The sequence below is a fragment of the Nonomuraea sp. NPDC001684 genome (assembly GCF_053596515.1).
This window is the reverse complement of record NZ_JBSFGJ010000019.1, coordinates 1-54680: the sequence shown is the minus strand read 5'-3', so window position 1 is coordinate 54680 and position 54680 is coordinate 1. Positions and strand designations below refer to the sequence as shown.

Genomic DNA, 54680 nt, shown 5'->3' with positions numbered 1-54680 from the left:
ACTTGCAAAGCTATGGATCACTCTGCAGCTCCAGTTTCGGGCGATACCACCGTATGCTGCCCGATCCACTCGAGTTTCGTCGAGCAGTAATCTGGCATTTTCGCCAAGTTTTTTCGCTACCCCATAACAATCACATAAAGGCGATCACTGTCCGTAATCGTCACAGGTAGATAACGGGTTGGCGTTCGCGGGCGCCGCAACGGGACCCTCCCGGCAGCTCCACGGCTCGGTAAAGGTCTTGCTCCAAGGGGTTCCCATCAGGGGGGATCCGACGTAGAAAGGTGTTACGGACTACTTGTCCGGGTGCATCAGCCGGGCACCCACGTGCGACCAGCCGCGGGAGGCGCGTCGTGACGGGCTTGACCCGCTCCGACGGATTGAGGTGCACGCTTGGTAACCCGGTGTGATGCACAGGCGGACGGCGTCTCTGACGAGACGCCGTCAGCTATGTGACCAGCCCGTCCGTCAGCCCCGCTGCATCGCTTCGCAGATCGCGGTCGTCTCCCGTACCCCCAGGCTTACCGCCGAGGCACAGTGTTGTACCCACTGGCCGACGCCCTCCGGGGTCCCGGTCAGGTACGCCCGCAGCGCCTCCGCGTACGGCAGCTCCAGGTGCCCGATCTCCACGACGACCAGCGACTTCGGGTCGAGCCCGTACTCGACCAGGGTCAGCCGCTCCGCGGAGCGCGCCACGACGCCGTCGCACGTACCGAACGGACGCAGCACCGCCAGCTCGGCGTGCACCACGGCGGCCAGCACGATCGCGGGCGCCTTGCCCGCGCCCTCCAGCAGCCGGAGCAGGGCCTCCATCCGCGTCGCGGTCTCCGCGGCCCCCGGCGCGGGGCCGAGCCCGAGCGGGTCGGGGGCGGAGTCGTCCGTGCGGGGACGTCCCAATGCGGGTTGGTCGGCGAGCCCCGCGGCGGCGACGGTGTGCAGGCGGGCCAGCACCTGCCTCGGGGCCTTCCGCCAGGTGGCGCCGAGCCGGCCCATCTCCGCGGACGCCCGCAGCGCCCCCTGGACCAGCGGGTCGTGCACCTCGTCGCGGCGCAGCGCGTCCAGCGGCACGTCGGCGCCCTCGATCGCGGCCGAGGCCCGCGCGCCGCGCAGGGACGACTCGGTGGACACCGCCGGGCTCGCCCGGCGCAGGACGCGATGCCGATAGAGCCGGTCGACGGCCTGCCGCGCCTCGTCAACCGCCTCGGACACGCCTGGGAACCGCGCGATGACGGCCAATGGGTCACTCACGAAAACCGACCTTACCGGCGGGTACACCATGCCCCGCCATGGACCACACCCCCGCCGCAAAAGGCATCACGCCGTGCCCCGCCATGGACCACACCCCCGCCGGAAAGGGCACCACGCCGGGCCCCGCCGGACACCGCTCCGCCGCCGCACAAGGCGCCGCGGGAGCGCGACATAAGCTCCCACGCCGCCCCCGCCATGGACCGGACCGCCGCCGGATTAGGCGCTACGGCGACCCCCGCTTTTTCCCGCCACGCCGAACCGCATATTCTCCTGATTTCAGGATGACAACAGTTCAATTGCGTTTGTCATGCGAGCTGATAATCATGCGGCCACCCACGCGAATCGGTACAGACCTGTCTAGACCTCTTGTGTGGGAAGGCCGTGAGCTGGTGAAGTGGGACCCGACCTATCCCACCTGGCCATAGAAGGAGCACGAAGTGGCCCCGGAGACCCCTGGCAACGAGACCCAGGCGCTGTCCAACCTGCTGCAGGAGAACCGCCGGTTCGCACCACCGGCTGAGCTGGCCGCGGCCGCGAACGTGACCGCCGCCGCCTACGCCGAGGCCGACGCCGACCGTCTCGCCTTCTGGGAGCGCGCGGCCGAGCGGCTGACCTGGGCCAGGCGGTGGGACACGACGCTGGAGTGGAACGCGCCGTTCGCCAAGTGGTTCGTCGGCGGCGAGCTCAACGTCGCCTACAACTGCGTCGACCGGCACGTCGAGGAGGGACGCGGCGACAAGGTCGCCTACCACTGGGAGGGCGAGCCCGAGGGCGACAGCCGCACGCTCACCTACGACGACCTCAAGAGCGAGGTCAGCAAGGCCGCCAACGCCCTGCAGGAGCTCGGCGTGGGCAAGGGCGACCGGGTGGCCATCTACATGCCGATGATCCCCGAGCTGCCGATCGCGATGCTGGCCTGCGCCCGCATCGGCGCGATCCACTCGGTGGTGTTCGGCGGCTTCTCCGCCGGCGCGCTCAAGAGCCGCATCGACGACGCCGACGCCAAGCTCGTGATCACGGCCGACGGCGGCTACCGCCGCGGCAAGCCGAGCGCCCTCAAGCCCACCGTGGACGAGGCCGTCGCCGAGTGCCCGCAGGTGGAGAACGTGCTCGTCGTACGACGTACCGGCCAGGACGTCGCGGTGGGCGAGAAGGACGTGTGGTGGCACGACCTGGTCGAGCGCCAGAGCGACCAGCACACCGCCGAGCCCCACGACGCCGAGGACCCGCTGTACATCCTCTACACCAGCGGCACCACCGGTAAGCCCAAGGGCATCCTGCACACGACCGGCGGCTACCTCACCCAGACGGCCTGGACGCACCACGCGGTCTTCGACCTCAAGCCCGAGACCGACATCTACTGGTGCACGGCCGACATCGGCTGGGTCACCGGCCACTCCTACATCGTCTACGGCCCCCTCGCCAACGGCGCGACCAGCGTCATCTACGAGGGCACCCCGGACACCCCGCACCGCGGCCGGTTCTGGGAGATCGTGCAGAAGTACAAGGTCACGATCCTCTACACCGCCCCCACGGCGATCCGGACGTTCATGAAGTGGGGCGACGACATCCCCGCCAAGTTCGACATGTCCAGCCTGCGCGTCCTGGGCTCGGTCGGCGAGCCGATCAACCCCGAGGCCTACGTCTGGTACCGGGAGAACATCGGCCACGACCGCTGCCCGGTCGTGGACACCTGGTGGCAGACGGAGACCGGCGCGATCATGATCAGCCCGCTGCCGGGCGTCACCTCGGCCAAGCCGGGCGCGGCGATGCGGCCGCTGCCGGGCATCAACGCCGACGTGGTCGACGACCAGGGCAACAGCGTGCCGAACGGCGGCGGCGGCTTCCTCGTGGTGCGCGAGCCGTGGCCCGCCATGCTGCGCACGATCTGGGGCGACGACCAGCGCTACATCGACACGTACTGGTCGCGGTTCGAGGGCATGTACTTCCCCGGCGACGGCGCGAAGAAGGACGAGGACGGCGACCTGTGGCTGCTCGGCCGCGTCGACGACGTCATGCTCGTCTCCGGCCACAACATCTCCACCACCGAGGTGGAGAGCGCGCTGGTCAGCCACCCCAAGGTCGCCGAGGCGGCCGTGGTCGGCGCCACCGACCCGGTGACCGGCCAGGCCATCGTGTCGTTCGTGATCCTGCGCGGCAGCGCCGAGGAGAGCGACGACATCGCCGCCGAGCTGCGTGACCACGTGGCCAAGACGCTCGGCCCGATCGCCAAGCCGCGGCAGATCCTGGTCGTGCCCGAGCTGCCGAAGACCCGCTCCGGCAAGATCATGCGCCGCCTCCTGCGCGACGTGGCCGAGAACCGCAGCATCGGCGACGTCACCACGCTGGCCGACAGCACGGTGATGAACCTCATCTCCGAGAAGCTGCCCGCGGCCAAGTCCGAGGACTGATCAGGCCGCAAGTCAGCTGAGGCGCATGCCCGAACCGGGCATGCGCCTCAGCCGTCTCCACCGGACGGCGTTATCGTGGGCGATCGGGTAGTTCTGTGAGTAGCAGCGTCCTCGGCGTGTTCGGTGGCGCCCAGCCGTCCGTACGGGATGTTTGACACGGCCACCAGGCCTCGATAGGAGACGTTCATGCCGCAGACTCCCGAGGAAGAATCCCTGGGCTCGCTGGTCGCCCAGGCCAGCAGCCATATCTCCGACCTCGTCCGCTCCGAGATCGAGCTGGCCAAGGCCGAGTTCAAGTTCGACGCCAAGCGGGTGGGCATGGCCGCGGGCCTGTTCGCCGCCGCCGCGTTCATGGCGCACCTGTGCCTGATCCTGGCCTCGTTCACCATCGCGTACGTGCTGGCCCAGTGGCTGCCCAACTGGCTGGCCTTCCTCATCGTGACCGTCTTCTACCTGGTGGCCGCGGGCCTGCTGGTGCTGGTCGGCGTGCGCAGGCTGAAGGGTCTGGCCGGGATGAAGCGCACCGCCAGGTCGATCAAGGGCCTCAAGGAGATCGCGACGCCGGAGGAGCAGCCGCTTCCCGCGCCCACTCCCGAGGGCCAGCCGGTGAGTCGTGATGGCACCTGACGAGTCGGTCGTCCAGATCGACGGCCCGTGGACGCACCGGGCCGTGCACGCCGGCGGCACCCGCTTCCACGTCGTGGAGGCCGGTGAGGGGCCGCTGGTCCTGCTGCTGCACGGGTTCCCGCAGTTCTGGTGGACCTGGCGCAACCAGCTCACCTCCCTCGCCCGGGCCGGTTTCCGGGCGGTCGCCGCCGACCTGCGCGGCTACGGCGGCAGCGACAAGCCGCCGCGCGGCTACGACCTGCCCACCCTGGCCGCCGACGCCACCGGGCTGATCCGCGCGCTGGGCGAGACCGGCGCGGTTGTCGTCGGGCACGACTGGGGCGGCCTGCTGGCCTGGACGATGGCCGTGCTCGACCCCAAGTGCGTGCGCCGGCTGGTCGTGGTCTCGGCGCCGCACCCGCTGCGGCTGCGCAACGCGCTGGTGACCGACCCCGCCCAGGTCAGGGCCGGCCGGCACGCGCTCGGCTACCAGCTCCCGCTGCTGCCCGAACGCCGGCTCACCCGGCACGACGCCGCCTTGGTCGGCCGGATCCTGGCGGGCTGGTCGGCGCCCGGCTGGCCCGACGCCGAGACCGCGCGCACCTACCGGGAGGCGTTCCGGATCCCCGCCGTGGCCCACTCGGCGCTGGAGTACCACCGCTGGTTCGGCCGGTCCCAGCTCCGGCCCGACGGCCGCCGCTACGCCAGGGTCATGCGTACCGAGATCGAGGCGCCCACGCTGCACCTGCACGGCGCGCTCGACCCGTGCGTGCTGCCCCGCACCGCCCAGGGCTCCAGCCGGTACGTCGCCGCCCCCTACCGCTGGCGGCTGTTCGAGGGCGCGGGCCATTTCCCCCACGAAGAGATCCCCGACGTGTTCGACACCGAGCTGCTCGGCTGGCTGGCCGACCCCGAGCCCGACCGATAGGAAGCCCCGCGAGCGATGAGAGACCGCGACCCCCAGGGCAAGCCGCGCAACGCCAGGCCACGCGACGCGTACGGCAGGCCGCTCCCCTACGGCTCGCCCGGCGTCGACCGGGTCCCCGACGACTACGCCCCCACCGCCGACCAGGCGCTCGCCGACGCCCGGCGTTTCCTGGCCGAGGGGCTGCCGTTCAACGCGCACGAGGTCTTCGAGGGCCGCTGGAAGTGCGCGCCCGAGGAGGAGCGCGAGCTGTGGCAGGGGCTCGCGCAGATCTGCGTCGGCCTGACGCACCTCCAGCGCGGCAACGGCCGCGGCGCGGTCACCCTGTTCAGCCGCGGCGCGGCCAGGGCGCAGGCGTACGGCGGCGACTACGACGCCGTCGGCCGGGCGGTCACCGGCCTGACCCAGGACAGCGACCCCGCCGGGGCGATCGCCCTGGTCCTGGGCGAGCTGCCCGGCTAGTCGCACTCCTGGGTGCTGGCCGCGGTGGTGTCGTTCCTGCCCTGGCCGGCGTCGGGCGCGACCTCCTCGGCGGTCAGCACGTAACCGGTGTCCTTCTCGCTGACCGCGGCGGCGAAGATCACGCCGTAGACGCGGCCGTCGACGGTGAGCAGCGGGCCGCCGGAGTTGCCCGGCAGCACCTTGCCGCGGATCGCGTAGACCTTCCGCCGGACGTTGCTGCCGTGGTAGATGTCGGGGCCCTCGGCGTCGAGGCGGCCGCCGATGCGGGCCGGCTCGGCGGTGAAGCCCTTGCCCCTGGGGAAGCCGGCGATGATCGCGTTGGCGCCGCGCTTGCCGTCGGCCTCGAAGCTGAGCTGCGGCAGGTCGAGGCCGGGCACGTAGAGGATCGCGATGTCGCGCTGGGGGTTGTAGCGCACGACCTTGGCCGGGTGGCGCACGTTCTTGTAGTCGATGACCTCAAGGTCGCGGGTGACGCCGGCGACGACGTGGGCGTTCGTCATGATCCGGCCGTCGGCGTAGACGAAGCCGGTGCCCTCGATGTGCTTGTTGCAGCTCTCGGCGTTGCCCTGCACCTTGACGATGGCCCGCTGGGCCCGGCCCAGCTTGGCGCCCTGGAGGATGCTCTGCGCGGGCGGCGGCACGTCGATCAGCGTGTCGGCGCCGATCGCGTCGAAGACGGGCGGGAACTCCGACCGGTCGACGAACTTCTTGAACGGCTGCTGCCAGTTGCGCGCGGCCTGCGGGATCGCGTCGTCGACGGTGGTCAGCAGCGCGGAGTTCTTGACCTGGTCGACCAGCGGGGTGAACGTCGTGGAGACGATCAGCGACCCGATCAGCCAGGCGATCACCAGCACGGACAGCGCGCTGGCGAACGTGCCGCCCACCGCGTCGGCCATCTTGGCCGGCTCCCACGTCACGTGGCTGCGCACGACCGCGCCGACCGTGGAGGAGGCGAACTGGCCGATCGTGGCGGCCAGGAAGACGATCACGATCGCGAGCAGCGCCTGCGGGGTGTCGCCGTCGACCACGGCCTTGGCGACCGGCGGAGCGATGAAGATGCCGAGCACGGCGCCGCCCACGAACCCCACGAAGCTCATCGCGCCGATGATGAAGCCCTGTCGGTAGCCGGATACGCCGAAGGCGATCACGAGGCCGATCAATATGAGGTCAAGCAGATCACCGCGCACGCTTCAAAGGTAGCCAGCGATACGGTCAAGTGTGCACGTCTTCCGCCAGGACGGCGTCACCCGCCTGGCTATCTTGAGCGGTATGCCGCCGGCCGAGGGAACAGTGCGCGATCTCATCCAGGCAGCTCTCAGCGACACCGATCCGGACGGCCCGCTGCGCTGGCACGTGATCTGCCAGCTGCGCCAGCGGGCCGACCTGGAGTCGTTCATCGAGGCACGCCGCCTGTGCGCTGCGGACAACGTGGCCGAGCGCCTGCTCGGGGTGGACATCATGGGCATGTTGCGGCCGTTCGTGGACCGTACGCTGCCGGTGCTGCGCTACCTGGCCGCCAGCGAGGACGACGCCATGGTCCTGTACTCGGTGCTGATCGCCTTCGGCCACCTGGCCGACCCCCGCTCGCTGCCTTCGGTGATCGACCTGGCCTGTCACGGCGACGCGAGAGTGCGGTACGGGGCGGCGTACGCGCTGCAGCACGTGCTCGGCGATCCGCCCGACCGGGCCGGCCTGGAGATGCTGCGCACCCTGGCCGCCGACGACGACGCCGACGTGGCCGACTGGGCCTCCCTGGGCGTCTCGCTCAGAGCCCCGGAATGACCCCGGCGTCCTGCGTCAGGGCGCCGGAGTGGTCCGCTCGCGCAGGCCCAGCCGGACGACCTCGGCCGGCAGGTCCTCCAGCCGCGCCTGGTCCCAGGGACGTTCGAGGCCGCCCTCGCGCAGCACGACGTCGAGCACCATCGCGGTGAACCCCCACACCAGCATGCCCCGCACGTGGAAGGCCGGGCCGGCGAGCCCGCTGGGATGCCGCAACATGACCCGGTTGCCCGCGTCGACCAGCTCCGCGATCGGCACCCGCTCCACGGACTCCACCTCGTCGGGCGAGGCCGCGTGCACGGCGGACGGCGTGTGCCACCAGCCGAACACCGGGGTGACCCGGTTGTCGCTGTGGTCGAGGTAGAGCTCGGGCATCGTGCCGAGCACGCGGACGCCGCGCGGATCGACGCCGGTCTCCTCCTCCGCCTCGCGCAGGGCCGCGCCGACCGGGCCGCCGTCGCCGGGATCGACGCCGCCGCCGGGGAAGGCGGGCTGGCCCGCGTGCCTGCGCCCGCGTGAGCTGCGCTGGATGAGCAGCACGTCGGGGCCGAGCGGGCCCTCGCCGAACAACATCAGCACCGCGGCCAGGCGCCCGCCGTCGGCCGGGGGACGCAGGTATCGGGGGACCGTGATGCGCGCGGCCTGCGCCGCCAGCCGTTCGAGCCAGTCGGGCACTTCTGTCACGCCAACCTCCAACACGGCACGGCCTCGATCACTTCCCGTGGCTCGGGGATCAGGAGAAGGGGCCGGGCCTGACCAGCTTCTCGGCCTCCGCCTCGCCGGTGGGCCCGGTGCCGAAGGAGGGGCACAGGTTCGCCAGCGGGCACACGCCGCAGGCCGGGCGGCGGGCGTGGCAGATGCGGCGGCCGTGCCAGATCACCCGGTGGGAGAAGATCGTCCACTCGCGGCGGGGCAGCAGCTCGGCCACGATGTGCTCGATCTTGACGGGGTCGGTCTCCTCGGTCCAGCCGAAGCGGCGCACGAGCCGCTGGAAGTGCGTGTCGACGGTCAGCCCCGGCACGCCGAACGCGTTGCCGAGCACCACGTTCGCGGTCTTGCGGCCCACGCCGGGCAGGGTGACCAGGTCTTTGAGCCGGCCGGGCACCTCGCCGCGGTAACGCTCGCACACGGCCTGGGCCATGCCGATGATGCTGTTGGTCTTCGCGCGGAAGAAGCCGGTCGAGCGGATGATGTCTTCCATCTCGGCGCGGTCGGCGGCGGCGTAGTCCTCGACGGTGGGGTATTTGGCGAACAGGGTGGGGGTCACCATGTTCACCCGCTTGTCGGTGCACTGGGCCGACAGGATGGTGGCGACCAGGAGCTCCAGCGGGTTGCGGAAGTCGAGCTCACAGTGGGCGTCGGGGTAGGTCTCGGCGAGGATGCGGTTCATCTTGCGTGCCCGCCGTACCAGGGCGAGCTGGGTCTCCGGCTTGCGCCCCGCCGCGTTCGTGGCCATGCCGCAAGACTATGGGAACGGTTGAACCTTCTACGCCGCGTTCGCGTACAACCTGGCGGCTTGGAGGGCGGCGACCATGGGCGATCGGCACAAGGGCGAGTCACTGACCGAGTTCGTCCGCGCGGGCGGACCGTTGCGCGGCGCGGCGCTGCACCGGCTGGCGCTGGGCAGCGCGGCGGCCATGGCCAGGATGCACGCCCACGGCGTGACCGGCCTGCGGCTCACTCCGGACAACGTCGCGCTCGGCACGCGCGGCCAGGTGCTGGTGGGCGTGCAGGGCTCGCCCGGCCGCGGCGGCCAGGCCGCCGACGTGCGGGACTGGGCCGAGCTGGTGCGGTTCGCGAGCGGGTCCGGCGCGCTGCCGCAGCCGCTGCGCGGGATCGTCGAGCGGTGCCGCCGTCCGGAGCCGGCCGGCCGTCCTTCGGCGGCCCATGTCGTACGCGTCCTGCTGGGCCACACGATGGCGACGGCGGTCGCCTCCGTGGACGACCTCCTGCGGAAGTAAGCAGGTCACCCGATTTGTTCATACACTTCAGTGCGCAACACAACAGGGCAATCCCGGGCTAACCCGGGCATTCCCATAGCCTGTGTGTGCCGCCCGGAGTGGGGTGAGTCACAATGGCAGCAGAGGAGGCAGAGTGAACACCGAAGATGTGCTGGGCAAGGCCCCCCTGTTCGCCGCGCTCGACCGCGAGAGCGCCGCGGCGCTGCGGACGAGCATCACCGAGGTCCAGCTGTCCAAGGGACAGACCCTCTTCCACGAGAACGAGACCGGCGACCGGCTCTACGTCGTGCTCGAAGGCAAGATCAAGCTTTCCCGCACCTCGCCCGACGGCCGCGAGAACCTGCTGAGCGTGCTCGGCCCGAGCGAGATGTTCGGCGAGCTGTCGCTGTTCGACCCGCGTCCGCGCACCGCCACGGCGACGGCGCTGACCGACGTGCGCCTGGCCGGGCTGGGCCACGACGACCTGCGCCCGTGGCTGACCGGCCGCCCCGAGGTGGCGCTGCACCTGCTGCGCGCGCTGGCCCAGCGGCTGCGCCGCACCAACGACGTGCTGGCCGACCTGGTCTTCACCGACGTGCCCGGCCGGGTCGCCAAGCAGCTCCTCGACCTGGCCGAGCGGTTCGGCGCCAAGACCGACGACGGCATGCGCGTGCACCACGACCTCACCCAGGAGGAGCTGGCCCAGCTCGTCGGGGCCTCGCGCGAGACGGTGAACAAGGCCCTGGCCGACTTCGCCCAGCGCGGCTGGCTGCGCATCGAGGCCAAGGCCGTGGTCATCCTCGACATGGACCGGCTCTACAACCGTTCCAGGTAGTCGAGCTGGGCCCGCACGGAGACCTCCGCGGCGGGCCAGAGCGACCTGTCGACGTCGGCGTACACGATCTCGACGACCTCCCGGGGCGTGCGCGCGCCCTGCGCCTGCGCCGCCCTGATCTGGTCGAGCCGCTGCCGCCGGTGGGCGATGTAGCCGTCGAGGGCCGCGATCGGGTCGGGCAGCACCGGGCCGTGGCCGGGCAGCAGCGCCCGCGCCCCCAGGCCCTCGGCCGCCGCCCGCAGCCGGTCGAGGCTGCGCAGGTAGTCGCCGAGGCCGCCGTCCTGGGCGATGATCGTGGTGCCCCGGCCGAGGACGGTGTCGCCGGTCAGCATGGCCCGGTCCTGGGGCAGCCAGAAGCACAGCGAGTCGAACGAGTGGCCGGGCGTGGCGTGGACGTGCAGCTCCAGGCCGTCGACCGTGATCACGTCGCCGTCGCCGAGCCCTTCGTCGCCGAGCCGGTGGCGCGGGTCGAGGGCGCGTACGGGGGCGTCGACCAGCTCGGCGAACCGTTTCGCGCCGCCGCTGTGGTCGGCGTGGCCGTGCGTGAGCAGGATCTGGGTGACCCGCCGCTCGCCCAGATGGTCGCGTACGCGCAGCAGGTGCGCCTCGTCGTCGGGCCCGGGATCGACCACGACCGCGTCGCGGGTGCCGATGACCCAGGTGTTGGTGCCGTCGAGCGTCATGGCGGACGGGTTGGGCGCCAGCAGGTTCTCGGCGTGCTCGGTACGGGAGCCGTCGGGCGTGCCGAGCGGGATGTGCAGGCCGCTCACGGCGTCATCAACCTCATCTCCCCCTCGACCTCCACGGCCGCCGGCAGGATCGCGGTGATCCGCCGCTCCTCGGCCAGCACGGACGCCACGCTGTCGTGCCCGGCCAGCTCGGTGAGCGTGTGGGAGGTGGGCGGCATCAGGAAGATCTCACCCGCGCGCCACAGCTCGATCGCCTCGGCCGGCCGCCGCCACACGACGTGGTCGGCCTCGCCCCCGACGTCGCGCGTGCGCTGGCCCTCGGGCAGCACCGCCACGAAGAACCGGGTGTCGAACCTGCGCTGCTCGATCTCCGGCGTGATCCAGTGGGCCCACGGCTTGAGCAGATCGGATCTGAGCACCAGGCCCCGCTTGGCCAGGAAGTCGGCGAAGGCCAGGCTGCGGTCGATCAGCGCCAGCCGGTCGGCCTCCCAGTCGTCGCCCGTGGTGTCCTCGACCACGCTGTCCGGCCCCGGCCCCGCCAGCAGCACGCCGGACTCCTCGAACGTCTCCCGCACGGCCGCGCACACCAGCCCGCGCGCGACGTTCTCACTGGCGTGGAAGACCTCGCCCCACTCCTTGGGGGACGGCCCGGCCCAGGCCACCGCCTGGTCGGTGTCGCGGGGATCGACGGAGCCGCCGGGGAAGACGTAGGCGCCCGCCGCGAAGGCCATCGTGGACTTCCGCCGGAGCAGGTAGACCTCGGGCCCGCCGCGCGGGCCCGAGCCGCGCAGGATCACCACCGTGGCGGCGTCGCGCGCCGGGACGGGGGCGAGCCGCCCGGCGATGATCTCTCTGGCTCGCGCGGCGAGCTCGTCGGGAAGGGGAAGACCGGCCACCTGACCTCCTACTAGAACATCACTCGGTCATGGTGACACATCCTGATGGTCAGGAGACCTCCGCGATCAGCTCCACTTCCACGGGGGCGTCCAGCGGCAGCGCGGCCACGCCCACGGCGCTGCGGGCGTGCTTGCCCGCCTCGCCGAACACCTCGGCCAGGAAGTCGCTGGCGCCGTTGGCCACCTGGGGCTGCTCGGTGAAGCTCGGCGCGCTGGCCACGAAGACCACGACCTTGACGATCCGCCGCACCCGGGACAGCTCGCCCAGCTCGGCCTTCAGCGCGGCCAGCGCGTTGAGCACGCAGATGCGCGCCTGCGCCTTGCCCTCGTCGACGCCGAGGTCGACGCCGAGCTTGCCGGTCTGGTGCAGCTTGCCCTCCAGCATGGGCACCTGGCCGGAGGTGTAGACGAGGTCACCGGTACGGACTGTCGGCACGTACGCGGCCAGCGGCGTCACCGGCTGGGGCAGCTCGTACCCGAGCTCGGCGATCCGCTCCTCGGGGCTCACGCCTTCTCCCGCTTGAAGTAGGCGACGAGCTGCTCGGGCGAGGCGCCCTGGACGATCTGGACGAGCTCCCAGCCGTCGGACCCGAAGTTGTCGAGGATCATCTTCGTGTTGTGGATCAGCACCGGAGCGGTGAGGTACTCCCATTTCTTCATGGCATGACGATCTCATGGAAAGCCGCTTCCCGGCCTGTCACCCCACCCATACGGGGGGCGGTGACCACAATGTGAGCAATCAAACGGTGGCCGTCGGGTTTCGACAAGTAACCGTTCGGTAGCCTCGAAACGTGGACTCTCCGGACACGGATTGGGGCGACGTGCGGCTGCACGTCGTCACCGGCAAGGGCGGCACCGGCAAGACGACCGTCGCCGCCGCCCTCGCCCTCGCACTGGCCGCGGGCGGGCGCAAGGTGCTGCTCGTCGAGGTGGAGGGCAGGCAGGGCATCGCCCAGATCTTCGACCTGCCGCCGCTGCCCTACGAGGAGCGCAAGATCGCCGTCGCGCCCTCCGGCGGCGACGTGTACGCGCTGGCCATCGATCCCGAAGAGGCCATGCTCGAATACATGGAGATGTTCTACGGCATGCGCAGGGCCGGACGCGCGCTGACCAAGATGGGCATCGTCGACTTCGCCACCACCGTGGCCCCCGGGTTCCGCGACGTCCTGGTCACCGGCAAGACGACCGAGGCCGTGCGCAGGCGGGGCAAGAACGGGCGCCGGGTCTATGACGCCGTCGTCCTCGACGCGCCGCCCACCGGCCGCATCACGCGCTTTCTGAACGTCACCCAGGAGGTCGCCGGCCTGGCCAAGGTCGGACCCATCAAGAACCACTCGGAACTCGTGAACGGCGTCGTGAAATCCAGGGAGACGATGGTGCACTTCGTCACCCTCCTGGAGGAGATGCCGGTGCAGGAGACCCTCGACGGGGTCGCCGAATTGCGCTCGGCCGGGCTTCCCGCAGGTTGCGTTTTCATCAACATGGTCCGTGAATCACTGCTTCCACCGGCCGCTCTTGACATGGCTGTCAAGGGCCGATTCGACGTGGGCGAGCTGGCGCTCGGGCTCAAGGCGGCCGGTCTCGCCGACACCTCCGACGCCGCCGCGATGGCCGAGGCGCTCGCCGAGGAGGTCGTCGAGCACGCCCGCCGCACCGAGCTGGAACACGCCGAGCGCGAGTCGCTGGCCGAGGCCGGCCTGCCGCGCGTCGAGCTGCCGCTGCTGGCCGACGGCGTCGACCTGGCCGGCCTGTACGAGCTGGCCGAAATCCTCCGCACCCACCGGGGAGCAGTGTGAAGAAGCCCATCCCCCTCGACGTCGACGCGATCCTCGACGACAAGGGCACCCGGATCATCGTCTGCTGCGGCTCCGGCGGCGTCGGCAAGACCACGACCGCCGCGGCCCTCGGCCTGCGCGCCGCCGAACGCGGCCGGTGCGCGGTGGTGCTGACCGTCGACCCGGCGCGCCGCCTGGCCCAGTCGATGGGCCTGACCGAGCTGGACAACACCCCGCGCCTGGTCAGCTCGCCCGAGGGCGGCGGCCAGCTCTTCGCCATGATGCTCGACATGAAGCGCACGTTCGACGAGATCATCGAGGCGCACGCCGACCCCGAGCGGGCCCGCCAGATCCTGTCGAACCCCTTCTACCAGTCGCTGTCCTCCAGCTTCTCGGGCACGCAGGAGTACATGGCGATGGAGAAGCTCGGCCAGCTCCGCCGCTCCGACGAGTGGGACCTGATCATCGTGGACACGCCGCCCTCGCGGTCGGCGCTGGACTTCCTGGACGCGCCGGAGCGGCTCGGCCGCTTCCTCGACGGGCGGTTCATCCGGCTGCTCACCGCCCCCGCCAAGGCGGGCGGACGCAGCGCGTTCCGGCTGCTCAACGCCGGGTTCGGGTTGATGGCCGGAGCGATGACCAAGCTGCTCGGCGCACAGGTGATCAAGGACCTGCAGACGTTCGTGTCCGCCCTGGACGCCGTGTTCGGCGGGTTCAGGCAGCGGGCCGAGATGACGTACCAGCTGTTGCAGGCGCCGGGCACGGCCTTCCTCGTGGTGGCCGCGCCGGAGCGCGACGCGATGAGGGAGGCGTCGTACTTCGTGGAACGGCTCGCCGAGGAGCGCATGCCCCTCGCCGGGCTCGTGGTGAACCGGGTGCACGTGTCGCCCGGCTCGGCGCTCTCGGCGGCACGCAGCGCCGCCGCGGCCGAGGACCTGGAGTCGAGGGGCGAACACGAGTTGACGGCCGCTGTGCTGCGGCTGCACACCGGCCGGATGCAACTCGCCACTCGCGAGAGCCGCGAGCAGGAGCATTTCGTCTCGGCTCATCCCACGGTGCCCGTGGCACAGGTACGTGCGATGTCCGGAGATGTCCACGATCTAGCCGGACTGCGGCAGATCGGGAACCTGTTGGCGAGCGCGTAGAGAAAGCACGGCCGACGGGCGGCGCCGGCCGTGCTCTCCCGCCGCGGGCCAGATCAGCCCGCGATCAGCTCATTGGTCCGTTCGTACTCTTCCTTCGCGGACTCGAGCAGGTCGCGCCACGAGTCCACGTCGGGCCGGCGCCTGAGCAGCGCGCGGCGTTCGCGTTCGGTCATACCGCCCCACACCCCGAACTCGATGCGGTTGTCCAGCGCATCGGCGAGGCATTCGGTACGGACCGGGCATCCTCGACAGATCAGCTTCGCCCTGTTCTGTGCGGCGCCCTGGACGAACAGCGCGTCCGGGTCCGCACCCTTACAGGCGGCACGGGAGGTCCAATCCGTGATCCACATTTTTCGACCCCACTCCCCTTAGGTGGTCAGTCGTCATTTGGGGCCGACGGGCGCGGGCGCCGAGCCTCCGTATTCAGTTGCCGCAGAGGATGAACGTACGCAACTTCACGTTCGGGCCGACAGACCCCAGAGGACCAATTTCTCGCCGGACTGTTGACCGGGAATGACTAGTCACCCCTCCCAGTCAAGGCGAAATGGTGTCGTGTTACCGATAAGGACAGTGTTTCGACGTACCCTTGGGAGCGTGCAAGCGAAGGGCAAAGACCGCTCCCACCCGCTCCTCAGCGTCCTGCGTCTGATCATCGCCGGGACGGCGGCGGGTGTGCTGGCGGCGGCGGTGGCGCTGCCGGCGGTCGGCGGGGCGGGCGTGTCGGCCAAGACCGCCATGGACGGACTCGAACTCAAGCCCAGGGAACTCGACGAACCCCCGCTGCCGGAACGCACGAAGCTGGTCGACGCCAACGGCAAGCAGATCGCCCAGTTCTACTACGAGAACCGGCAGTCCGTGACCCTCGACAAGGTCGCGCCCATCATGCAGACGGCGCTGATCGCGATCGAGGACTTCCGCTTCTTCGAGCACGGCCCGATCGACGTCGAGGGCACCGCCCGCGCCCTGGTGAAGAACCTCACCGGCGGCGGCGTCATGCAGGGCGGCTCCTCGATCACCCAGCAGTACGTCAAGCAGGTGCTGGTCAACAAGGCCGAGACGCCGGAGGAGCAGCAGGCGGCCATCGCCCCGACGATGTCCCGCAAGCTCCAGGAGCTGCGGTATGCCATGGCGATCGAGCGCAAGTACAGCAAGCAGCAGATCCTGGAGAAGTACCTCAACATCGCCTACTTCGGCGCGGGCGCGCACGGCATCCAGGCCGCGGCCAGGCGTTTCTTCGACAAGCCCGCCTCCGAGCTCGACCTGTCGGAGGCCGCCACGCTGGCCGGCGCCGTCCAGAACCCGGCCCGCACCGACCCCAACGTCGGCCCCGAGTCACGCGAACGGCTGCTGCTGCGCCGCAACACCGTGCTCGACCGGATGGCCGAGATCCACAAGATCACGCGGGCGGAGGCCGACGCGGCCAAGGCCGAGAAGCTCGGCTACAAGGACGTCAAGTTCCCCGGCGGCTGCGAGGCCAGCAAGTTCCCGTACTTCTGCCTCTACGTCCAGTACGAGATCCTCAACAACGACGACTTCGGCAAGAACCAGGACGAGCGCAGGAAGCTGCTCCAGCGCGGCGGCATGACGATCAAGACCACGCTCGACCCCAAGATGCAGAAGGCCGCCGAGAAGGCCATCAAGAAGTACGTCAGCCCCAAGGACAAGCCCGTGGCCGCGCAGGCCATGGTCGTGCCCGGCACCGGCGAGATCAAGGCGATGGCGGCCTCGCGCAAGTTCGGCGGCAGCAAGAAGAAGAACGAGATGAGCTACAACGTCGTCGCCGACGCCGCGCACGGCGGCGGGCGCGGGTTGCAGCAGGGCTCGACGGCCAAGGCGTACACGCTGGCCACCGCCCTGGAGGAGGGCCTGAAGTACGGCGACGGCTTCCCCTCGCCGGCCGGGTTCACCGCGAGCGGCTACAACTCGTTCAAGGACTGCAAGGGCGACAACGTCGGCGACCCCTCGCACACCGCGCACAACTCCAGCGAGGGCGGCGGCGGTTTCAAGACCCTGCAGACCGGCACGTGGGGCTCGGTGAACACGTTCTTCCTCAAGCTGGAGCAGGAGGTCGGGCTCTGCAAGGTCGTCAAGCTCGCCAAGCGCCTCGGCGTCAAGCGGGCCGACGGCGGCAAGCTGCGCGAGGTCGAGACGTTCACGCTGGGCGTCAACGAGGTCGACCCCGTGACGATCGCCAACTCCTACGCCGTGTTCGCCTCGCGCGGCCAGTACTGCAAGCCGCTGGCCATCACCGAGATCAAGGACAGGAACGGCGCCGCCAAGCAGTACAAGCCGAAGTGCTCGCAGGTCATGGAGGAGGAGGTCGCCGACGCGGTCAGCGGCATCCTGTCGGGCGTGTTCACCAAGGGCACGATGAGCGGCGTGGGCGGCATCGGTCGTGACGCGGCCGGCAAGACCGGAACGACCGACGACTACATGTCCGCCTGGTTCGCCGGTTACACCCCGAACCTGTCCTCGGCCGTGAGCCTCGGCGACCCGCGCGGCGCCTCCACCCACAAGCTGATCGGGGTCACGATCGGGGGCCAGTACTTCCCGTACGTGTACGGCGCCTCGATCTCCGGGCCCATCTGGAAGCAGGCGATGATGCAGGCGCTCAAGGGGGTGGAGCCGGTGGAGTTCACGCCGGTGGACCACTCGCGGTTCGGCGGCTGCTCCGACAAGTGCGCGCCGAAGCCCAAGAAGAAGAAGCGCGGCGACGAGGGGCCCGGGGACGGCGATCCGTTCGACAACTTCTTCGGCGACCACAACGACCGTGGCGACGGCGGCGGCGGTGACGGGCGCGGGCCGGGCGACTGGCAGCGGCCGGGCAACGGGTTCGGCGGCGGAGGGCTCGGCGGGGGGCTCGGCGACGGGCTCGGCGGCCAGGCCAACCTCGGGCCCACAGCCCCGGCGGGCCGAACCCGCCGCTGAGAGACACTGGGCGGCCCCGAACGGCCTTGGCCACCGATTGCCCCTCCATGGCCGTCCAGCCCCTCGCACAACGCCTTCAGAGGCTTCGTGAGGACGGCCCTCAGCCGGCCGTCCCCGACCACCTCCCACAACGCCCCTCAGCCAGACGTCGCGGCCCGGTCGGCCGCGGCCCGGTCGCCGCGGCCGCCCGGTGAACCGGCAGCGCCACTCTCTCGGACCACCACCGCCTGTAGGCCAGTTGCCGCCCCCTCGGGCCGCCGCGTCGGACCGCCGCAGCCGTTCCGTCGGAACGCCGCAGCCGTATAGGACCGCTAGCGCCACGTCGGACCATCGCCGCGGCTCCTTCGCACCACCACCGCCTCTAGGCCGCTGCCGCCACCACGAGCCACTCCGTCGGACCGCCGGTGCCATGTGAACCGCCACCCGCCCTGTCGGGCCGTCGCCGCCACCGCGGACCACTTCCGTCGTCCTGTGGGGCCGCTACCGCCCCCAAGGCTGGTGTCCCGAGGGCGGTGCCCCGAGGGCGGTGCCCCGAGGCTCGGGTCGCGGGGGGCGGCGTCCCGTGCGAAGGCGTCCCGTGCGAAGGCGTCCCACGCGAAGGCGGCGCGGTGTGGCGATCGGTGGGGGGAGGGGGCCGGGGTCAGGCGCTGAGGCGGGCGCGGACGGCGGCGGCGACGCGGCCGCCTTCGGCCCTGCCCGCGACCTTGGGGTTGACCACCTTCATGACCTGCCCCATGGCCTGCGGCCCCGACGCGCCGGTCTCGGCCACGGCCGCGTCGACGATCTGGGCCAGTTCCTCGTCGGAGAGCTGCGCCGGCAGGTACTCCTCCAGCACCGCCTGCTCGTCCAGCTCGGCCTGGGCCTGCTCGGTGCGTCCGGCGTTCTGGAACGCCTCGGCGGCCTCGCGCCGCTTCTTGGCCTCCTTGGTCAGCACCTTGATGACCTCGTCATCGCTGAGCTCCCTGGCCGCCTTGCCCGCCACCTCCTCGACGTTCACGGCCGCCAGAGCCATGCGAATCGTCCGGAGACGGACTTCGTCCCGGCTCTTCATCGAGGCCGTGAGATCGGCCTTCAGCTTGTCCTTCATTGCGCTCATGCGGTCCATCTTGCCGTCTGCCGGGACGGCTCGTGCCCGTTGTCAGGCATCATGAGTACGTGAGGAAAGCCGTCGCAGTGCCCCTGTCCATGATCGGTCTCGGCCTGGCCGGGCTGGGCTACGCCTCCGTCGTGGAGCGCAACTGGTTCCGCCTGCGCCGCTTCGACGTGCCGGTGCTGGAGCGCGGGCGGCGTCCCGTACGCGTGCTGCACCTGTCCGACCTGCACCTGACCCCCAGGCGCACGATGCTCATCAACTGGGTGCGCTCCCTGGGCGCCCTGGAGCCCGACCTGGTGGTCAACACCGGCGACTCGATCGCCCACCCCGAAGCGGTCCCCGCGCTCCTGCACGCCCTGGAGCCGCTGCTGTCCCGTCCCGGTCTGTTCGTCTACGGGTCCAACGACCTCTACGCCCCCCAGCCGAAGAACCCGGCCCGCTACCTCTGGCGTACCTCGAAGAACGACCGCCGTCAGCACATCCCCAACCTCCCGTGGGAGGAACTGGGCGCCGGCATGGCCGCCGAGGGCTGGCTGGACATGAACAACACCACCGCCCGCGTCAAGATCGGCGACCTCGACGTCGCGGTGGCGGGCATCCACGACTCCCACATCTCCCGCGACCGCTACGACCTGGTCGCCGGCCCGGCCCCGGCCGACGCCGACCTCCGCCTCGGCGTCATGCACTCCCCCGAGCCCCGCAACATGACCCGCTTCGCCGAAGACGGCTACCAGCTCCTGCTCGCCGGCCACACCCACGGCGGCCAGCTCTGCGTCCCCTTCTACGGCGCCCTGGTCACCAACTGCGGCATCGACCGTGCCCGCGTGAAGGGCCTGAGCCGGCACGAGAACGCCTGGCTGCACGTGTCCGCCGGACTCGGCACCTCGCCGTACGCACCGGCCCGTTTCGCGTGTTTCCCGGAGGCGACGTTGCTCACGCTGGTTCCGCGACGCTGAGGCGGTCACGAGTACCCGCGAAGTCCGCTAGACTTTCTCAAGCACGCGCAAGACGGGCGTGCACCGGGGTGTAGCGCAGCTTGGCAGCGCGCTTCGTTCGGGACGAAGAGGTCGTGGGTTCAAATCCCGCCACCCCGACAGTATCGCCGCAGGTAGAAGGCCGCTTCCGAAGATCGGAAGCGGCCTCTTCTGTCTTCTGAGTGACTAACTGCGTGACTACGTGCTCGAGAGCGCTCAACACCACATCAGAGGACCGTAGCGGTGCTAGCGTCGTCGTCCTGCATGTCGCCTTGAGGGTTTGGCCTTGTCTGCCACCCTGACACACTGAGACTCCAGAATTGTCGGTCGCTACCTCTAGCGTGTGGAACGTCGGCCATCCTCCTGTGGAGACGTGTAGAGGCAGCAGATGAGCAAGGACCGCATCCCCGAGGCAGTTCAGAAGGCTCTGTTCCTCGTGAGCCGAGGCTACTGCTACGCGCCAAAGTGCCAAAGACGAGTGGTACAAATTCTCGAAGATGGCAATCCATACATTTACGCCTTCGTAGCCCATATCTGTGGTGAACCGAATGGACCGCGGCACGATCCAAGCATGTCCATAGAAGAACGTACAAGCTTCAGCAACATGCTTTTGCTTTGCGATGGCCATCACAAACAGATAGACCGGAAACCGTCGGCTGGCAAATATCCTGTCGAACTCCTGAGGGCTTGGAAAAAGGATCGTGAAGGCGATTACGCTACTGCCTTGAATGGCCTTACCGGACTCACCGAAGACGGACTGAAGGATTTGATGGCAACCGCCATCACCGAAACCAAGAACGACCTCTTCAATGCGATTGGAGATCTCAAGTCAGCAAGCCGCGAAACAGTCGACACACTCCGGTCGCTAGTGCTTGAGGCTTTCAATCACCCATACGATAGCGTCCAGATGCTTCACGAGGCAGCGATGCGCCTCAGCCACCTGCAGGACAATACGACGCTTCTGCATGAAGCAGCCATGCGACTGAGCCACCTGCAAGACAACACGAGCTTTCTCTACGAGGCAGCTCACGATCTCAAGCACTTGCAGGATACTGCGTCACAGCTCCGTCATGCCGCAAGCCGCTTGGAGCACCTCCCTGCTAGCACAGACCGCCTCTGGGCGATGTCGAGCAAGCTCACGGAACTGGAGGATCAGGTTCGGCTTGTAAACACGGCAGGGGAAGATGTTCCCTGGCATCTGGTGGAGCAATTCATCAGTGCTTCTCGAAACGTGACACGCTCCACAACCGAGAACCGCTCCACAACTTCGACTACGACTTCGAGCGAGACGCAGCTACTTATTGATGCAGCGACAGAACTAAGAGATGTATCGGTTACATTGCAGGAAGTGGAAGGAACAGGTTGGCCACCTTCCCCCTCGCAGTGGATATGGATAAAGCGCGCAGCGATAACCGGCGCCGCCTGCGCGTTTGCGATCGCAGGACTAATTGCCTGGATCGCCACACGGACGAGCGCGTGAGTCCAGCAATGGGCGTGCCTAAGGGCTTCAGACACGCCCAAGGTCGCTACTTGCGGCTATCGAAAATTTGATTCATCGCCGTCGCGCCGCACTGGAGAACTGGACGAATCTGTTTCCGGTACACAGCCTCGGTGACAGCGGTACTGCTGTGACCGACCAATCGGGAGATCTCCTCCAGAGGCACGCCATTGTCTGACAGAAGTGAGACGAAGCTGTGGCGGAGTTCCCGAGGCGTCCAGGCTTTTGCGTCCACGCCTTCCGCTTGCTGAATGGCGTTGCGAAAGTCACGGCGGACGTTGGCCGCATCGAGGGGTGCACCCGTCACAGTGGCGAACACTAGCTCGCGACTTGACCAGGCATCCCCTCGGCTCCGCTGCTGCCCTGCACGCCGCTCGCGAAGGACGTCCACGCACCGCTGGGGCAATGCGAGAGTGCGACGGGATTTCCGGGTCTTGGTGTCTCCTCCGGCCCGTACCGAGCGCCATACCGCTACGTGCGGCGGTATCGGCGGATTGGCGATGGGATCACCCTCCAGGTCCACGTGATCCCACGTCAGCGCCCGTAGCTCCTCGGTGCGTGCCCCGGTAAGCAGGGACAGGACGATGTATGCGTGCATTTTGGAGTCCTCGGCGGCCTTCAGTACGGCTTCTGCCTGGGCGAACGTCAACGCCTTGGACGGGCGTCCCTCCTTCCCTTGCGGGACCGAGCACAAGGCCACCACGTTTCGCTTGACCTTGTCCCGCGCCATCGCTCGTTTGATCGTGCGGTTCAGGCAGCCGTGCAGGCCCTGAAGGGTCCGGGTACTCAGCGTCTTCGCCTTGGTGGCGAGCCACTTGTCTACGTCTTCCGCGCTCAGGTCCCGCAGCTTCCGAGCGCCCAGGCCAGGAATGATGTGGGTCCTGCACAGGATCGTGCAGGTCTTCACCGTCGCGGGGTCCCGACCGTTCAGGCCGTAGGCCAGCCAGTCGTTCACCGCGCGCTCCACGGTGTAGTCGGCCGGCGCGATGGCCAGGCCGTCTTCGTAGTCGCGAAGGACCTCCTTGAGCTTGTTCTTGGCCTCGGTCTTGGTCTTGCCGCTGCCCCGCTTCACGACCCGCTTGCCGCTGGGGTCGTAGCCGAGGCTGGCGGTGGCGATCCAGCGTTGGCGCTTGTCGTCCCAGTGGAGGCCGCCGTCTCCTCTGCTGCGTCGTTTGGTCATCAGGCTGCTTCCTCTGCTTCCTTCTCCAGGAGGGCGATGTAGTCGCGGATGGCACCGGGGGTGATAAGGCGGGCGCGGCCTTGCTTGACCGAGCGCAGGCGACCGGTACGGATCTGGTCGTAGATGACGGTTCGGCTCATGCGGAGCAGTCGCATGGCGTCGGTGACGCGGTAGAGCTGGGTGTCGGCCTGCCGGACGCTGTCCGGCGCTGAGGTGGTCACAGGTGGGTCTCCTCATCGGTGGGGACAGCGGGGACAGGCAACAGGGCCGGTTGTCCCTCGTGGATGTGGGCGTTGGTGCTGGTCGTGGCATGGTTGGCGACCGTTGGGACGCCGGGGACGCCTGCCGGGGACTCTGTCCCGGGGAGGCGGTAGTGGCCGGTGGCGTTGACGCAGAGTTGGCCGTCGGCGTTCATACGCTGGCAGGTCTTGCGGACGTTCTCGTGGGACAGGCCGGTGGCGTCGGCGATGGCCTTGGGCGTGCTGTTCGGGTTGGCGCGGACGTGGCGAGCGATGGCGGCTCTGGTGTCCGACAGCGCGTGGTCTTCAGGTGGGCCGTCCAGGAGGTGCCAGAGGCCGGCGGCTGGTTGGAAGGCCATGGCGTATTCGGCCTCTTCGACGTCGCGTCCGGTGACGTGCAGGACGCCGTCTGCGGTACCTCTGGCGCGTTTGAGGACGAGGGTGGCGTCCGCTGCTCCGGCCAGGCCGTTGGTTCCAGAGACCTCGCTCAGGAAGTCTTCTGAGGCCATCTTGCGGACGTGGTGGATCAGGACGACGGCGACGCCGTAGGTGTCGGCCAGGCGCTTGGCGCGGCTCATGGCGGCGTAGTCGGCGTCGTAGGCGGACAGGCCGGGTGGTGTGTTGCCTCGGATCTTGGCGAAGACGTCGATGACGACGAGGCGGGCGTTCTGGTTGCGGTCGAGCCAGCGGGCGATGGCCTCCTCCCCGCCTTGCGGGAGGGTGGGGCAGGTGGTGGCCAAGGTCAGATCCTTGGGTGCGGGCTGGCCGCCCAGGATCTTGCCCATGCGGTTCTGGAGGCGGCGGGCGGTGTCCTCCAGGGCGAGGTAGAGGACGGGGCCGGGCTCCAGTTCGATGGCTTCCAGGGCCTTGGCGCCGCTGGCGACGGCGATGCCCAGGCCGAGGCTGAGCCAGGACTTGCCGACCTTGGGAGGGCCTGCCAGGAGGCTGAGTCCTTCGGCGATGATGCCGGGGACCGCCCAGCGGGGCTCCGGGAAGGTCATGGCCATCAGTTCGTCGGCGGTCCAGGAGGTGCGGAACGGCACGGGCTGGCCGGGCGCATTGACGGCATCACCGTTGACCAGGCGCAGGTGAGTGGTGCGGTCGTTGGTCATGCGGCCACCGTCCGGGGCCGGCGGGCTCCAGCGCGCAGGCCGGATGCGATGGTGCGCTGGGCCTCGCGGTAGGGCTGGCCGATCTGCGTGGCTGCCTCCGTGAGCCACGTAGTGACGGCGGCCGCGTTCAGCTCGCCTCCGGCGACGAGCTGGCCGAGTGCGACGGCAGCGAGGTAGAGGGCGTTGTTGTGGCCGTGCGGTGGCGAGTTGGCCACCCGGTCCAGCTCGCCGAGGACGGCGGCGCGGATGTAGGAACCGCGCCGGTCGGATGCGAGGGGCACCGTGACTGGCTTCTGTGGTGGGAGCGGGGCAGGACGTAGGCGTTCGACCAGCCAGGCCGGGAGCGGTGCGGGTGGGAGCGGGTGCAGGACTTCGTACGTGCCGCTGCCGTGTTCGTCGGTGACGTGGCTGCCGGGGCCGACGACGTAGCCGCCGTTGGCGCGGGTGTCGATCAGCCAGCCGAGGCCGCCGTTGCCGCCTTGGGTGTTCGTCAGGGTGACTCCATTGGGTGCGGTGAAGTACAGGTGCAGGCCGCCGCGTCGAGTGCGGACCTGGAAGGTCTCCAGCGGGAGCGGCTGGCCGGCCTCCTCGCAGAAGGCGGCGAGGACGTCCGCGCCGTCTCGGATGCCGGGGCGGTTCCACTGCGGTGGTGGTTGCTCGTCGTGCTTGGGCTGGTCCAGGTCGATGACGACCAGGTCGGACGGGCCGGTGGCGATGCCAACGTTGTACGGGCGTTGCCAGCTGCGGCGGATGGTGGCCGGGTCGGTGGTGGTGCGGTGTTGCCAGGCGGTGAAGCCGCGGGGCGGGGTCTTGCCGTTCGGGGCGAGCGGGAAGACGTGCCAGCCTCGGGCCGCAGCTGCGAGGGCGTAGCGGGTCAGGTTCTTCATAGGCATGGGGTGCTCCAGTCAGCGGGTGCGGTGCAGGGCGCGGGCGTGGTTCCAGATGTGGCGGCCGATCCGGAGGCGTAGGCCGGTGGCGCGGCAGCGGCGGCAGTCGTGAGTGCCGCGTCCGATGCGATTGGGCTTGCGGCCCTTGCCCCGGCAGGAGCGGCAGCGGCGGAAGGGCCGGATGTAGCACTTGGCGGCGTAACGGACGGTGATGAACAGGACGATGACGATCACTGCGCTAGCGGTGAGCGTGGCAGGGGTCATGGCGGGCCTCCTGGGCCGTTTTTGGGTGTCGTCAAGCGAGGGCGCTAGCGTGCTAACGCCCTGGCCATGGCTTATTTCTGGCGCTAGCGGGGGTGCTAGCGATAGCAGGGTCAGCCGCTAGCGCTAGCACCCTCCGGCGGGGTCACTCGGTGCCAGTTCGGCGGTTACGTTCCGCCATGGCGTCGGTGAGGTCGTCCAGGCGGATGCCGCGCCTGGTGATGGCCTTGCCGTCGATGCGGCGGCCGATCGCCTGGACGGGTACGCCGTGCGGCTTGAGTGCCGTGGTGAGCTGTTCGGAGGCCCAGCCGGTGTAGAAGTCGGGGCGGAGTTCGGCCAGGCGCGAGCACAGGGTCTCGTTCCAGGCGGCCGTCTCGCCTGCGGGCCAGATCTGGGCGACGTCGGACAGCAGGTCGAACGTGGGTGCGTCCAGGCGGGTCTGGGTGCCCTCTTCGGGCAGGGTGCCGGCCAGGCCGCGTAGCTGCATGGCGCGGACCACGACCTGCTTGGCCTTGTCGGTGTCCACCTCGAAGGAGCGGCGGGCGGCGGGCTTGCCGAGGCCCGACAGGATGCCCCAACCGGCGTCCTTGACCGGCTCGAAGATGGTGGCGCGGTAGCCGTTCTTGTACATCGAGGTGCCGAGGATCATGTCGTTGGCGACCTGGTCGGCGACGCTCATGCAGTAGCGGGTGTTGACGTTGCGGGTGATGCCGGTCGGCAGGCTGTCCTTGTCGGGGATCTGGGTGCCGATCAGCAGGATCACGCCCAGGGCGCGGCCCAGCTTGATGACCTTCTCCAGGATCTCCCCGGCTTCCTTGCCGTACTTCGGGTGCAGGAACAGCTCTTGGATCTCGTCAATGGCGACGATCAGCGGGTGGAGGCCGGAGTCCTTGAGCGAGGCGAGTTCCGGGGTGACCTTGTTCTCCGGGGCCTTGCCGAGCTGGGCGTAGTGGGCAATGCGCTTGGAGCGGCGTTCGCACTCCTTGTAGAGCCAGCGGATCATTCCGGAGCAGCGGGCGATGGTCTCGTCGTCGAAGCCGTTGCCGTACTCGGTGCAGACGGGCTCCAGGACCTTGAAGTCGCCGACGCCCTTGAGTTCGTAGACGCGCAGCTCGGCGCGCGGGTCCAGGCTGGCGGCGAGGACGGCCAGACGCAGGGCGAAGGTCTTGCCGGAGCCGGGCTGGCCGCCGACCAGCCAGTTGCGGAACATCAGGGCCGCGTTGACCGTGTCCATGCGCGGCGTGGTGGCGAACGGGAACGGCTTGAAGACGTCCACCTTGCCGTCCTTGAGAAGGGGCCAGGCGGGCTGCTTCATCTGGGACGCGGGTTCGTAACCGACCCACAGGGCCAGGCGGCCGGGGTGGCCGTCGCCGGGCTCGGGCCAGACCTGGTCGAGCGGGAGGCGCATGCCGGAGGCCAGCCGGCCGCGCCGGGCGACCACGTCGGCGGCCTCGACGCCGAACGGCAGGTCGATGATGGCGAGGTGGCCGGGGCCGTCGCGGTGGATGTCCTGCGGGAAGCTGATGGCGTGCTGGTCCTTGCTCACGGCCTGGTTGATGCCGGAGATGCCGCAGGACAGCAGCGCGCGGCGGACCACCTCGGCGGTGAGCTTGCGGTAGCGCGGTCCTTCGGACACGCGGTCGGTGATGGGCTTGTCTGTGGGCCTTCCCGCACGGGCCAGCAGTGGCACGGCCACGGCGATGGTCAGCAGGCGTCCCCAAGCTGGGATGTCGGCGAGCAGGAACACCAGCAGGCCGATCAGGACCGTCACGGCGAGGCAGACCAGGACGGACCAACGCCACCGCGACTGCCGCTGGCGTTGTCTGTCCAGCTTGAGCCAGGTCTCCGGGTCGTTGCGGTCGGCGGCGTACTGGCGAAGTGCCCAGTTGCCCTCCTCCGCTGTGGCCCAGTGGAGGAGCTTGCCGGTGGCGCGGAAGAACCCGACCGGTGCGTAGAGGGTGGCCTTGGCGGCGTACTTGGGCGAGCGGACAGCGTGATAGCCGACGACGTATCCGGCGTCCTTGGCGGCCCAGACCAGCATGGAGCGGGCGGCCTTCCAGGAGCGCAGGGTGGCCGGCACGATCGGCGCGCGACGCTGGTCGGTGCTGGAGCGGTACGGCACGTCGTCGTCCGGCGGGTCGACCGGAGGTCCGAGGACCGTGCCTTCGACCGCGATCGTCTCGCGGTCGAAGAACTCGTCCTTGTCGCGGTCCGGCTCCTGGTCGTCCGCGCGGTTGGCTCGTCGGCGGACCGCGTGCAGCGGGACCACCTCGCCGCCGTGCTCGGTGCGGTCGAAGGCGTTGAGGTCGTCGCCTTCCTCGGTGTGGTCTTCGTGCTCGTGCGGGTGATGAGTCATGATGTGTGCACCTCGTGTGCGTAACTGCGGGCGGGGTTACGGGGCGCGGCCGGAGTCTTGGCGGATGAGGCCGCGTCCCGTACTGGCTTGAGCAGGGACGATGTGCGGTCGGACCGCGTCTCGTCCTGCCTGGTGTGGGTGGTCGGTGGGTGTGGTGGATCGCCGGTCGAAGGGCGGGCGATGGAACGTTCCATCAGGCCGCCTCGCGTCCGGTCTCTTCGGCGGTCGGACCGGTCTCGGACCGCAGGCGGGCGAGCAGCGCTCCGGCGCGGTCGGTGGAGATGGACTGGCCGGTCTGGCGCATGGCGTCGCGCAACCGGTCGCGGGTCAGCGTGATGCCTCGGGCTTCGTGGTCGGCGGCGATCTGCCAGCCCAGCGGCATCAGGTCGTCCACCTCGGACGGTGCGACGGCAGGGCGAGTGGCCTTGCGCGTCCTGGCCTTGCGAGGCGACGGCTTACGGTCGGGCGCGGCAGCCAGAGCCGGACGCTGAGGAGTCGAAGGCTGTGTGAGACGTACCCTCTCGACGTGGACCGGGGCACCGGCCGGGGCCAGTTCGCCCAGCTTGTACAGGGCGCGCTCGCGTCGGCTGGCCTTGAACTGCCACAGGCGGCCGTACCGGTCCTGGAGGTCGGTTTTGGCCAGGATGCGGTCACGTTCGCGGTTCAGAGCGTCCGGGTACGAGCGCACCTCCCAGAGCACCATCCGTCGCCACAGAGCGAACGTGAGAAGCGGGGACAGCACCCACCGCGAGACGCGGATGCTGTCGAGTCGGCGGGACGGGTTGGCCAGGTTGGCGCGCTTCCGTACGGCATGCGTGCCGATCTCCACGGCCACCACCCACAGGCCGGGCAGGATCGCGTGGGCGATGACGGCGAACCAGTCAGGCCCGTCCGCTACACCGGTGTAGGCGGCGACGTTCAGGTAGACGGTGACGGCGGTCAGCGTCCACGGGATGAAGCGCAGCCAGCGCACCCGCATGTCCAGCCGGGCGAGGACGATGTCCAGCGCGGAGAACACGCCGATCCCCAGGTCCACACCCAAGGGCAGCAGGAAGGCGAGCGCTCCGAAGGTGGGCTTGGCCGCGTTCATGACGGTGGCGAAGGAGATGACGAACCCGACCAGGCCCAGCACGCCGACTGCGGCGGCCGTGACCGAGATCAGGATCTGCTCTCCTTCCGACAGCGGACGCGGGCCGGCGGCAGGTTGGTCGTTCATGACGGTTGCTCCGTTCTGCAGGTCTGCGGGGCGGTCGTGGGTCGGGTTCATCGGCTCCACCGCCGTCCCCAGCAGCGCGGGCAGCCGGGCTTGTTGCACCAGTTCTGTGGACGGCTGGCCCAGAACCGGGCGATGAGATCCGGTGAGCCGCCCCGCTGGACGGTCAGGCGGGCGACCTGCCACAAGCGGAATCGCTCCTGGCCCATGCGCAGCAGCTCGGCGACCAGGGCACCGGCGAGGAAGACGAGAAGGTAGACGAGGGCTGTGATCATGGTCAGTTCCACTGGCGGTTCTTGAACTGCTGGGCGGACTGCTTGCGGCGCTCGATCGCCTCCGGGTCGGAGAAGCGGTCGAGGCGCGGGTTGGCCTTGCGGGCGCTGGCCTGGAGTCGCGCCCACTGCTGGTCGGTGATGGTGTTCGGAAGCTGGTCGCCGGACATGGGCGGTCTCCGATCAGTGGCAGGAACGGACGAGCATGCGGCAGACGCGACATCCGGCCTGGCCGCGAACGCCGTGGATGACGCAGCGCTGGATCGGCCGGCCACTGCCGCAACGGCACCCGAACGGGCTGCGCGTCCGCTTGCCGCACTCGCAGCACTGGAAGCGGGCGGCCATCACGCCACCTCGTTCGTACGGCGGGACGGGAGGAAGGTGAGGAGCGGACGCACGTCCCGCAGTTCCTCTGCGGTGTAGCCCGCCCAGACGCCCTCCTCCGGGTCGAGCGCCATGGCGTAGGAAAGGCACGCGGCGCGGGCCGGGCACCGGGTCTGGCAGATGGCCTTGGCGGTGGCCTCCCGCACCCATCGCTCCTCGTCGGTCTCGGTGTCCGGACCGGTGAAGAGCACGGCCTGGGTGGAGTCGCAGGCCGGTTCGGCGTTGATGAGGTCGTCCAGGAGGTCGGTGACGTCGTCGTCGTACTGGTCGTTCACAGCTCCACCCCCAGCGCCCGGAGGGACTGGACGAGGGCGAGGTGAATGCAGGTGGGGCAGATCGGCGGCGACGGCGGCTCAGCGCCGGGCGTGGTCTCCTCCACGCTGTCGCACATGAGACAGAACCACTGGACGGGCTCGGCGAAGTCGTCAGGGACGACACGCATGGTCTTGGACCCGTGGGTCATGATGAGGACACCTCTCTAGAAGGGGTGCCGGGGTGCGGGACTGGTTTGGCGACTAGGGACCGCACCCCGGCTTCTTCGTTGTTTGGGCTGGTCAGCTGGGCTGATCATCCCCTGGTGCGTCTTATTTAAACAAGGCGAACAAGCAGCGTCAATCACTGCTGGCATACTTGTTTGAACAAGGCGAATGAGAGGGGCGCGAACATGCCCAGCCAGAGGCGGCGCGACACGCTCCGTGGAGACGTGTCGGCACGGATCGCCGAAGACCTAAGACAGGCCATCCTGAGCGGCGAATACGCCGAAGGGGACCGGCTTCCCAGCACGTCGGAGCTCATGGAACAGGAGCAGGTGTCGTCGCTGAGCGTGCGGCACGCGTACCAGGCGCTCATCGGTGAGGGCTTGGTGGTGGCGGTCCCGAAAAAGGGCTTCTACGTCCGCGAGTCGCTGTGCATGACCTGGCACATGACGAAGTGGCAGGACCCGCAACGCCTGGAGAACGTCCAGACGGACGGCTGGACGGCGGACGTTGAAGCCGCCGGCTACTCCCACCGGCAGACGATCAGCGTGAGCATCCTGCCCGGCAGCCACATGGTCGCTGGAACACCGGTCGCAGAGCGCCTGGGCATCCCGGAGAACGAGCGCGTCGTCGTACGCAGCCGCGTCCGCTACATCGGCCCCGGCCCAGGCGAGCCCGCGAACGAGCCCGAATCGCTGGCCGACTCCTACTACGCGTACAACTGCGTGAAGGACACCCGGATCATGGAGCCGGAGAGCGTCAACACGGCGCAGGTCCTGGCCGACCTGGGGTGTCCGATGCGCGACCACTTCGATGAGCTGACCCCGCGGATCGCCTCCCGCCAGGAGACGGAACGGCTCCAGCTGTCGGGCGTCATGGCCGTACTCGAAGTAGTGCGGACTACGTTGACCACATCGGGTAAGCCGGTACTGGTGCTGCATCAGATCAGACCGGGCAACGGGTCCAAGTACATCTACCAAGTGGGGTACGGCGATGGCTGAGCGCCCCGTCCTGGTGGCCCGCCTCGCCGTGGAGAGCGACACCGATCGCGTGATCGGGCTGCGCGCCGAGTCCGAACGCTGGTTGGCCAGACGTGGCATCCAGCAGTGGACGGCCAAGTGGGACGAGGTCGGCCGCGAGAAGATCCGCCGCAACATCGCCAACCGCGAGACCTGGGTGTTCGAGGACGACGGTGACGTGATCGCCACCGTCACCCTGAACACCCGGCCGGATCTCGACTTCTGGAACCCCGACAGCGACGGGCCGGCGCTCTATCTGTACAAGCTCCTCCTGGCACGGGACCGCGCAGGCGAGAGCCTGGGGGCCGACATCGTGAACTGGTCAGTGAACCAAGCCGCACTTCGTGGGTTCCCCTGGCTCCGCCTGGACGTGTGGCGCAACAACCACGGACTCCAGCACTACTACCTGGACCAGGGCTTCGAGCACGTCCGCACCGTCGAGGTGCCGGGACGTGACTCGGGGGCCTGCTTCCAGCGGCGGGCGGTCCCCACCCCCGTCGAGAACATCGTCGATGCCGACGCCCAGGCCGATGTCTGAGCCATCAGGGCTTGCGCTGCCCGTGCCTGTGCGTGGCGATCAGCGCAGCCCACACAAGGCGAGCGGTGGCGTGGCGCCCTCGGGCGGTCTCCTCGTACCCGTTCTCCTCACTGTGGCGACGGATGAGGAACTGCCCTGCCTCGCAGCACCACTCGTACTCACCGCAACACGAGATCTCCCGCACCCGGACAGGACGCGGACCGTACGGGACATGCGGCGTCCACACGTACATGAGGGCTTGCCTTCGGTTCGCGCGCAGGAGGCAACCGCGGTCGCCTCCTGCGACGGCTGATCTGGCGTTCACGTCGGCTCGGCGTCAGCCGTTGGCGACGGTGGTCGTCGCCAACGGAGACGCAGCACGATCGCGCCGTAGATGTAGGAGGGGTTCGATGCGTACCGGTCGAGATGCACGAGCTGGACCGAGCCCGTGGCACCGGGCGCTAACGACTCAAGCGCCTGCCGCAGAAGCGCGGCCGCCTGCTCGGCCTCACCGGTTATGCCGCACGACCCACGGCCGTACTGATCGCAAGCAGCCCACGAGTAGAAACCATCGATGTCCTGGTGCACGACTACATGAGAGCCATGCGCGGTACCACGTCAGAAGAGGACACCGAGCGGCGAACCCCGCTGTCCGCCCCCGTGTCCGCCTGTCCCCGGAGGTGCACCGGATGAGCGACAACGCCACGGCCCCTGTCTGGGCCGGCCGCCTGCTCGCCGCCCGCAACAGCAAGGGCTGGTCCCAACGCGAGCTGGCACAAGAGTTGGCCAAGGCGTCCGACAAACCCCTCCCCGAGCTGCCGAACGTCATCCGCCGCATCCGAGGCCACGAGACCGGCGAACACCGCCCCGATGCCTTCTACACCCAGCTCTACTGCAAGGCGTTCGGCCTGACCGAAGACCAGCTGTTCGGCACCATCATCAAGCCCGTCCCCGCTCTCGCCCTCCCCACGTTGGCCCCCGACGCCGACCTCTACGAACGCATCACCCGCGCCATTGAGCACCCCTCTCGCGTCGATCTGGCGACGGTGGAATGGCTGGAACATTGCCTCGCCGAACACCGCCGCGTCGAGGACACGATCGGCAGCCGCCCTCTCCTACCGCTGATCCACGCCCAGCTGTCCACTGTGGCCGACCTGGCCCGAGGAGCCCGCGGCCCCCTCGCCGACCGCGCCGTAGCCGCCCTGGCCCAGTACGCCCAATTCCTCGCCTGGATGTGCCAGGACTCCCGTCAGCACGCCGCCGCCCTGGCCTGGTACGACCGCTCCCATGCCTGGGCCGTCGAGGCCGGCGACGCCTGCCTCGCCTCCACCACCCTGAACATGCGCGCCCACCAAGCCTGGAGCCTCGGCGACGCTCAACGCTGCATCCGCCTGGCCGAAGCCTCCCGCTGGCACGACGGCCGCACCACCTACGGCGTCCGAGGCATGGCCGCCCAAATGGCCGGCCGAGGCCACGCCCAGATGGGCGAGGCCAACCAGGCCCGCACCCGCCTCGCCGAAGCCGAAGAGCTCATACGCACCGCCGCCGAACACCCCGAAGACGAACCACCCTGGATGTACTTCTACGACGAGGGCTGGTTCCTCATGCAACGCGGCATGGCCGAACTGGAACTCGGCGACGGCCGCCGCGCCACCGACTACCTCGAACGCGGCCTGTCCACCCTGCCCGACCATTACCGCCGCGACAGAGCCTGGTTCGGAGCCTGCCTCGCCCGCGCCCAAGCCCTCCAAGGCGACGCCGAAGCAGCAGTCGCCACAGCTCTGAATGTCGCTCCGGAAGCCACGGCGCTCAACGCCTACGCCGTGATCGAACTCCAACGGACCGCCCAGGACCTGGCGTCGGCAGGTACTCCCGGCGCAATGGTGATCAAAGAATCACTGGCAACCTCACCACCATGACGTGTCCCTGCTGTCTCCAGCGTCCCCCACCTCCTCTTGAGCTGCAGAAATGTCTCCGGCGGAGGGGACACATCAGGGACAACGCGGGCCGTGCTGTCCCCGGCATGGCTGAAACACCGGCCGCCGGGCTTACCCCGGTGTTTCAGCACTAGTTCAACGATGGTCTTGCGAATCCGTGCCCTCAGCCCGTCGAATCCCGAACGCTGCGGACGCTTGGTGCAGACATGCCTGTGGTCAACGGTCACCACGGGCTCCGCTGCCAAGACTCCCGCAGCTCCGACTACGCCCATACGTTGGTCTCCGCATCACGTCTTGAGTGGCAGCCGACCCCGACCGATCACCCATGCCACCGACGTACAGGCGCAGGAGGTTGGGTGTCGCTACAGAAGCTCCTCCTCCAAGACGCCCTGTGACCTGTCGACGAGCTAATTCGCTTTCTAGAGGCATCGAAACCCTGCATCATAGAGAAAGCGCAGCACCGTAGCTGGTAGAGCAGCGAACAACACCATCCAGTAGGCTCGTTAGCGGAGCGTTCCTCATGACGACCCCCTCGCCCTCGTACGACGAATCACTTGCTGTCACAGCTAGTGCTATGCCTCGCCTGGGCGTTGCACTTCAGAGATCCCATGGACGTAGAACGGAGATGTCCGCGAAGCTTCTCAGCAACATCCGGCTTCAGGGTGCGAACGAACTACTCGTCCAGCTCGATCAAATTTCAGGAGCTTTCGAGGCAGAGGCAAATCTAAAGCCTCTGAAGTTCTTGATCGACCGTTGCACAGCAGATTTTGAAACAGCGATCGAGGCGACGCTCTCCGGTTATTGGGCAGTGGCATTCGATGCGATGCGCGACATCCTTGAGATCCAATTTCTTCTTATGGACTTTGCGCTAACCCCTGCACATGCAGACGAGTGGCTGTCCGCCGAAGATCGAATCCTGAAGAGGAAGTTCAGCCCCGTAGCGGTCCGTCGACGACTCAAGGCAGCCGATGTAGGAAACCTTGAGGAAGACGGGGCGTCGATCGACTATAAGGGGCACAGCATGGGGCTGCATGTGCGCCCTAATAACATGTTGGTGCCCACGAAAGGTTTGTCATCACTCCATCCACTGCATCGCGATATAGGGTTCTGGGAGATTTTTGAGCACCCGCGCAACCTTTTTATTGCAATCGCAATGTTCACTCACGCGGTTGCTCCAGACTCTGAAGCCGATCGATTAGCCAGTGAGGATCCTCCGCTTGTCGTAGCAGCCTGGATAGAGACGAATCAAGCTCAGACTCTTTTCAGGGCGATCATGCGAGCCGAGGAGAATCGCCGCAAAGGCGATCTTGAGGCTGCAGCTCTGGAGCTTATGCGCCCTCTTTTTGGCATGGGTGTTATAACCCCAGATGTCATAGACCCGATCAGCGAGGGATTTAATGCCGCCCTTCTCGAACTCGCGAGAGGAAAAAGCCAAGCCGTCAAGCGAGCCCTTGTCGCCCTGACCTTCATACTTCAAGACCAGCCTGTACCCCCGCAACTTGCAGGCGTCCTGCTCCCCGAAGCAGACGAGGCAAAAGATCCAACGGCTGAGACTGCACCCTAACGGTGAGGAGCCTGGCAGGACTCCTGCGTGGCTATCTGCGTGACAATCAGCGCAGACGATCACGAACGTCGGCGGACGCTGTGGCACCATCAGCGCAGGTCACACACCATGCTCCACTAATGGGAACTGGAGTTCGATTTGCTTCGGGACGAAGAGGTCGTGGGTTCAAATCCCGCCACCCCGACACAGTTTGACCAGGTAGAGGGTCTGATCCGCTAAGCGGGTCGGGCCCTTTTCCATTTCCGGCAGTCGACGGAAGCCATCTCATTCGGACTCATCCCGTTGGCTTGTCACTGAAGGTCTTGTTCACGGTGTGGGCTCCCTTGGTGATCATCGGCTTGAGCTGGTGCCGGTAGACCGCTTCTGTGACGCCGGTGCCCGGCGTGCCCGACGAGATCGGCGATGGTCTCCATGGGGACGCCCCGGTCACTCATGGTGGAGACGAACGAGTTACGTGGTTCGCGAGGTGTCCAGCCGGTTCCGATTCGCCTTGCTTGACCGCGCCGCACGGGATGGCCAAGGCTGAGGTTCTTCGGTGTGCTTACGAGGTTGAGCCTCGCCGTGCCACCGAGACGGCACCGAGACCCGCCTAGCAGTGGAAATTCACCGAACTGCCCGTCATCGGGCGACTTGATCCCCTCGCTACGATACGCGGCGTGAGCGATGACTCTTCCGTGATGAGCACCGGGCGCCTGGAGGCGTTCAGCGACGGCGTTTTCGCCATCGCCATCACCCTGCTGGTGCTTGAGATCCGGCTGCCCGAAGGCTGGGAAGAGGACCTCGGGGGCGCCCTGATCGGCCTGTGGCCGTCCTACCTCGCCTACATGGTGACGTTCCTGCTGGTGGGGATGATCTGGATGAACCACCATCGGATGTTCCACTTCATCCAGAGGACTGACGGCCTGCTGCTGGCCCTCAATGTGCTCCTCCTGATGGATGTCGCCTTCCTGCCGTTTCCCACGCATGTGCTGGCCGAGGCGCTGCACGCCGACCACGGCACCCAGATGGCCGCCGTCTTCTATGGAATCGTGCTGGTGATCGGCGGCATCTTCTACAACGCCGTGTGGTGGTACGCGTCGTCAGGGCACCGCCACCTCGGCGGGCACATCACTCCGGCCGAGGCGCGCTCGTTGCGATTTCGCTGGGGCATGGGGCCGGTGCTCTATCTCGTCGCGACCGTCATCGGCGCGCTCAGCGCGATTGGCGCGCTCGTGTTCTACGTGTTGCTGCTCATCTTCTACATGTTCGACATGCGCCCCAGGCGACAGGCTGCGTAGCACCCCACGGAACGATCCGGTCGCCCGCCCTGCCCGGTGAAGGCACGCCTTCGCGGCCCACGTAGGCCGGATCTCCATTCCGTAGCACGATGGATCCCTGCCACATCCCGCTCGTAGCCACGGCCACGAGTCGCGATCGTCGTTCTGGTCCTCGCATGGGCGGTACCTGGCGAGGACGGCGGTGTCCTCGGGAAAGGCCCGTCGCCGTCGTCGGGAAGATATCTGTTGATCACGAGGCTTCTCTCCCGCTCCAGAGAGGACACGGGAGCTCTGCCACATCCCCCATCGAAGGGGCCGGCCTGCTGCGTGTCACGCTTCTTGTGTCATCGAAGGGTGAGCGGCGTGGTCAGGAACAGGTCCCGGTTGTCCCCGTCGCCGTCCATCCAGGCGAGAACCGGACGGTTGCGGCCGTCCAGTGTCATGGTCAGGCCGTTGTCGCCACGGCGCGGAATCCGGGTGACCGGGGTACGTGTGCAGCGCGTTCCCGTACAGGTGGCGATGACGATCTGTTTTCGGCCGAGTTCCTGGAACGCCACCCACGCGCGTCCGGCCCGATCCAGCACCATCGCCGGGCCCGCGTGCCGCTCGCCCGGTGCGGTCAGCGTGACCGTGTCAGCCTGTGAGCAGGTGCGGGTACGGCAGTCGAGCAGCTTGATCGCGCCTTCGGCCAGATCCTCGTAGGCGATCAGTGGGCGGCCGTCGGCCCGTACGGCCATCTCGGCGTGGGGTTCGTTGCGACGGTCGAACACGTAACCGGACCGGCCCTTCCCGACGGGCTGTTCCACGCTTGCCCTGGTGCAGGCAGGGTTGTCGCAGGAGACCACGTGGATGGCGCCACTGTCCTGATCCAGGCGGAGGGCGACGGGGCGGTCGTCAGAGGCCACGGCGGCGATGAGGTCGCGTCCGCCGCCCGTACGCGTGTTCACAGGGAGCTTGGCGACCTTCCTCGTGCGCGGATGGATGCACGCGGGATCGTCGCAGGTGGTCAGCGAGAGCACTTCCTCATCGTCGTCACTCTCCAACGGAAGCCCATGAAGTCGGGCGACCACCAGACCGCCACCGGGCCGCGCCGCCAGGGTGACCACCTTGGTCCGCTCGCCCCACCTCACCTTCATCAGAGGCTTGCCTCCGGGGGCCGGCGCACAGGCCGTCGCATCGCAGATCAGCAATCCGAGCCGGGCGCGCCAGTTCTCGTCGTAGACCCGTCGATAATGCTCATCGATCGCCCATGTCGTCACCGCGATGCGGCCGTCGGCCAGCCGCGCGCTGACCGCTCTTCGCTCGCCGTCGACGGCGGGCGGCTCCGCCCAGGAGAGCCGGGGGCGGGCACAACCGCTGTCCGCGCAGGTCAGCAGCGTCGCCTCGCTGGAGCCGTCCATGAGCATGGTGAGACGTCCGTCCGGCCCGGCGTACAAGGCTTGCAGGTCGGACGATCCGAGGGTCGGTTGCGGCGGGCGGCCGTCCGCCTCAGATGTATCCTCGCCTGCGACGTGGGGCAGCTTCCTCGTGACGACCGTCTCGGAGACCTCCACCCAACCGAGCGGGTTGACCAGCACCGCGCCGCCGTACAGCAGACTCGGCAGGAGGAACGCCGCGAGCACCAGGACGGGCCTGGCCCGGCGTGACGTGCTCGCCGGGAGGGCGTCGGCGATCTCCATGAGCTCGGCGGTCATCCCCGCGAGCGCCAGACGGTGCAGGAACAGGCGCGCGATCACGGTCGCCTGGAACGGCACTGCGACCAGTCCCAAGCCGAAGCCCGTCCCCGCCTGTAGGACGGGCGTCTCGGACAAGGCCTCCTCCACCACCTGCTGGATCAACGCGGGAAAGATCAGCACGCCGAAGGCCAGCGTGAGGGCGGTGGCCCAGGGGGCGTGGGACGTCAGCCAGTAGGCGAGCGCGAACGCGCTTCTCGCCGACCGTTGCTTCAGCACCACGCCCGGCACGGCCAGCAGGCACGGCAACGAGAACAGGAGCAGGAGCGCCGTGATGACGTAGGCCGGGACCTGCGCCCCGTTCCACAGGAGAATGCCGAAACCGACCACCAGGTCCGCGCCGATCACGACCGCGCCGATCAGCACCAATGCCAGCATCGCGGGCCAGCGCCGGGCCGCGGCCCGCATCGCGTCCACGGTGGAGACGTTCTTGCCGACCAGCAGCCCAGCGGCGATCATCGTCGTTGCGGGCAGCACCACCATCTGCCCGGCCACCGTGGCGACCAGCACCGCCGCCGACCACACGAGCAAGGGCACGCCGGGCGGACCGACCAGTTCGAACCCGCCGTTGATCACGGCCGCCGCCCCGTCCAAGAGCACGACCAGCGCCGCTGCGGCGATCAAGCCGAGTGGCAGGAACACCAGCAGAGCCGGAGTCGACAACTTGATCAGGTGTCGCGCCGCGGACGCGTAGGCCAGCCATACCACGCCGTGCCGCCGCACGCCGTTCCAGGTGGGCGTGCGGCGGTCATCGGCGACGCCGCCGTTCGGGCTTCCGTCGATCGCCCATCCCGTCGGCGCAGGTCTTGGCCCGGTTCCGTGCCTGCGATCTGGAGGTTCAGGCTGCAGGAACAGGAACTGCGCCCAGAGGCGAGCCCGCGCCAGCCTGGCCCGCGATCTGGCGATCAGTTGAGCAGGCATGGACATGGATGCCTCCAGCGGGACAGGGAAGTGGCCAGGAGCCTAAATGCCGCGCCTGCCGTCCATGAGGACGAAGACCCCATCAGCATCGGATCGAACCCGCGGCTGAACGCGTCCCGTACTGCAACGGTGCCGTGGGGGCCGCCTACTGGTCGGCGGGTCGGTAGCCGGGTGGCGGGGCGTTCTTGATGTGCCAGGTCATGCCGGTCGCGAGGTCGAGGAAGAAGTTCTTGCGCTCGCCGTCCCCCGCGTCCCGGTGGACCTGGAAGGGGCCCTTGCTCGACCAGCCGGCGCCCGAATCGATCGGGTCACCGTCGGGGAGTCGGGGGCGTATGCGATGGATGCGCTCGCGGGTGGTGAGGTCGTAGGTCTCGACGAGGTGTCCAGCGTCGCTGATGATCAGGAGCCGACTTCCGTCCGGTTTGAGGAAGGCGGTGTGGGACTCCAGGAGCCCGTCCGGGATGGCGGTGCTCAGAAGCTCCTTGCCGCGGTGGTCGTAGGCGATCAGGCTGGAAGCCGTCGTGACCACGACCCCGGCCGAGTTGACTTCGAGCACCTTCAGAGCGCCGGGAAGCGTGATCCCGCTCCAAGTCCTGGTGTCGATGACGCGGGTGCCGTTCCTGGTCAGGGCGACGTATCTGCCGCGTTCGCTGATGGTCACTTCGGGCACGTCCGTGTCGGCGAGCGGCCCGCCGAGTTCATGCCGGTTCTCTTCGTCCTGGTGGACCATGCGACGTGAGGTCCGGTCCAGGTAGACGACGGATCGCCGATCGGGGCTCACCACGAACGGCGCCGCCTTCGGCGCCCCGCCCTTCATGACGACATATGGCGCGGCCTGCGGGAACGGCGCGTCGTCAACCAGCCAGTAGCGGCACGGGGTGTCCAATTCATCGACCCACGGACAGGTGGGCCGCTTGACCTTGCCGATCTTCTGGAACGAGACCTGCTGCTCCTCGAACCGTATGGGCATCGTGTACTGCGGCGATTCGCTCGGCAGCGCCCGTCCGGGAGCAAGGAAAACGCCGGCCAGCACAATCGCGGTTCCCGCCAAATAGCGCGCGCGAACGGACCATCGGCCAATGGCGGACTCGGTTTCGCCCGGCTTTTCTGGCCCGGCATTCCGCTCGGCGTACGATATCGCTGCTATCACCGCGACCACGATGACGGCATGCGCAAGCCGCGTCGGAGTGATTCCCTGCGCCGTCAAGAGGTAGCAGCCCGTCACGGCGGACGCGAATACGGCGAGCAGCCATGCCTGACGATAGACGGCGTCCGCGACCGGTGCCCGTACGACGCGGAACACCGAAACGGCGCACCACCCCACGACGAGATAGAACGGATCCGCGGTCAGTCCCGCCACGGGGGCCGCCAGGACGACGGCCGCCAGCCGCCACCGGCGCAGCCTGGCGAAATGGCCGACGACCCGGCGGGCATCGGTCTCCTCGCCCGTGAGGTCCGTCAGGGCGACGAACCTGCCGAGACGCCACTGACCGAGGGGCGCGGCTGCCGCCGGCACGAGGATCAGCGCCGCCGCCCAGAAGATCAATGGGGGTATCGTCACAAGGCGCCACGATATATGGTTCCGTCTCGTGAGTTCAGCGGATATATGGCAGCAATTTGGCGTCACCCCGCGTACGCGATTACCATTGGTGGTGTCCAGTTGTCTCGTGCTGATGTGCGTCGCAGGCGGCTTGTGGTGGACGGGTTCAATAACGCCGCACATCCGCTGGAGAATCGACAGCTTCTCTCTCACCGCCCACGTTGACGACAATGGCGTGCTGTCCACCAGCGCCTGGATCGACCTGGAGAACGAGGCGATTTCTCCATTCACCATCACGGATATCTCGATGGCCATACCGGGCCTGCGACTGCTCCCTCCCGAGAACACGGAGAACGATCCCGCCGAGATCACCGTCGGGGGTGACGGCTCGGAGACGGTGATCCGGCGGATCGTCATCACCGACTGCGCGGCGGTGCCGCACGAGCCGCAGCCCATCCGGTTCACCTATCGGACCTGGCTCGTCTCGGGTACGTCCGAGGTGCTGCTGGACCCGTGGCAGATGACGGCGAGCGAGCGTCGCGTTCCCGTGGCCTGGCAACGCGGCCTGGCCGGCACGGTGTGCAACAAGGCAGTGAGCGGCGAGTTCTGACGGCCGGCTCAGGAGAGAAGGGCACCGCACGTGCGTCCCGTCACGAAGATCGTCACCGGGCTGGTCATCGCCTTCGGCGCGCTCCGCTTCAATGGCCTCGACCTGCTGTTCGACCCCGCCGGATGGGGCCTGTGCGCCGCCGGGCTGCTCTCGTTGCAGCGACCGGGTGATGCCTTCGCCAGGGCCCGGTCATGGGCGTTCTGCATGGCCCTCGTCTCGCTGGTATCCGTCCTCGCGAGCGGCGCGCGCATGGACGAGCCGGTCAGGCAGCTGATCGGCATCGCCGGCACGGCCGGCCCCCTGATCACGGTCTGGCTGATCGCGGACGCCCTCATGACCCGCATGCGCGCACACGGCGACAACTCCCAGGCCGCCCTGCTGGACGTGGTGCGCTGGGCCGTGGCCGGTCTGGGCGCGGCCGGTCTGCTGGCCGGGTACGGCTACGCCGAGCTGTCACCTGTGCTGCTCGTCGCGTGGTTCGCCGCCCTTGTCGTTCTCGTCGTCGTGCTCTGTCGCTCGGCCGGCCGGCCGTACTTCTCCGCGCCCCTGCCGATCTCCGACGACGAGGTCAGCTCCACGTAGCGCACACACGGGCGGCGGGTGAGTCAGCCGGATGTGCCCGGCCGTTCCCCCGATGGACGGCCGGGCACGGGTTCAGCGCACCGCGTAGGCGCGGGTGATCGTCTGGGTCAGTCCGGTGGTGGGGGTGTCCGTGACGGTCGCGCGCAGGGAGACGAATGCCGCTGTGCGGGGGTTGGCGACCACCGCCAGCCAGCCCTGGGCGGATCGCGTCACCGGGACGGGATGCCAGGTGCGGCCGTCGTCGGAGGAGGCTTCAAGGCGTACCCGTGTGCTCTCCTGGCGGGTTGGGGGTTCGAGGGTCAGGGTGAGGGGGGTGCGGGTGCCCGGACGGGCGCGGTTGTGGTCGTCCAGGGTGGTGGGGGTGAGGCGTACCGCTGCCAGGGACGGCGGGCGGCGGCCGTCGGCCCTGGAGGAGCGGAACGTCCAGACGGATTCCACGGCGGTCGAGAGGGTGGAGTAGGGCACCTGGCGGCGGGCCGACGCTTTCAGGGTGTACGTGGCGGCCTCCGGTCGCAGGGTGGCGTGGAGCACGCAGTCCTTGGGCCGGGCCGTGGCGCATCCCGCCAGGTCGGTCTCCGCCAGCGTCCGGCCGCCCATGGTGAGAATGGCGGTGCCGGTGGCCGCGTCGTCGGCGCCCCTGTGGCCGGCGACGCCGTCGGCGAACAGGTCGCCCACGGGAACGGTCAGCTCGTCACCCGATCGGGTCGCGACGGGCGCGGACGGGCCGGTCACGGCGGCGTTCCACACCTCCGTGGCGCTCCCCCGCTCCAGCCTGACCGGGGCGCCGGCCAGGACGGACGTGCCGACCTCGAACCCGCTGTCCCACACCAGCCCCGGCGTCCGGTAGTGGGTGAGGGTGCTCGGCAGTTCCACGTCCTGCCCGGGGGCGGCCATGATCCCGGGCCTGTCCTCGACGAGCCTCGGACCGAAGTACGGAAGTCCGGTCGCCGCCGCGGCCGCGGCCCGGTACGTCGCCGTCACCTTGACCAGGTCCACGCGCCGGGCGGCGTAGAAGGGGTTGTCCGGGAGCCCGTCGGTGTGGGTGTTCACCAGGTCGTAGACGTACGGGCTCGGCGTGCGGGTCCTGCTCTTCCAGATGTTCCTGCTCAGGAATCGCAGGCCCGGCGCGCGTGCCGGGACGACGTAGGTGTCCCAGCCCGGTGCGGGCCAGCTCGCGAACCCGTAGGACCACGCGCCGTCGGCCAGTTCGACGTCGAGCTCGTCACCCGGCGCGGCGTCCGGGTCGTCCACGCTGAAGCCGGCTCGCCTGCCGTCGCGGGCGTCGATGGTCACCTGCCGGTCCTGGTCGAGATCGAGCCGGGCGTGGGCCAGGGTGTCTCCCGCGTCGTAGATCTCGGCGTACAGGTTCCACTCGCGCTCGGGCAGCCTGAGCCGGGCCGTCCCGTCGACGAGGGGCACGTCGCGGCCGGCGCCCGTCCGCGCGTCGTACACCTGGATGAAGCCCGATTCGGCGGGCCGGCCGGCCCGGTCGAGCGCCTTGACGGTCACGTTGTGGGACTCGGGCTCGACGTACGCGCCGGCCAGGGTGCGGATCACCGTGTCGCCCGACCTGGCGGTGATCGTCACCGGATGCTCGCCGGACGCCTGGTCCTTGGCGTCGATCGTCACAGTGACCGTCGCCTGCCCCTTGGCGGGCACCTGGAGACGCCGGTCGGACAGCCGCACGACCTCGCCGTCGGCGGTCAGGTCGAGGTCGACGGGGGTGTCACCGGCGTTGTCGTACGTGACGGTCCCGGTGGACACCCGCTCCCCCGTCCCGTCCGAGGGGAAGTACGCCCACACGCGCTCCGGCACGGCGACGACCTGCTGGGCCAGCGCGCGGACGACGTCCACCCGCCCGGCCCCCTGCCGGTACGGCGTCAGGCCGGGAAGCGGCGTGGCGCTGCCCGTCAGCGCGGCCTTGAGCTGTTGCCCGGTCCAGTCGGGATGAAGCTGGGCGAGGATCGCCGCGGCGCCCGCCACGTGCGGCGCGGCCATGGAGGTGCCCGACATCGCCACATGCGTCTCGGTGCCGGTCCCGCCCGCCTTCGCGGCCACGATCCCCACTCCGGGTGCGGTGATGTCCGGTTTGATGGCGTGATCGCCCTCACGGGGCCCGCTGCCCGAGGAGGCGGCGATGCGGTCCTGGTGGTCGACGGAGCCGACGGTGAGCGCGGCGTCCGCGCTGCCGGGGCTGGCGACGGTGGTGCTCTTGTTGCCCGAGGCCGCGACGAACAGCGTGCCGTACCGCTGCGACAGCGTGTTCACCGCCTGCTCGACCGGGTCGAGGTCCAGGGTGTCGGGGGCGCCGAAGCTCAAATTGACGATCTTGGCCTTGACCTCGGCGGCGGCCCACTCCATGCCCGCCAGGATCGCCGACTCGGTCAGCCCGAAGGCGGTGCCGGCCTTCGCGACGGCGAGCTTCGCGCCGGGCGCGATCCCTCGGTACTTCGCGTCGGCCCCCGCGATGATCGAGGCGACGTGGGTGCCGTGCCCGGTGTTGTCGCGGATGTCGGGCTCGTCGGTGAAGTTCTTCTCCTGGGTGACCACGCCTTTCAGGTCGGGGTGGTCGGGGTCGTACCCGCTGTCCAGGACGGCCACCGTGACGCCCTCGCCCGTCATGCCGTGCTTCCAGGCTTCGGTCGCGCCGATCTGCTCGGCGCTCCGGTCGAGGCTGTAGGAGCGGCGGCCGTCCAGCCAGAGCTTGGTGGTTGCGGCCGTCAGGGAGCGCGCGCCGGCCGCCAGGTCCTGCCAGGTTCGCCCGGCGGACGCCTTGACGACGTTCATCGCGCTCATCCCGAGCCCGCCGAGCGGCCGGGCCCGCTCGGTCCCCCGGAGCGCCGGGGCCGTCCCCTGGGACGACTGGACGATCAGCGGGATGTCGGGCCGGTCGGCGTCGCCGTACCGCCAGGCCAGCAGTTGGGTGACGTCGAACAGCCGCCGGTCGAGCAGGTTCGCGGCGACCAGCGGCCGGGCGTCGGACGGGATCACGTACAGGTGACCGTCCTGGACCTGGCCGCTGAACCCCACCCGCCTGCCCGGACCCGGTTGCACGCGGTATCCGCCGCCGCCGGTGACCACCACGCGGTCCCCCGTGATCAGCGTGACGCCGCCCGCCCGGGCCGCGTCCGCGGGCTGCGGAGGGTCGTCCTGACGGTCGGCCGCGGGCACGACGCCGACCGTCGCGGCCACCAGGACGGCGGCCAGCGCCTTGTTCGGGATCACGGGCATCCGGCCTTCTCCTTCAGCGTGCGCACCAGGTCGGCGGGCAGGTCCGAGTCGCTGACCTGGACTGCCGCCTTGCCGGCCATCGTCAGGTAGCCGCCGACGACGTGCATGGACTCCGGGACCGACGCCTTGGTCACCGGCTCGGTCTCCTTGCCCTCGTCCGTCCAGAAGACGGGACCGAGGACGTCGAACGCCTGGATGTCCACCCCCCGGTCCTTGAGCAGGGCGCGCACCTCGCTGACGGGCCTGTTGTAGTACGGCGCGCAGTGCATGGGCTCGCCGGGCACGTCGAAGCCGGTGATGATCTGGTATTCCTCACCGGGACGCGCCTCCCGGCCGAGGACGAGCTCGGCCGAGCCCTTGAAGTCCCGGCGGACCTTGATGCTGATCGGGCAGCCGCCCACCGTCTCGCAGCCTTCCTGACGGTCGATCACCTTGATCCCGTCCGGTTCCACCGTGCTCGGGGCGACCGAGCCGACGTTGCTGGGCGTGGAGGGCAACAGCCGCAGCTTGATGTCGAGCCCGGCCTCGCGCAGCTGCTGCCGGTACACCTCCGGCTTGGCGAACACGTCCTCGACCTCGATGACGAAGTAGCCGCCCTCGTCCTTGACGTCGAGAGCCGAGGCCGAGGCGGGCCCGAGGGTGACGACGACGGCCAGCGACGCCGCGAGGGCGCCCAGCGCGGCCGGCAGCGCGAGCAGGGCGCGCCGCCTCCCGCGCGCGGGCAGGGCCGGAGCGGGCTCCTCCTCCATGATCTTGTACATCGTCTCCCTGGCGCCGGGCGTCAGCCCCGGCCCGGCGGGCGGGGCGAGCCGCCTGACGATGTCGTCGAGCTGCGGGTTCATGAGGTCTCCTTGGCGAGACGGACGGCCCGCGGGCCGTACCGGGCGAGATCGGGGTCGTCGGCGGCGAGCTCGACGGCCAGGCGCTTGCGCGCGCGGTGCAGGCGCTGCCGGACGGCGAGGCGCGAGCAGCCGAGCACCTGCGCCAGCTCGGCGGTGCCGAGCCCCTCCCAGGCGACGAGCGAGAGCACCTCGCGGTCGTCGGCGGACAGCCGCATGAAGGCCGCGCGGGCGGTCTCGGGCACGGCGTCCGCCACCGGGTTCGCCGCCGGGCCGGTCCATTCCGCGAGCTCGGCGCGCAGGCGCGTGGTGAGGGCCGCCCTGCGGGACTCGCCGCGGCGGTGGTTGGCCAGGGTGCGCCGGGCCACGCCGTACAGCCAGAGCCGGGCGCGGTCGCCGGGCGGCACCTCGCCGAGCCGCCGCCAGGCGGTCGTGAACGTCTCGGCGATGACGTCGGCGACGTCGTGAGGGTCGTCGCTGCGCCGCCGCACGTAGCCGGAGACGGTCGCGTAGTGCTCGGTGTAGAGCTCCTCGAAGCGCTGCCGGGGGTCCGGTGGGCCCACGCGGTCATCCCTTCCGTAGGGGTATGTCACAACAAGCAGGTGTCCGGATGGTTCCAGGCGTGACAGACGAACACGGAGAAGGCCGCCTCCGGCTCCGGAAGCGGCCTTCTGGTCGGGGCTGTGTGAGTCCCATGACCGTTGTTCGAGGTGGCGGCGGCAGGCGTCCAGGACCAGGCCGTGGAAGTGGTGGACGGCGTGCTCGGTGACCCGGATCCGGTCGAGGCACACCGTGGAGGGGGCGAAGCCGGGCATGCCGCCGGTGTTGCGCGCTCGTCTCAGGCGGCCGGTCAGGTCGAAGTTCAGGCGTGGTACGGGCACCGGCCACCGTCCCCGTCACGTAGCCGCCCGGCGTCCGCAGGCGGTTCCACGTGACACAGCCACTGCCAGGAACGGCCGAAGATGGGCCGCTGGTCGATGTCGTGCCATTTCGGGTCGGTATAGGCGTCGGCGTGCAGGGACATCGACAGTGCGGGATCGGGGTGGTGTCCGGCGGAGATGTGAGCGAATTCGGGGGTCACCGTACCTCCGACGCAGAACATGAGCCGCATTGAGGCTATTGAGCAATTGCGCGCCGGTTCAGGGCTCAGTTCCGTCGTCTTGTTCCGGCCGGGACTGGCGTAATCAAGAGCATTGGTGGGATGATCCTATGATTATTGCCGATATCAGGAGAAATGGGGTTGTCGAATGAGTCCTTCTTCCCGGGCGCTGCCGATGGCGGGGTTCATGTTCTCCGCCGTCGGGGTGGGCGGTGTGGTTCTGCAGATGTTGAGCGTGGCCTATCCCGACGGCGATCCGGCGAAGGCGCGGGCGGCCGCGGAGTTGTTGCGGCAACTGGCCGGACGCGTGGACGCCAGCCTTGACGACGTGGAGGAGGTCGCGGCCCGGGTCTGGCTGCCGCCGAACAGCGGAGCGGGCATCGACGCGTTCCGGACGTATTTCAACCAGGAGATCGCGCCCTATCCGCCGCGCGTCTCCGCCTACATCCGCGGACTGGCGGACGCGGTCGAGGATTACGCGGAATTGCTGGAACGGACCCAGCACACGTTGCGCACGATGGCCATGATCCAGTGGATCGAACTGCTGATGTTCTTCTGCTGGCCCGCGATCGACAAAAAGGTCCAGGTGCTGATCAACTGGGCGATGCGCAGGTCGCAGGCGCGGCTGCTGCTCAAGATGTTCGAGAACGCCGTGGGGAAGCGGTTCATCTACGCCCTCGGGGGCAGCCTGGCCTACACCGTGCTCGACCAGGCGGTCGTCGACGGGCTCAAGCTGGCGCGCGGCGAGGACACCGGCTCCTGGGGGGACCGCGGCGAGTACATGCTGAAGAACTTCGCGGCGGCCATGGTCTTCTACCACGTGGACCCGGCCAACTTCGGCAAGGCCGCGAACGTGCTGCCGAAGAACCCGGCGGCGCGTAACGCGGTCGTGTTCCTGACCGGGTCCACCATCTTCAGCACCACCGCCAACGCGCTCAACCGGCCGGGCGACGTCGTGGACGACCCGGTCAGCCTGTTGCCGACCTGGCAGCAGATGCTCGCCAAGCTGGGGGTCGCCGCGGGCCAGGACCAGTTCAGGCGGTGGCGCCGGTACTGAGTGCCGGTCACGTCGTCAGTCCCGGGTGAAACGACGGACCTCGTCGGCGAAAGGGGTCAGACCGGTCGTCATCAGGCCGGTCATCTGGGCGGCGAGGTCCTCGGCGGCGGCGTTCGCGGCGGCCAGGACGGCCTCGGCCAGGGCGTCCGCGCCCAGTCGCATGGCCCGCGGATCGATGCGCAGGCCGCCGAGCGCGCCGGTCGGCAGCACCTCGGCCCTCACCTGGCCGTCGGCGGCCTCGCCACGGCCGCGGACGGCGTCGAGGCTCTCCTGCAACTCCTCCAGCGGGCGGATGTCGGCCTGGAACTGGCCGAGGAGCCGGCGCATCTCGTCGTCGAGGTAGGGGGTGGGGTCTTCGGGGGTGGTCATCGGGGGCTCCAGGGGTGTCAGGCGAACTGTCCGTCGGGGGCGAGCTTGGGCGGGTCGGACACTTCGGGCAGGGATGCGATGGTGGCCCAGTTGGCGACGTCGAAGCTGGTCCGCATGTCGGCCAGGCGGTCGGCCACCGCCGGATAGACGTCGCGCAGGGCGTCGACGTAGGTCTCGGCCTTCTCCAGGGCCGTCAAGTAGTTCTTCTTGAAGGTGTTCGCGGTCTCGTCGGTGCCGGCGAAGTCGCCCAGCGCGTCGAGGGCGTCGAGGATGCGGCGGATGTCGGTCGCGTATTCGGTGCGCTCGGCGAGGAAGGCGCCGGCGGCCTTGGTGAAGGCGGTGCCGTGCACCTCGGTGGTCGGCATCCCGGAGCCCTGGGGGGCGGGCGCGGCCGGGGCGGGGGTCGAGGGGGTGGCGCTCGGGGCCGGAGCCACCCCTGAAGGGCTCGGCGTCGCACTGGGGGTGGTGGTCGGGGTCGGGGTGGGTGTCCCGCTCGGGGTTGGCGTCCTGGTCGCAGTCGGGGTCCCGGTCGGAGTCGGGGTCGCGGTGGGTGACGGGGTTGCCGTGGAGGTCGGGGTGGGGGTGGGGTACGGGGTCGTGGGGCTGGGGGTCGGGGGCTCGCTGGGGGTCGGGGGCGTGGGGCTCGGGGCAGGGGTGCCGGTCGGGGTGGGGGTGGGCGGCTCGTAGGTGGGCATGGCGGTTCTCCTGTCGGTACGTGGCCGCCGGCGGCGCACGAGAGTTGTCCACAATACCGACAGGAATACAGGGTAAGGGCTACGGCTCGTATACGGGGGCTAGATCGGCGAAGATGCGGTAGTCCGAGATCAGGCCGTCGTCCCGGGTGCGCCAGATCGACACGGCCACCACCGCGGCGTCCTTGCCGTCGAGCCGCCGGTACGTCACCTCGGTCTCGGCGATCGTGTCGGCCCCGGCCTGCCAGTCCCGGACGATCCGGTGCCGCAGGCCGCCGATGGTCGAGTAGAACGTCCGCAGGCCGGCGGCGACGGCGGCGCGTCCCACCATGGGCTCGGCGTTGCCGAACACCAGGGTGGCGTCCTCGGCCAGCAGCTCGGCGAACTTGTCGGGGTCGAACGAGTCGACCACCTGGAAAACGCGTCGTACCACATCGTGGGGCATGTTGATCATTCCTCACGTGGACGGGGTCGCTGCTGCGGACGATACGTGACGACGCGTTCCCGTGCGACAGGCCGGCGCGTCCGGCGCTTCCGGCACACAGCCGGGCGTTCCGGCGGCTGCTCAGGCGGGCGAGGCCCCGCCGGGACCGGGCGGCGACTCGAAGGTGATCGACACGATGGCGCTGATGGCCAGGTTGTGCTCCCGTACGCCGGCGGTCCGCTCCGAGGACTCGACGGTGACGACGGAGTCGCCCCGGCGGGTGACGTGACCGGTGAAGCAGTCGCCGCTCAGCAGGCGTACCGAGATGACCCGGTTCTCGTGGCGGGCGTTGTCGAGGAGCGCGATCCAGGAGGTGATGAGCCCGGTTCCGGGGGGTTCGAAGGGGTCATGGGTCATGAGCACCCTCCTGCCCCGAACGAAGGGAAGGGAACGGCCGGACCGGGGACCTCACCGGCAGGCAAGGAACCGGGACGGGCTCAGCCCGTGCAGCCCTCGCCCGACAGGGAGCCGTTCCAGGAGAAGGCCGTACGGCACAGGTACCTGCCGGGGTCGGGGCCGGCCGTGATCGTGACGTTGACGTTCACGTAGCCGACGCCCTCGCAGTCCTGGCCGGAGATCGTGCCGTGGTCGATCCGGCCGAGGAAGCAGGTGTAGGCGCCGTCGGCGCGGGCGGCCTGCGCGGGCAGCGGCGAGCAGATGAGCGCCGCCGCCGCGGCGACGGCCGTACGCCGGATGAGGGTCACGGCTCCACGGTAGGAAGCCCCCCGAAGGCCGCCTAGTACGACATGTCACCGATCGTCGTGAAATTTCGTGGGATGTCGTGTGACGAATTCACGCGCCCTTCAACGGCAGGACATCCAGCGCGGATACCTTTCGACCCTTATCTGTAGATTTGCTGCCAAGGGAAGCGTCATGTCTCGTTCGTTCATCGCCATGCTGGCCGTCGGCGCGGCCCTCGCCACCACCGTCGCCGCGCCCGCCGACGCCGCCTCGGGACGGCAGCCGCGCGTCCTGTCCGACGTGACGCTGCCCGCCCCCGACCTGGCCGCCTTCGAGCCGGACATCGTCAAGGACTCCCGCGGCGTCAAGCTGGGCGGCCTCGGCAGCGGCCTGTTCCCGGCCAGGCGCGCGGGCGAGTACTGGATGGTCACCGACCGCGGCCCGAACGGCGAGCCCAAGATCAACGGCGAGAAGCGGCGCACGTTCCCGGTGCCGGAGTTCGCCCCGGCGATCGTCCGCGTGGCCGTGCGGCACGACACGGCGCGCATCGTGGAGAGCATCCCGCTGAAGACCTCCGACGGCACCCCCATCACCGGTCTGTCCAACCAGTCCGGCCACGACGAGATCCCCTACACCTGGGACGGCCTGACGCAGCTCCCCTACGACCCGAACGGCCTGGACACCGAGGACATCGTCACCGACGGCCGCGGCGGCTTCTGGCTGGTGGACGAGTACTCTCCCTCGCTGCTGCACGTGGCGAGCGACGGCCGCGTCCTGGCCCGGTACGTCCCCAAGGGCCTGAAGCTCACCGGCGCCGGCTACCCGGTCCACGAGACGCTGCCCGCGATCCTGGCGTCCCGGCAGCAGAACCGCGGCATCGAGGCGCTCGGCGTCTCGCAGGCCGAGCGCGCCCTGTACCTGGCCGTGCAGAGTCCGCTCGCCAACCCCGACAAGAAGACCGGCAAGGCGTCGAGCACGGCCCGCATCCTGCGGGTGGACCTGCGTACCGGCCGCCCGACCGGCGAGTGGGCCTACACGATGGAGAACGTGGCCGGCTTCGACCCGGCGGCCGAGCAGGGCGACATGAAGATCTCCGCCCTGAACGTGCTGAGCCCCGGCCGCCTGCTGCTCCAGGAGCGCACCGACGCCGTGGCCCGCCTCTACACCGTCGACCTGCGCCGGGCGACGAACCTGCTCGGCGGCCGGCACGACGACCCGGCCACCACGCCCTCGCTGGAGGCGTCGCTGCCGTCGAACGTCACCGTCGCCACCAAGGCACTGGCCGTGGACCTGGCGGCGATCCCCGGCCTGCCCGGCAAGATCGAGGGCGTCGCCCTGCTCGACCCGGTGACGCTCGCCGTGGCCAACGACAACGACTTCGGCCTCGGCACCTTCGACGCCGACGGCCGCCTGGTGGACTCGGGCGTGACCAGCCGGATCCTGACGATCCGGCTGGCCAAGCCGCTCTTCTGAGCCGTCCCGTCAGGACAACGTGCTCGCGTACGGGTCCCAGCCGGCGGGCAGGGGCTCGGGGGCCGTCACGGCCGAGGTGATCGGGCGGAACTCGGCGCGTTCGCCCGACTCGGTGATGGCCGTCATGAGCTCCAGCACGTGCAGCGTCAGCTCGCCCGAGGCCCGGTGCGGCGTGCCCGTGCGCAGCGACCGGGCCAGGTCGAGCACGCCGATGCCGCGCCCGGCCTGGTCGGCGGCGACGGGCAGCTCCCGCCAGTCGGGGTCGTGCGGACCGCGGACCAGCAGCGGGCCGCCGAAGGTGTTGGGGTCGGGCAGCAGCAGGGCTCCTTCCGTGCCGATCACCTCGATCAGCTTGCGGCTGACGGGCGAGTCGAAGCTGAAGGTGGCGGTGGCGGTGGCCGTGCCGGGGAAGTCCAGCAGGGCGTTGACGTGGGTGGGCACGTCCACGGGGAACAGGGTGCCGGCCTTGGGGCCGGAGCCGACGACCCGCTCGGCGCGGGCCCTGCGCGTGCCGCCCGCGACCCGGGCGACCGGGCCGAGCAGGGAGACCAGCGCGGTGAGGTAGTAGGGGCCCATGTCGAACAGGGGGCCGCCGCCGGGCCGGTAGTAGAACTCGGGATCGGGGTGCCAGGACTCCGGGCCCAGGTTCTGGAAGGCGACGGTGATCCCGACCGGCTCGCCGATCAGGCCGGAGCGCAGGGCGTGCGCCGCGGCCTGGAGCCCTGGGCCGAGGAAGGTGTCGGGGGCGCCGCCGACGCGCAGGCCCAGGTTGGCGGCCTCGGCCATGACCTTGGCCGCCTGGTCCATGTCCAGGGCGAGCGGCTTCTCGCCGTACACGTGCTTGCCGGCGCGCAGGGACTCCAGCGCGACGGCCGCGTGCGCGGCCGGGACCGTCAGGTTGACCACGATCTCGACCTCGGGCAGGGCGAGGATCTCGGCCAGGCTGCCCGAGGCGGGCACGCCGTGCTCGCGGGCCGCCGCGGCGGCCCGGCCGGTGTCGAGGTCGGCCACGCCGAGCACCCGCACGTCGGGGAAGGCGGTGAGGTTGCGCAGGTACTGGGCGCTGATCACCCCGGCGCCGACGACCGCGACGCCGACCGGCCCGCCGCTCATGAGCCCTCCAGGCCGGTCAGGTGGGCGTGGCTGTCGGCCAGGGCGGTGAACAGGTCGGTCGCGCACGTGTCGAGCTCGACGATCCGCCAGGCGTCCGGCGCGGCGGCCAGGATCTCGGGCACCGGCATCGCGCCCGCCCCCACCGCCGTGTGCGGCTCGCCCTTCACCATCGGCCCGTCCTTGACGTGCAGCGCGAGCGTGCGCCCGGCCAGGCGGCCGAGCAGGGCGGGCACGTCGGCGCCGCCCACGGCCGCCCAGTACGTGTCGATCTCCAGGAACACCTCGGGGGCGAGCAGGTCGGCCAGCGCCTCGATGGCGTGCCGGCCGTCGATCCTGGGCTCGATCTCCCACCAGTGGTTGTGGTAGCCGATGCGCATGCCGTGCCCGGCCGCCTGCTCGGCCAGGCCGTTCAGCAGGTCGGCGGTGCGCGAGAGGCCGTCGTGGGTGGTGAACTCGGCCTCGGGGACGCCGCCGGGGATGATCACCAGGTCGGCGCCGACCGTGGCGACGGCGTCGAAGACCTCGGCGGGCTCCTGGCTGAGCAGCGCGTACGCGTGCGTGCTGCTCACCGTGAGCCCCAGGTCGTCGATCACCTGGCGGAAGCCCTTGGGGTCGGCGGTCGGGTCGAAGGGCTCGACGGCGCCGTAACCGATGCCGGCGATGCGCTCAAGGGTGCCGTCGCGGTCGGCGGCGAGCTGCTCCCTGACGGTGTAGAGCTGGACGCTGAGCGGCCTGGTCATCCACGGACCCCCATGAGGTGCTCAAGGGCGAGCTGGTTGAGCCGGGTGAAGTGGAAGCCGCGCCGGGCCGCCGCCTCGGGGTCGAAGTCGTCGGCGGCCAGGTCCTGCCAGGTCTCGCCCGCGGCGAGGGTGGGCCGGGCCAGCTCGTCCACGCGGGAGGCGCGCAGGGCCTCCTGGACCTCGGGGTCGGCGCGGAAGGCGCGCGACTTCTCCTTCAGGATCAGGTACGTGCGCATGTTCGCGGCGGCCGAGTCCCACACGTCGTCGGGGTCCTCGGTGCGCAGCGGCTTGTAGTCGAAGTGCCGGGGGCCGTCGTAACCGCCGTTCTCCAGCAGGTCGACCAGGAAGAAGGCGCTCTTGAGGTCGCCGTGGCCGAAGATCAGGTCCTGGTCGTACTTGGGGCCGTGCTGGCCGTTGAGGTCGATGTGGAACAGCTTGCCGTGCCACAGCGCCTGGGCGATGCCGTGGACGAAGTTGAGCCCCGCCATCTGCTCGTGGCCGACCTCGGGGTTGAGGCCCACCATCTCGGGGTGCTCCAGGTCGTTGATGAGCGCCAGGGCGTGGCCGATGGTCGGCAGCAGGATGTCGCCGCGCGGCTCGTTGGGCTTGGGCTCCAGGGCGAAGCGCAGGTCGTAGCCGCGGTCGAGGACGTACTGGCAGAGCAGGTCCAGGCCCTCCTTGTAGCGGTCGAGGGCCGCCTTGACGTCCTTGGCCGCGTCGGACTCGGCGCCCTCGCGGCCGCCCCAGCACACGTACGTGGTCGCGCCGAGCGAGGCGGCCAGGTCGATGTTGCGCATGACCTTGCGCAGGGCGTACCGGCGCACGTCGCGGTCGTTGCTGGTGAACGCGCCGTCCTTGAACACCGGGTGGGTGAACAGGTTCGTGGTGGCCATCGGGACCTTCATCCCGGTCTCGTCCAGGGCCTTGCGGAAGGCGGCGATCGCCTTGTCCCGGTCGGGCTCGACGGCCAGCAGGTCGTCGTCGTGGAAGGTGACGCCGTACGCGCCGAGCTCGGCCAGCCGGTGCACGCTCTCGACGGGGTCGAGCGCGGGACGGCTCGCGTCGCCGAACGGGTCACGGGCCTGCCAGCCCACGGTCCAGAGTCCGAAGGTGAAGCGATCGGCGGGTGTCGGAGTGAAGGATGACATTTGCTGACGTCCCCTACCTTTAGTCCATAATCTGTACATAATCCTGAGGAGGCATGCATGGTGGCGTCAAGGGGGGTCCGGCATGATTCCATGCGTGCCCGCAATCTGGCCGTGGTACTCCAGGCCGTCCACGCGCACGGCCCGCTCACCAGGGCGGCGCTGGCCGAACTGACCGGGCTGACCAAGACCACCGTGTCCAGCCTGGTCGCGGCCCTGCTGGAGGCCGGCGCGGTGAGCGAGTCGGGCGCGGTGCGCGACGGCGAGCGCGGGCGGCCCGGCGTGGCCGTGCGGCTGAGCGGGCACCGGGTGGCCGCGCTCGGGCTGGAGGTCAACATCGACTATCTGGCCGCCTGCGTGGTCGACCTGACCCGGTCCGTACGCCTGCGCCGCATCCGGCCGGCCGACAATCGCGGCTCCGACCCGGCCGACGTGCTGCAACTGCTGCGCGACCTGGTGAAGGAGGTCACCGCGGAGGCCGAGGCGGCCGGGCTGCG

At 69.4% G+C, this 54680-nt stretch carries 58 protein-coding genes and 1 tRNA gene; 24 read left to right on the top strand and 35 right to left on the bottom strand.

The features are described 5' to 3' along the window. Positions 1-465: 465 nt before the first annotated feature. Positions 466-1245 (bottom strand): Fic family protein, encoded by a 780-nt coding sequence (locus ACWCSD_RS06710; protein WP_358290459.1) that lies wholly within the window; start codon positions 1243-1245, stop codon positions 466-468. Between the two features lie 437 nt (positions 1246-1682). Here ACWCSD_RS06710 and acs point away from each other — a divergent pair, with 437 nt between their 5' ends. From acs to ACWCSD_RS06690, 4 genes are all read left to right on the top strand, one after another. Beyond that, positions 1683-3656, top strand: coding sequence for an acetate--CoA ligase (gene acs / locus ACWCSD_RS06705; protein ID WP_449913433.1), 1974 nt, complete (start codon positions 1683-1685; stop codon positions 3654-3656). A gap of 186 nt (positions 3657-3842) precedes the next feature. Continuing rightward, complete coding sequence (locus tag ACWCSD_RS06700; RefSeq protein WP_449913431.1) at positions 3843-4283, top strand: phage holin family protein; 441 nt, start codon at positions 3843-3845, stop codon at positions 4281-4283. After that, positions 4273-5190, top strand: coding sequence for an alpha/beta fold hydrolase (locus tag ACWCSD_RS06695; RefSeq protein ID WP_397154714.1), 918 nt, complete (start codon positions 4273-4275; stop codon positions 5188-5190). The genes ACWCSD_RS06700 and ACWCSD_RS06695 overlap by 11 nt, the downstream gene beginning before the upstream one ends. Before the next feature lie 15 nt (positions 5191-5205). After that, positions 5206-5649 (top strand): DUF309 domain-containing protein, encoded by a 444-nt coding sequence (locus tag ACWCSD_RS06690; protein WP_397154716.1) that lies wholly within the window; start codon positions 5206-5208, stop codon positions 5647-5649. Here ACWCSD_RS06690 and ACWCSD_RS06685 read toward each other — a convergent pair. Next, the gene (locus ACWCSD_RS06685) at positions 5646-6836 is read right to left on the bottom strand and encodes a MarP family serine protease (protein ID WP_364327501.1); all 1191 of its coding nucleotides are present in this window, start codon (positions 6834-6836) and stop codon (positions 5646-5648) included. The two genes, ACWCSD_RS06690 and ACWCSD_RS06685, sit on opposite strands and share 4 nt — an antisense overlap. 82 nt (positions 6837-6918) lie before the next feature. Here ACWCSD_RS06685 and ACWCSD_RS06680 point away from each other — a divergent pair, with 82 nt between their 5' ends. After that, positions 6919-7431: a HEAT repeat domain-containing protein gene (locus ACWCSD_RS06680; protein ID WP_449913428.1), complete on the top strand. Its 513-nt coding sequence runs from the start codon at positions 6919-6921 to the stop codon at positions 7429-7431. A 15-nt stretch (positions 7432-7446) separates the two neighbouring features. Here ACWCSD_RS06680 and ACWCSD_RS06675 read toward each other — a convergent pair whose 3' ends face one another. Both ACWCSD_RS06675 and nth read right to left on the bottom strand, forming a co-directional pair. Continuing rightward, on the bottom strand, positions 7447-8112 hold the full coding sequence (locus ACWCSD_RS06675; protein WP_449913426.1) for an NUDIX hydrolase: 666 nt from the start codon (positions 8110-8112) through the stop codon (positions 7447-7449). Positions 8113-8161: 49 nt separating this feature from the next. Continuing rightward, entirely contained in the window at positions 8162-8884 is a 723-nt protein-coding gene (nth, locus tag ACWCSD_RS06670) for an endonuclease III (RefSeq protein WP_352321382.1), read from the bottom strand. A 76-nt stretch (positions 8885-8960) separates the two neighbouring features. On the opposite strand from nth, the gene ACWCSD_RS06665 reads away from it, so the two are divergent. Together ACWCSD_RS06665 and ACWCSD_RS06660 are read left to right on the top strand one after the other, a co-directional pair. Continuing rightward, positions 8961-9389: a hypothetical protein gene (locus ACWCSD_RS06665; RefSeq protein ID WP_358290480.1), complete on the top strand. Its 429-nt coding sequence runs from the start codon at positions 8961-8963 to the stop codon at positions 9387-9389. Between the two features lie 133 nt (positions 9390-9522). Next, entirely contained in the window at positions 9523-10203 is a 681-nt protein-coding gene (locus ACWCSD_RS06660) for a Crp/Fnr family transcriptional regulator (RefSeq protein ID WP_352321378.1), read from the top strand. Here the strand turns inward: ACWCSD_RS06660 and ACWCSD_RS06655 are convergent. Genes ACWCSD_RS06655 through ACWCSD_RS06640 form a run of 4 tightly spaced genes read right to left on the bottom strand, consistent with a single transcriptional unit; the run spans position 10185 to position 12448 of the window. Continuing rightward, the gene (locus tag ACWCSD_RS06655) at positions 10185-10973 is read right to left on the bottom strand and encodes an MBL fold metallo-hydrolase (protein ID WP_397154726.1); all 789 of its coding nucleotides are present in this window, start codon (positions 10971-10973) and stop codon (positions 10185-10187) included. The genes ACWCSD_RS06660 and ACWCSD_RS06655 overlap by 19 nt on opposite strands. Further along, a complete protein-coding gene (locus ACWCSD_RS06650) occupies positions 10970-11788 on the bottom strand; it encodes an NUDIX hydrolase (RefSeq protein WP_358290486.1) in 819 nt (272 codons plus the stop codon). The genes ACWCSD_RS06655 and ACWCSD_RS06650 overlap by 4 nt, the downstream gene beginning before the upstream one ends. 49 nt (positions 11789-11837) lie before the next feature. Next, positions 11838-12296, bottom strand: coding sequence for a RidA family protein (locus tag ACWCSD_RS06645; protein ID WP_358290489.1), 459 nt, complete (start codon positions 12294-12296; stop codon positions 11838-11840). Next, complete coding sequence (locus ACWCSD_RS06640; RefSeq protein WP_352321370.1) at positions 12293-12448, bottom strand: hypothetical protein; 156 nt, start codon at positions 12446-12448, stop codon at positions 12293-12295. Before ACWCSD_RS06640 ends, ACWCSD_RS06645 begins: the two co-directional genes overlap by 4 nt. 131 nt (positions 12449-12579) lie before the next feature. On the opposite strand from ACWCSD_RS06640, the gene ACWCSD_RS06635 reads away from it, so the two are divergent. Both ACWCSD_RS06635 and ACWCSD_RS06630 read left to right on the top strand, forming a co-directional pair. Further along, on the top strand, positions 12580-13584 hold the full coding sequence (locus tag ACWCSD_RS06635; protein ID WP_397154729.1) for an ArsA-related P-loop ATPase: 1005 nt from the start codon (positions 12580-12582) through the stop codon (positions 13582-13584). Continuing rightward, a complete protein-coding gene (locus ACWCSD_RS06630) occupies positions 13581-14708 on the top strand; it encodes an ArsA family ATPase (protein ID WP_364327527.1) in 1128 nt (375 codons plus the stop codon). The genes ACWCSD_RS06635 and ACWCSD_RS06630 overlap by 4 nt, the downstream gene beginning before the upstream one ends. 53 nt (positions 14709-14761) lie before the next feature. On the opposite strand, the gene ACWCSD_RS06625 is transcribed toward ACWCSD_RS06630, so the two are convergent. After that, entirely contained in the window at positions 14762-15058 is a 297-nt protein-coding gene (locus ACWCSD_RS06625) for a WhiB family transcriptional regulator (RefSeq protein WP_090771382.1), read from the bottom strand. A 244-nt stretch (positions 15059-15302) separates the two neighbouring features. Here ACWCSD_RS06625 and ACWCSD_RS06620 point away from each other — a divergent pair, with 244 nt between their 5' ends. Then, positions 15303-17636 (top strand): transglycosylase domain-containing protein, encoded by a 2334-nt coding sequence (locus ACWCSD_RS06620; RefSeq protein ID WP_397154731.1) that lies wholly within the window; start codon positions 15303-15305, stop codon positions 17634-17636. Between the two features lie 640 nt (positions 17637-18276). On the opposite strand, the gene ACWCSD_RS06615 is transcribed toward ACWCSD_RS06620, so the two are convergent. Further along, entirely contained in the window at positions 18277-18732 is a 456-nt protein-coding gene (locus tag ACWCSD_RS06615; protein ID WP_397154732.1) for a GatB/YqeY domain-containing protein, read from the bottom strand. An 89-nt stretch (positions 18733-18821) separates the two neighbouring features. Between ACWCSD_RS06615 and ACWCSD_RS06610 the strand changes: the two genes are divergently transcribed. The 3 genes from ACWCSD_RS06610 to ACWCSD_RS06600 all read left to right on the top strand — a co-directional run bounded on the left by ACWCSD_RS06610 (position 18822) and on the right by ACWCSD_RS06600 (position 21183). After that, positions 18822-19685, top strand: a complete 864-nt coding sequence (locus ACWCSD_RS06610; RefSeq protein WP_352321394.1) for a metallophosphoesterase — start codon at positions 18822-18824, stop codon at positions 19683-19685. A 64-nt stretch (positions 19686-19749) separates the two neighbouring features. Continuing rightward, positions 19750-19823: transfer RNA gene (locus ACWCSD_RS06605), tRNA-Pro, on the top strand. Between the two features lie 268 nt (positions 19824-20091). Further along, on the top strand, positions 20092-21183 hold the full coding sequence (locus ACWCSD_RS06600) for a hypothetical protein (protein WP_449913422.1): 1092 nt from the start codon (positions 20092-20094) through the stop codon (positions 21181-21183). Between the two features lie 46 nt (positions 21184-21229). Here ACWCSD_RS06600 and ACWCSD_RS06595 read toward each other — a convergent pair whose 3' ends face one another. From ACWCSD_RS06595 to ACWCSD_RS06545, 11 genes are all read right to left on the bottom strand, one after another. Continuing rightward, positions 21230-22381, bottom strand: a complete 1152-nt coding sequence (locus ACWCSD_RS06595) for a tyrosine-type recombinase/integrase (RefSeq protein WP_449913421.1) — start codon at positions 22379-22381, stop codon at positions 21230-21232. Next, positions 22381-22602 carry a helix-turn-helix domain-containing protein gene (locus ACWCSD_RS06590; protein WP_449913419.1) on the bottom strand — a complete coding sequence of 74 codons (222 nt, stop codon included), beginning with the start codon at positions 22600-22602 and terminating at the stop codon, positions 22381-22383. Before ACWCSD_RS06590 ends, ACWCSD_RS06595 begins: the two co-directional genes overlap by 1 nt. Next, positions 22599-23732 (bottom strand): AAA family ATPase, encoded by a 1134-nt coding sequence (locus tag ACWCSD_RS06585; protein ID WP_449913418.1) that lies wholly within the window; start codon positions 23730-23732, stop codon positions 22599-22601. Before ACWCSD_RS06585 ends, ACWCSD_RS06590 begins: the two co-directional genes overlap by 4 nt. Then, on the bottom strand, positions 23729-24625 hold the full coding sequence (locus tag ACWCSD_RS06580; RefSeq protein WP_449913416.1) for a bifunctional DNA primase/polymerase: 897 nt from the start codon (positions 24623-24625) through the stop codon (positions 23729-23731). Before ACWCSD_RS06580 ends, ACWCSD_RS06585 begins: the two co-directional genes overlap by 4 nt. 12 nt (positions 24626-24637) lie before the next feature. Next, complete coding sequence (locus ACWCSD_RS06575; protein ID WP_449913414.1) at positions 24638-24883, bottom strand: hypothetical protein; 246 nt, start codon at positions 24881-24883, stop codon at positions 24638-24640. A 142-nt stretch (positions 24884-25025) separates the two neighbouring features. Beyond that, complete coding sequence (locus ACWCSD_RS06570) at positions 25026-27236, bottom strand: cell division protein FtsK (protein WP_449913412.1); 2211 nt, start codon at positions 27234-27236, stop codon at positions 25026-25028. Between the two features lie 193 nt (positions 27237-27429). Beyond that, positions 27430-28452 carry a DUF2637 domain-containing protein gene (locus ACWCSD_RS06565; RefSeq protein ID WP_449913411.1) on the bottom strand — a complete coding sequence of 341 codons (1023 nt, stop codon included), beginning with the start codon at positions 28450-28452 and terminating at the stop codon, positions 27430-27432. Between the two features lie 47 nt (positions 28453-28499). Continuing rightward, complete coding sequence (locus tag ACWCSD_RS06560; protein WP_449913409.1) at positions 28500-28724, bottom strand: hypothetical protein; 225 nt, start codon at positions 28722-28724, stop codon at positions 28500-28502. 2 nt (positions 28725-28726) lie between these two features. Next, entirely contained in the window at positions 28727-28891 is a 165-nt protein-coding gene (locus ACWCSD_RS06555) for a hypothetical protein (protein ID WP_449913408.1), read from the bottom strand. Between the two features lie 174 nt (positions 28892-29065). Further along, complete coding sequence (locus ACWCSD_RS06550) at positions 29066-29380, bottom strand: WhiB family transcriptional regulator (RefSeq protein WP_449913406.1); 315 nt, start codon at positions 29378-29380, stop codon at positions 29066-29068. Beyond that, positions 29377-29568, bottom strand: a complete 192-nt coding sequence (locus ACWCSD_RS06545; protein ID WP_449913405.1) for a hypothetical protein — start codon at positions 29566-29568, stop codon at positions 29377-29379. Before ACWCSD_RS06545 ends, ACWCSD_RS06550 begins: the two co-directional genes overlap by 4 nt. Before the next feature lie 240 nt (positions 29569-29808). Here ACWCSD_RS06545 and ACWCSD_RS06540 point away from each other — a divergent pair, with 240 nt between their 5' ends. Both ACWCSD_RS06540 and ACWCSD_RS06535 read left to right on the top strand, forming a co-directional pair. After that, on the top strand, positions 29809-30582 hold the full coding sequence (locus tag ACWCSD_RS06540) for a GntR family transcriptional regulator (protein WP_449913404.1): 774 nt from the start codon (positions 29809-29811) through the stop codon (positions 30580-30582). After that, positions 30575-31138 carry a GNAT family N-acetyltransferase gene (locus tag ACWCSD_RS06535; protein WP_449913402.1) on the top strand — a complete coding sequence of 188 codons (564 nt, stop codon included), beginning with the start codon at positions 30575-30577 and terminating at the stop codon, positions 31136-31138. The genes ACWCSD_RS06540 and ACWCSD_RS06535 overlap by 8 nt, the downstream gene beginning before the upstream one ends. 300 nt (positions 31139-31438) lie before the next feature. Here ACWCSD_RS06535 and ACWCSD_RS06530 read toward each other — a convergent pair whose 3' ends face one another. After that, positions 31439-31705, bottom strand: a complete 267-nt coding sequence (locus ACWCSD_RS06530) for a hypothetical protein (protein ID WP_449913400.1) — start codon at positions 31703-31705, stop codon at positions 31439-31441. 101 nt (positions 31706-31806) lie between these two features. Here ACWCSD_RS06530 and ACWCSD_RS06525 point away from each other — a divergent pair, with 101 nt between their 5' ends. The 3 genes from ACWCSD_RS06525 to ACWCSD_RS06515 all read left to right on the top strand — a co-directional run bounded on the left by ACWCSD_RS06525 (position 31807) and on the right by ACWCSD_RS06515 (position 35895). After that, complete coding sequence (locus tag ACWCSD_RS06525) at positions 31807-33036, top strand: helix-turn-helix domain-containing protein (RefSeq protein ID WP_449913399.1); 1230 nt, start codon at positions 31807-31809, stop codon at positions 33034-33036. Positions 33037-33679: 643 nt separating this feature from the next. Next, complete coding sequence (locus ACWCSD_RS06520) at positions 33680-34618, top strand: hypothetical protein (RefSeq protein WP_449913398.1); 939 nt, start codon at positions 33680-33682, stop codon at positions 34616-34618. A 656-nt stretch (positions 34619-35274) separates the two neighbouring features. Further along, positions 35275-35895, top strand: a complete 621-nt coding sequence (locus ACWCSD_RS06515) for a TMEM175 family protein (protein ID WP_352357460.1) — start codon at positions 35275-35277, stop codon at positions 35893-35895. A 323-nt stretch (positions 35896-36218) separates the two neighbouring features. Here the strand turns inward: ACWCSD_RS06515 and ACWCSD_RS06510 are convergent, their stop codons facing one another. Continuing rightward, positions 36219-38534, bottom strand: a complete 2316-nt coding sequence (locus ACWCSD_RS06510; protein WP_449913396.1) for a hypothetical protein — start codon at positions 38532-38534, stop codon at positions 36219-36221. Between the two features lie 139 nt (positions 38535-38673). Next, positions 38674-40074: a hypothetical protein gene (locus ACWCSD_RS06505; protein WP_449913395.1), complete on the bottom strand. Its 1401-nt coding sequence runs from the start codon at positions 40072-40074 to the stop codon at positions 38674-38676. 121 nt (positions 40075-40195) lie between these two features. Here ACWCSD_RS06505 and ACWCSD_RS06500 point away from each other — a divergent pair, with 121 nt between their 5' ends. Beyond that, positions 40196-40678, top strand: a complete 483-nt coding sequence (locus ACWCSD_RS06500; protein ID WP_397154740.1) for a hypothetical protein — start codon at positions 40196-40198, stop codon at positions 40676-40678. Positions 40679-40708: 30 nt separating this feature from the next. Then, a complete protein-coding gene (locus ACWCSD_RS06495) occupies positions 40709-41260 on the top strand; it encodes a hypothetical protein (RefSeq protein WP_449913393.1) in 552 nt (183 codons plus the stop codon). Between the two features lie 72 nt (positions 41261-41332). On the opposite strand, the gene ACWCSD_RS06490 is transcribed toward ACWCSD_RS06495, so the two are convergent. Genes ACWCSD_RS06490 through ACWCSD_RS06480 form a run of 3 tightly spaced genes read right to left on the bottom strand, consistent with a single transcriptional unit; the run spans position 41333 to position 45893 of the window. After that, complete coding sequence (locus ACWCSD_RS06490) at positions 41333-44491, bottom strand: S8 family serine peptidase (protein WP_449913391.1); 3159 nt, start codon at positions 44489-44491, stop codon at positions 41333-41335. Further along, positions 44482-45333 (bottom strand): hypothetical protein, encoded by an 852-nt coding sequence (locus ACWCSD_RS06485; RefSeq protein WP_449913389.1) that lies wholly within the window; start codon positions 45331-45333, stop codon positions 44482-44484. The genes ACWCSD_RS06490 and ACWCSD_RS06485 overlap by 10 nt, the downstream gene beginning before the upstream one ends. After that, positions 45330-45893, bottom strand: coding sequence for an RNA polymerase sigma factor (locus ACWCSD_RS06480; protein WP_449913388.1), 564 nt, complete (start codon positions 45891-45893; stop codon positions 45330-45332). Before ACWCSD_RS06480 ends, ACWCSD_RS06485 begins: the two co-directional genes overlap by 4 nt. Before the next feature lie 684 nt (positions 45894-46577). Here ACWCSD_RS06480 and ACWCSD_RS06475 point away from each other — a divergent pair. Continuing rightward, a complete protein-coding gene (locus ACWCSD_RS06475; protein WP_449913387.1) occupies positions 46578-47486 on the top strand; it encodes a hypothetical protein in 909 nt (302 codons plus the stop codon). Between the two features lie 15 nt (positions 47487-47501). On the opposite strand, the gene ACWCSD_RS06470 is transcribed toward ACWCSD_RS06475, so the two are convergent. Continuing rightward, positions 47502-47855: a YbaB/EbfC family nucleoid-associated protein gene (locus tag ACWCSD_RS06470; RefSeq protein ID WP_358290528.1), complete on the bottom strand. Its 354-nt coding sequence runs from the start codon at positions 47853-47855 to the stop codon at positions 47502-47504. A 17-nt stretch (positions 47856-47872) separates the two neighbouring features. Then, positions 47873-48220 carry a hypothetical protein gene (locus ACWCSD_RS06465; RefSeq protein WP_449913385.1) on the bottom strand — a complete coding sequence of 116 codons (348 nt, stop codon included), beginning with the start codon at positions 48218-48220 and terminating at the stop codon, positions 47873-47875. Here ACWCSD_RS06465 and ACWCSD_RS06460 point away from each other — a divergent pair. After that, on the top strand, positions 48210-48542 hold the full coding sequence (locus ACWCSD_RS06460; protein WP_397154754.1) for a hypothetical protein: 333 nt from the start codon (positions 48210-48212) through the stop codon (positions 48540-48542). The two genes, ACWCSD_RS06465 and ACWCSD_RS06460, sit on opposite strands and share 11 nt — an antisense overlap. An 87-nt stretch (positions 48543-48629) precedes the next feature. On the opposite strand, the gene ACWCSD_RS06455 is transcribed toward ACWCSD_RS06460, so the two are convergent. The 3 genes from ACWCSD_RS06455 to ACWCSD_RS06445 form a co-directional block, all read right to left on the bottom strand. Then, positions 48630-48992 carry a nuclear transport factor 2 family protein gene (locus ACWCSD_RS06455; protein ID WP_449913383.1) on the bottom strand — a complete coding sequence of 121 codons (363 nt, stop codon included), beginning with the start codon at positions 48990-48992 and terminating at the stop codon, positions 48630-48632. 120 nt (positions 48993-49112) lie between these two features. Continuing rightward, the gene (locus tag ACWCSD_RS06450; RefSeq protein WP_397154757.1) at positions 49113-49388 is read right to left on the bottom strand and encodes a hypothetical protein; all 276 of its coding nucleotides are present in this window, start codon (positions 49386-49388) and stop codon (positions 49113-49115) included. 80 nt (positions 49389-49468) lie between these two features. Continuing rightward, complete coding sequence (locus ACWCSD_RS06445; protein WP_397154759.1) at positions 49469-49735, bottom strand: hypothetical protein; 267 nt, start codon at positions 49733-49735, stop codon at positions 49469-49471. A gap of 169 nt (positions 49736-49904) precedes the next feature. Here ACWCSD_RS06445 and ACWCSD_RS06440 point away from each other — a divergent pair, with 169 nt between their 5' ends. Further along, entirely contained in the window at positions 49905-51185 is a 1281-nt protein-coding gene (locus ACWCSD_RS06440) for an esterase-like activity of phytase family protein (RefSeq protein ID WP_397154761.1), read from the top strand. Between the two features lie 9 nt (positions 51186-51194). Here the strand turns inward: ACWCSD_RS06440 and ACWCSD_RS06435 are convergent, their stop codons facing one another. From ACWCSD_RS06435 to xylA, 3 genes are read right to left on the bottom strand one after another with little or no spacing between them, the layout of a single operon-like run. Beyond that, positions 51195-52298, bottom strand: a complete 1104-nt coding sequence (locus ACWCSD_RS06435; RefSeq protein WP_449913380.1) for a Gfo/Idh/MocA family protein — start codon at positions 52296-52298, stop codon at positions 51195-51197. Further along, positions 52295-53038 carry a sugar phosphate isomerase/epimerase family protein gene (locus ACWCSD_RS06430; RefSeq protein ID WP_449913378.1) on the bottom strand — a complete coding sequence of 248 codons (744 nt, stop codon included), beginning with the start codon at positions 53036-53038 and terminating at the stop codon, positions 52295-52297. The genes ACWCSD_RS06435 and ACWCSD_RS06430 overlap by 4 nt, the downstream gene beginning before the upstream one ends. Beyond that, positions 53035-54186: a xylose isomerase gene (gene xylA / locus ACWCSD_RS06425; protein ID WP_352357490.1), complete on the bottom strand. Its 1152-nt coding sequence runs from the start codon at positions 54184-54186 to the stop codon at positions 53035-53037. Before xylA ends, ACWCSD_RS06430 begins: the two co-directional genes overlap by 4 nt. A 90-nt stretch (positions 54187-54276) precedes the next feature. Between xylA and ACWCSD_RS06420 the strand changes: the two genes are divergently transcribed. Then, positions 54277-54680, top strand: a 404-nt coding sequence (locus ACWCSD_RS06420; protein ID WP_449913377.1) for an ROK family transcriptional regulator, incomplete at its 3' end; no start/stop codon positions are given.

Bases quoted from the DNA above. Each gene is read 5' to 3' on its own strand.
- ACWCSD_RS06700 (WP_449913431.1), top strand. From the start codon at position 3,843: ATGCCGCAGACTCCCGAGGAAGAATCCCTGGGCTCGCTGGTCGCCCAG.
- ACWCSD_RS06695 (WP_397154714.1), top strand. From the start codon at position 4,273: ATGGCACCTGACGAGTCGGTCGTCCAGATCGACGGCCCGTGGACGCAC.
- ACWCSD_RS06690 (WP_397154716.1), top strand. From the start codon at position 5,206: ATGAGAGACCGCGACCCCCAGGGCAAGCCGCGCAACGCCAGGCCACGC.
- ACWCSD_RS06680 (WP_449913428.1), top strand. From the start codon at position 6,919: ATGCCGCCGGCCGAGGGAACAGTGCGCGATCTCATCCAGGCAGCTCTC.
- nth (WP_352321382.1), bottom strand. From the start codon at position 8,884: ATGGCCACGAACGCGGCGGGGCGCAAGCCGGAGACCCAGCTCGCCCTG.
- ACWCSD_RS06665 (WP_358290480.1), top strand. From the start codon at position 8,961: ATGGGCGATCGGCACAAGGGCGAGTCACTGACCGAGTTCGTCCGCGCG.
- ACWCSD_RS06640 (WP_352321370.1), bottom strand. From the start codon at position 12,448: ATGAAGAAATGGGAGTACCTCACCGCTCCGGTGCTGATCCACAACACG.
- ACWCSD_RS06625 (WP_090771382.1), bottom strand. From the start codon at position 15,058: ATGTGGATCACGGATTGGACCTCCCGTGCCGCCTGTAAGGGTGCGGAC.
- ACWCSD_RS06615 (WP_397154732.1), bottom strand. From the start codon at position 18,732: ATGAGCGCAATGAAGGACAAGCTGAAGGCCGATCTCACGGCCTCGATG.
- ACWCSD_RS06610 (WP_352321394.1), top strand. From the start codon at position 18,822: ATGATCGGTCTCGGCCTGGCCGGGCTGGGCTACGCCTCCGTCGTGGAG.
- ACWCSD_RS06600 (WP_449913422.1), top strand. From the start codon at position 20,092: ATGAGCAAGGACCGCATCCCCGAGGCAGTTCAGAAGGCTCTGTTCCTC.
- ACWCSD_RS06595 (WP_449913421.1), bottom strand. From the start codon at position 22,381: ATGACCAAACGACGCAGCAGAGGAGACGGCGGCCTCCACTGGGACGAC.
- ACWCSD_RS06585 (WP_449913418.1), bottom strand. From the start codon at position 23,732: ATGACCAACGACCGCACCACTCACCTGCGCCTGGTCAACGGTGATGCC.
- ACWCSD_RS06580 (WP_449913416.1), bottom strand. From the start codon at position 24,625: ATGCCTATGAAGAACCTGACCCGCTACGCCCTCGCAGCTGCGGCCCGA.
- ACWCSD_RS06575 (WP_449913414.1), bottom strand. From the start codon at position 24,883: ATGACCCCTGCCACGCTCACCGCTAGCGCAGTGATCGTCATCGTCCTG.
- ACWCSD_RS06570 (WP_449913412.1), bottom strand. From the start codon at position 27,236: ATGACTCATCACCCGCACGAGCACGAAGACCACACCGAGGAAGGCGAC.
- ACWCSD_RS06565 (WP_449913411.1), bottom strand. From the start codon at position 28,452: ATGAACGACCAACCTGCCGCCGGCCCGCGTCCGCTGTCGGAAGGAGAG.
- ACWCSD_RS06560 (WP_449913409.1), bottom strand. From the start codon at position 28,724: ATGATCACAGCCCTCGTCTACCTTCTCGTCTTCCTCGCCGGTGCCCTG.
- ACWCSD_RS06555 (WP_449913408.1), bottom strand. From the start codon at position 28,891: ATGTCCGGCGACCAGCTTCCGAACACCATCACCGACCAGCAGTGGGCG.
- ACWCSD_RS06545 (WP_449913405.1), bottom strand. From the start codon at position 29,568: ATGACCCACGGGTCCAAGACCATGCGTGTCGTCCCTGACGACTTCGCC.
- ACWCSD_RS06535 (WP_449913402.1), top strand. From the start codon at position 30,575: ATGGCTGAGCGCCCCGTCCTGGTGGCCCGCCTCGCCGTGGAGAGCGAC.
- ACWCSD_RS06525 (WP_449913399.1), top strand. From the start codon at position 31,807: ATGAGCGACAACGCCACGGCCCCTGTCTGGGCCGGCCGCCTGCTCGCC.
- ACWCSD_RS06520 (WP_449913398.1), top strand. From the start codon at position 33,680: ATGTCCGCGAAGCTTCTCAGCAACATCCGGCTTCAGGGTGCGAACGAA.
- ACWCSD_RS06510 (WP_449913396.1), bottom strand. From the start codon at position 38,534: ATGTCCATGCCTGCTCAACTGATCGCCAGATCGCGGGCCAGGCTGGCG.
- ACWCSD_RS06490 (WP_449913391.1), bottom strand. From the start codon at position 44,491: ATGCCCGTGATCCCGAACAAGGCGCTGGCCGCCGTCCTGGTGGCCGCG.
- ACWCSD_RS06485 (WP_449913389.1), bottom strand. From the start codon at position 45,333: ATGAACCCGCAGCTCGACGACATCGTCAGGCGGCTCGCCCCGCCCGCC.
- ACWCSD_RS06475 (WP_449913387.1), top strand. From the start codon at position 46,578: ATGAGTCCTTCTTCCCGGGCGCTGCCGATGGCGGGGTTCATGTTCTCC.
- ACWCSD_RS06470 (WP_358290528.1), bottom strand. From the start codon at position 47,855: ATGACCACCCCCGAAGACCCCACCCCCTACCTCGACGACGAGATGCGC.
- ACWCSD_RS06465 (WP_449913385.1), bottom strand. From the start codon at position 48,220: ATGCCGACCACCGAGGTGCACGGCACCGCCTTCACCAAGGCCGCCGGC.
- ACWCSD_RS06455 (WP_449913383.1), bottom strand. From the start codon at position 48,992: ATGCCCCACGATGTGGTACGACGCGTTTTCCAGGTGGTCGACTCGTTC.
- ACWCSD_RS06450 (WP_397154757.1), bottom strand. From the start codon at position 49,388: ATGACCCATGACCCCTTCGAACCCCCCGGAACCGGGCTCATCACCTCC.
- ACWCSD_RS06440 (WP_397154761.1), top strand. From the start codon at position 49,905: ATGTCTCGTTCGTTCATCGCCATGCTGGCCGTCGGCGCGGCCCTCGCC.
- ACWCSD_RS06435 (WP_449913380.1), bottom strand. From the start codon at position 52,298: ATGAGCGGCGGGCCGGTCGGCGTCGCGGTCGTCGGCGCCGGGGTGATC.
- ACWCSD_RS06430 (WP_449913378.1), bottom strand. From the start codon at position 53,038: ATGACCAGGCCGCTCAGCGTCCAGCTCTACACCGTCAGGGAGCAGCTC.
- xylA (WP_352357490.1), bottom strand. From the start codon at position 54,186: ATGTCATCCTTCACTCCGACACCCGCCGATCGCTTCACCTTCGGACTC.